48 protein-coding genes, 1 pseudogene and 1 riboswitch (2 of these 50 only partly in view) are annotated in these 57671 nt (G+C 58.4%); of the genes and pseudogenes, 26 read left to right on the top strand and 23 right to left on the bottom strand.

What is annotated here, in order from left to right; genetic code table 11:
* Both guaA and guaB read right to left on the bottom strand, forming a co-directional pair.
* Positions 1-8: the beginning of a glutamine-hydrolyzing GMP synthase gene (gene guaA / locus HUW35_RS18345; protein WP_181253639.1), read on the bottom strand. It extends 1570 nt beyond the left edge of the window; 8 of the gene's 1578 nt are visible here — the first part of the coding sequence; its start codon is at positions 6-8; its stop codon lies off the left edge, out of view.
* A gap of 123 nt (positions 9-131) precedes the next feature.
* Positions 132-1616, bottom strand: a complete 1485-nt coding sequence (gene guaB, locus HUW35_RS18350; RefSeq protein WP_181253640.1) for an IMP dehydrogenase — start codon at positions 1614-1616, stop codon at positions 132-134.
* Between the two features lie 160 nt (positions 1617-1776).
* Here guaB and xseA point away from each other — a divergent pair, with 160 nt between their 5' ends.
* From xseA to HUW35_RS18365, 3 genes and pseudogenes are all read left to right on the top strand, one after another.
* A complete protein-coding gene (gene xseA / locus HUW35_RS18355) occupies positions 1777-3132 on the top strand; it encodes an exodeoxyribonuclease VII large subunit (RefSeq protein ID WP_181253641.1) in 1356 nt (451 codons plus the stop codon).
* A gap of 93 nt (positions 3133-3225) precedes the next feature.
* Positions 3226-5598: a transporter substrate-binding domain-containing protein gene (locus HUW35_RS18360; protein WP_181253642.1), complete on the top strand. Its 2373-nt coding sequence runs from the start codon at positions 3226-3228 to the stop codon at positions 5596-5598.
* A gap of 374 nt (positions 5599-5972) precedes the next feature.
* Positions 5973-7643, top strand: a pseudogene (locus HUW35_RS18365) (transporter substrate-binding domain-containing protein); the annotation flags it as partial.
* 235 nt (positions 7644-7878) lie between these two features.
* On the opposite strand, the gene HUW35_RS18935 reads toward HUW35_RS18365, so the two are convergent.
* Both HUW35_RS18935 and HUW35_RS18370 read right to left on the bottom strand, forming a co-directional pair.
* Positions 7879-8856, bottom strand: coding sequence for an NAD(P)H-quinone oxidoreductase (locus HUW35_RS18935; RefSeq protein WP_255463383.1), 978 nt, complete (start codon positions 8854-8856; stop codon positions 7879-7881).
* Positions 8857-8960: 104 nt separating this feature from the next.
* The gene (locus HUW35_RS18370; RefSeq protein ID WP_181253644.1) at positions 8961-11243 is read right to left on the bottom strand and encodes a TonB-dependent receptor; all 2283 of its coding nucleotides are present in this window, start codon (positions 11241-11243) and stop codon (positions 8961-8963) included.
* A gap of 648 nt (positions 11244-11891) precedes the next feature.
* Here HUW35_RS18370 and HUW35_RS18375 point away from each other — a divergent pair.
* Both HUW35_RS18375 and HUW35_RS18380 read left to right on the top strand, forming a co-directional pair.
* Positions 11892-13091, top strand: coding sequence for an acyl-CoA dehydrogenase family protein (locus HUW35_RS18375; protein WP_181253645.1), 1200 nt, complete (start codon positions 11892-11894; stop codon positions 13089-13091).
* A 15-nt stretch (positions 13092-13106) separates the two neighbouring features.
* Positions 13107-14228 carry an acyl-CoA dehydrogenase family protein gene (locus tag HUW35_RS18380; protein WP_181253646.1) on the top strand — a complete coding sequence of 374 codons (1122 nt, stop codon included), beginning with the start codon at positions 13107-13109 and terminating at the stop codon, positions 14226-14228.
* Positions 14229-14319: 91 nt separating this feature from the next.
* On the opposite strand, the gene pdxH is transcribed toward HUW35_RS18380, so the two are convergent.
* Positions 14320-14958, bottom strand: a complete 639-nt coding sequence (gene pdxH, locus HUW35_RS18385) for a pyridoxamine 5'-phosphate oxidase (protein WP_181255795.1) — start codon at positions 14956-14958, stop codon at positions 14320-14322.
* A 269-nt stretch (positions 14959-15227) separates the two neighbouring features.
* On the opposite strand from pdxH, the gene HUW35_RS18390 reads away from it, so the two are divergent.
* From HUW35_RS18390 to tdh, 5 genes are all read left to right on the top strand, one after another.
* Positions 15228-16853, top strand: a complete 1626-nt coding sequence (locus tag HUW35_RS18390) for a 5-guanidino-2-oxopentanoate decarboxylase (protein ID WP_181253647.1) — start codon at positions 15228-15230, stop codon at positions 16851-16853.
* Between the two features lie 101 nt (positions 16854-16954).
* A complete protein-coding gene (locus HUW35_RS18395) occupies positions 16955-18385 on the top strand; it encodes an aldehyde dehydrogenase family protein (RefSeq protein WP_181253648.1) in 1431 nt (476 codons plus the stop codon).
* 65 nt (positions 18386-18450) lie between these two features.
* A riboswitch (SAM-I-IV-variant riboswitch) is annotated at positions 18451-18566 on the top strand.
* Positions 18567-18646: 80 nt separating this feature from the next.
* Positions 18647-18862 (top strand): hypothetical protein, encoded by a 216-nt coding sequence (locus HUW35_RS18400; RefSeq protein ID WP_078082660.1) that lies wholly within the window; start codon positions 18647-18649, stop codon positions 18860-18862.
* A gap of 160 nt (positions 18863-19022) precedes the next feature.
* Positions 19023-20222: a glycine C-acetyltransferase gene (locus HUW35_RS18405; RefSeq protein ID WP_181253649.1), complete on the top strand. Its 1200-nt coding sequence runs from the start codon at positions 19023-19025 to the stop codon at positions 20220-20222.
* A gap of 9 nt (positions 20223-20231) precedes the next feature.
* The gene (gene tdh, locus HUW35_RS18410) at positions 20232-21257 is read left to right on the top strand and encodes an L-threonine 3-dehydrogenase (RefSeq protein ID WP_181253650.1); all 1026 of its coding nucleotides are present in this window, start codon (positions 20232-20234) and stop codon (positions 21255-21257) included.
* A gap of 94 nt (positions 21258-21351) precedes the next feature.
* On the opposite strand, the gene HUW35_RS18415 is transcribed toward tdh, so the two are convergent.
* The gene (locus HUW35_RS18415; protein WP_181253651.1) at positions 21352-22401 is read right to left on the bottom strand and encodes a phospholipase A; all 1050 of its coding nucleotides are present in this window, start codon (positions 22399-22401) and stop codon (positions 21352-21354) included.
* Between the two features lie 379 nt (positions 22402-22780).
* Here HUW35_RS18415 and HUW35_RS18420 point away from each other — a divergent pair, with 379 nt between their 5' ends.
* The gene (locus HUW35_RS18420; protein WP_181253652.1) at positions 22781-23644 is read left to right on the top strand and encodes a DUF2279 domain-containing protein; all 864 of its coding nucleotides are present in this window, start codon (positions 22781-22783) and stop codon (positions 23642-23644) included.
* A gap of 214 nt (positions 23645-23858) precedes the next feature.
* Here HUW35_RS18420 and HUW35_RS18425 read toward each other — a convergent pair whose 3' ends face one another.
* Together HUW35_RS18425 and HUW35_RS18430 are read right to left on the bottom strand one after the other, a co-directional pair.
* Positions 23859-25100, bottom strand: coding sequence for a sodium:proton antiporter (locus HUW35_RS18425; protein ID WP_181253653.1), 1242 nt, complete (start codon positions 25098-25100; stop codon positions 23859-23861).
* A gap of 20 nt (positions 25101-25120) precedes the next feature.
* On the bottom strand, positions 25121-26665 hold the full coding sequence (locus HUW35_RS18430; RefSeq protein WP_181253654.1) for an FMN-binding glutamate synthase family protein: 1545 nt from the start codon (positions 26663-26665) through the stop codon (positions 25121-25123).
* Positions 26666-26798: 133 nt separating this feature from the next.
* Between HUW35_RS18430 and HUW35_RS18435 the strand changes: the two genes are divergently transcribed.
* Together HUW35_RS18435 and HUW35_RS18440 are read left to right on the top strand one after the other, a co-directional pair.
* Positions 26799-27887: a PA0069 family radical SAM protein gene (locus HUW35_RS18435; protein ID WP_181253655.1), complete on the top strand. Its 1089-nt coding sequence runs from the start codon at positions 26799-26801 to the stop codon at positions 27885-27887.
* Positions 27888-27901: 14 nt separating this feature from the next.
* Positions 27902-28213, top strand: coding sequence for a GIY-YIG nuclease family protein (locus tag HUW35_RS18440; RefSeq protein WP_181253656.1), 312 nt, complete (start codon positions 27902-27904; stop codon positions 28211-28213).
* Here HUW35_RS18440 and HUW35_RS18445 read toward each other — a convergent pair.
* A complete protein-coding gene (locus tag HUW35_RS18445) occupies positions 28186-28881 on the bottom strand; it encodes an SDR family oxidoreductase (RefSeq protein WP_181253657.1) in 696 nt (231 codons plus the stop codon). The genes HUW35_RS18440 and HUW35_RS18445 overlap by 28 nt on opposite strands.
* Before the next feature lie 57 nt (positions 28882-28938).
* On the opposite strand from HUW35_RS18445, the gene HUW35_RS18450 reads away from it, so the two are divergent.
* The 6 genes from HUW35_RS18450 to HUW35_RS18475 all read left to right on the top strand — a co-directional run bounded on the left by HUW35_RS18450 (position 28939) and on the right by HUW35_RS18475 (position 34471).
* Positions 28939-29259: a DUF3301 domain-containing protein gene (locus HUW35_RS18450; protein WP_181253658.1), complete on the top strand. Its 321-nt coding sequence runs from the start codon at positions 28939-28941 to the stop codon at positions 29257-29259.
* Positions 29260-29293: 34 nt separating this feature from the next.
* The gene (locus HUW35_RS18455; RefSeq protein WP_078084587.1) at positions 29294-29506 is read left to right on the top strand and encodes a DUF1653 domain-containing protein; all 213 of its coding nucleotides are present in this window, start codon (positions 29294-29296) and stop codon (positions 29504-29506) included.
* 69 nt (positions 29507-29575) lie between these two features.
* Positions 29576-30643 (top strand): trans-acting enoyl reductase family protein, encoded by a 1068-nt coding sequence (locus HUW35_RS18460; protein WP_181253659.1) that lies wholly within the window; start codon positions 29576-29578, stop codon positions 30641-30643.
* 112 nt (positions 30644-30755) lie between these two features.
* Positions 30756-31283, top strand: a complete 528-nt coding sequence (locus tag HUW35_RS18465; RefSeq protein WP_181253660.1) for a phosphatase PAP2 family protein — start codon at positions 30756-30758, stop codon at positions 31281-31283.
* 110 nt (positions 31284-31393) lie between these two features.
* The gene (locus HUW35_RS18470; RefSeq protein WP_181253661.1) at positions 31394-32515 is read left to right on the top strand and encodes an MJ1255/VC2487 family glycosyltransferase; all 1122 of its coding nucleotides are present in this window, start codon (positions 31394-31396) and stop codon (positions 32513-32515) included.
* 144 nt (positions 32516-32659) lie between these two features.
* Positions 32660-34471: an acyl-CoA dehydrogenase gene (locus HUW35_RS18475; protein WP_181253662.1), complete on the top strand. Its 1812-nt coding sequence runs from the start codon at positions 32660-32662 to the stop codon at positions 34469-34471.
* Positions 34472-34512: 41 nt separating this feature from the next.
* Here the strand turns inward: HUW35_RS18475 and HUW35_RS18480 are convergent, their stop codons facing one another.
* From HUW35_RS18480 to HUW35_RS18515, 8 genes are all read right to left on the bottom strand, one after another.
* Positions 34513-35328 carry a polysaccharide deacetylase family protein gene (locus HUW35_RS18480; protein WP_181253663.1) on the bottom strand — a complete coding sequence of 272 codons (816 nt, stop codon included), beginning with the start codon at positions 35326-35328 and terminating at the stop codon, positions 34513-34515.
* 77 nt (positions 35329-35405) lie between these two features.
* On the bottom strand, positions 35406-36800 hold the full coding sequence (locus HUW35_RS18485) for an ATP-binding protein (protein WP_181253664.1): 1395 nt from the start codon (positions 36798-36800) through the stop codon (positions 35406-35408).
* A gap of 49 nt (positions 36801-36849) precedes the next feature.
* Complete coding sequence (locus HUW35_RS18490; RefSeq protein ID WP_181253665.1) at positions 36850-37527, bottom strand: response regulator transcription factor; 678 nt, start codon at positions 37525-37527, stop codon at positions 36850-36852.
* Between the two features lie 36 nt (positions 37528-37563).
* The gene (locus HUW35_RS18495; protein WP_181253666.1) at positions 37564-37926 is read right to left on the bottom strand and encodes a PepSY domain-containing protein; all 363 of its coding nucleotides are present in this window, start codon (positions 37924-37926) and stop codon (positions 37564-37566) included.
* A 41-nt stretch (positions 37927-37967) separates the two neighbouring features.
* Positions 37968-38552 carry a glycine zipper 2TM domain-containing protein gene (locus tag HUW35_RS18500; protein WP_181253667.1) on the bottom strand — a complete coding sequence of 195 codons (585 nt, stop codon included), beginning with the start codon at positions 38550-38552 and terminating at the stop codon, positions 37968-37970.
* 166 nt (positions 38553-38718) lie between these two features.
* A complete protein-coding gene (locus tag HUW35_RS18505) occupies positions 38719-40077 on the bottom strand; it encodes an L-cystine transporter (RefSeq protein ID WP_181253668.1) in 1359 nt (452 codons plus the stop codon).
* A 97-nt stretch (positions 40078-40174) separates the two neighbouring features.
* Positions 40175-40624: a TlpA disulfide reductase family protein gene (locus HUW35_RS18510; RefSeq protein ID WP_181253669.1), complete on the bottom strand. Its 450-nt coding sequence runs from the start codon at positions 40622-40624 to the stop codon at positions 40175-40177.
* Between the two features lie 31 nt (positions 40625-40655).
* Entirely contained in the window at positions 40656-42035 is a 1380-nt protein-coding gene (locus HUW35_RS18515; RefSeq protein ID WP_181253670.1) for a YihY family inner membrane protein, read from the bottom strand.
* Positions 42036-42218: 183 nt separating this feature from the next.
* On the opposite strand from HUW35_RS18515, the gene arsC reads away from it, so the two are divergent.
* The 7 genes from arsC to HUW35_RS18550 all read left to right on the top strand — a co-directional run bounded on the left by arsC (position 42219) and on the right by HUW35_RS18550 (position 49738).
* Complete coding sequence (arsC, locus tag HUW35_RS18520; RefSeq protein ID WP_181253671.1) at positions 42219-42563, top strand: arsenate reductase (glutaredoxin); 345 nt, start codon at positions 42219-42221, stop codon at positions 42561-42563.
* Positions 42563-43195, top strand: coding sequence for an NAD(P)H:quinone oxidoreductase (gene wrbA / locus HUW35_RS18525; RefSeq protein ID WP_181253672.1), 633 nt, complete (start codon positions 42563-42565; stop codon positions 43193-43195). Before arsC ends, wrbA begins: the two co-directional genes overlap by 1 nt.
* A complete protein-coding gene (locus tag HUW35_RS18530; RefSeq protein WP_181253673.1) occupies positions 43188-43571 on the top strand; it encodes a DUF2069 domain-containing protein in 384 nt (127 codons plus the stop codon). Before wrbA ends, HUW35_RS18530 begins: the two co-directional genes overlap by 8 nt.
* 33 nt (positions 43572-43604) lie before the next feature.
* Positions 43605-45473 (top strand): signal peptide peptidase SppA, encoded by a 1869-nt coding sequence (gene sppA, locus HUW35_RS18535; protein WP_181253674.1) that lies wholly within the window; start codon positions 43605-43607, stop codon positions 45471-45473.
* 325 nt (positions 45474-45798) lie between these two features.
* Entirely contained in the window at positions 45799-46674 is an 876-nt protein-coding gene (locus HUW35_RS18540) for a mannosyl-3-phosphoglycerate phosphatase (RefSeq protein WP_181253675.1), read from the top strand.
* A gap of 27 nt (positions 46675-46701) precedes the next feature.
* Positions 46702-47925: a glycosyl transferase gene (locus HUW35_RS18545; RefSeq protein ID WP_078084604.1), complete on the top strand. Its 1224-nt coding sequence runs from the start codon at positions 46702-46704 to the stop codon at positions 47923-47925.
* Between the two features lie 58 nt (positions 47926-47983).
* Positions 47984-49738, top strand: a complete 1755-nt coding sequence (locus tag HUW35_RS18550) for a sugar phosphorylase (RefSeq protein WP_181253676.1) — start codon at positions 47984-47986, stop codon at positions 49736-49738.
* Between the two features lie 61 nt (positions 49739-49799).
* Here the strand turns inward: HUW35_RS18550 and HUW35_RS18555 are convergent, their stop codons facing one another.
* The 6 genes from HUW35_RS18555 to HUW35_RS18580 all read right to left on the bottom strand — a co-directional run.
* On the bottom strand, positions 49800-50993 hold the full coding sequence (locus tag HUW35_RS18555; RefSeq protein ID WP_181253677.1) for an MFS transporter: 1194 nt from the start codon (positions 50991-50993) through the stop codon (positions 49800-49802).
* Between the two features lie 5 nt (positions 50994-50998).
* The gene (locus HUW35_RS18560; RefSeq protein ID WP_181253678.1) at positions 50999-52252 is read right to left on the bottom strand and encodes an MFS transporter; all 1254 of its coding nucleotides are present in this window, start codon (positions 52250-52252) and stop codon (positions 50999-51001) included.
* Between the two features lie 120 nt (positions 52253-52372).
* Positions 52373-54472 (bottom strand): DUF3488 and transglutaminase-like domain-containing protein, encoded by a 2100-nt coding sequence (locus tag HUW35_RS18565; protein ID WP_181253679.1) that lies wholly within the window; start codon positions 54470-54472, stop codon positions 52373-52375.
* Positions 54469-55494, bottom strand: a complete 1026-nt coding sequence (locus tag HUW35_RS18570) for a DUF58 domain-containing protein (protein WP_255463386.1) — start codon at positions 55492-55494, stop codon at positions 54469-54471. Before HUW35_RS18570 ends, HUW35_RS18565 begins: the two co-directional genes overlap by 4 nt.
* Before the next feature lie 10 nt (positions 55495-55504).
* A complete protein-coding gene (locus HUW35_RS18575) occupies positions 55505-56416 on the bottom strand; it encodes a MoxR family ATPase (RefSeq protein ID WP_181255797.1) in 912 nt (303 codons plus the stop codon).
* Positions 56417-56520: 104 nt separating this feature from the next.
* Positions 56521-57671, bottom strand: partial view of an O-succinylhomoserine sulfhydrylase gene (locus HUW35_RS18580; RefSeq protein WP_181253680.1) — the 3' portion only. Its footprint extends 34 nt past the window's final position; only the last 1151 of its 1185 coding nucleotides appear in the window; the start codon falls outside the window, past its right edge; its stop codon occupies positions 56521-56523.

Here is a 57671-nt window from a genome sequence, read left to right on the forward strand (position 1 = left end):
TGGCTCATGGCTTACTCGTACCAGTTTTATAAACGGCAAACGGACCCTGAGAGGTCCGTTTGCGGTTCACTTGAAAGTGCACTTCTGTTTTTGATTGCCCCTGACGGGGCACAATTTCTCAGGCGTGGCTATTAACGCCCGCCAACCGGGTAGTTTGGCGCTTCCTTGGTGATCTGCACGTCGTGTACGTGAGACTCACCCATGCCTGCCGCGGTTACCCGCACAAACTCAGGCTTGGTGCGCATGGTTTCCATGTCCACACTGCCGGTGTAGCCCATGGCAGAACGCAGGCCACCCATCATCTGGTGCACGATGACGGAAATCGGACCCTTGTAAGGTACGCGACCTTCGATACCTTCCGGCACCAGCTTTTCAGCGCCTTTACTCGCATCCTGGAAATAGCGGTCGGAGGAACCCTGGGTGCGCGACATGGCACCGAGGGAGCCCATACCGCGGTAGGACTTGTAGGTACGGCCCTGATACAACTCCACTTCACCGGGGGCCTCCTCGGTACCCGCGAGCATGGAGCCCATCATCACCGAATAGGCACCGGCCACAATAGCCTTGGAAATATCACCGGAGAAACGGATGCCACCATCGGCAATCAGTGGTATGCCGGTACCTTCCAGGGCCTTGGCCACTTCCGCAATGGCAGAAATCTGCGGTACGCCAATGCCAGTAACGATACGGGTAGTACAGATAGAACCGGGACCAATACCGACTTTCACCGCATCCGCACCGGCTTCCATCAGCGCTGTCGCTGCTTCGCCGGTCGCGATGTTACCGCCGATCACATCCACCTGCGGGTGCATCTCCTTGATACGGCGCACACGATCGATCACGTTCTTGCTGTGGCCGTGCGCGGTATCTACTACCAACACGTCCACGCCCGCCTCAACCAATGCCGCCACGCGGTCATCGGTATCCGGGCTGGTGCCCACGGAGGCACCCACGCGCAGACGGCCATCGCTGTCCTTACAGGAGTTGGGGTACTGCTCAGCCTTGTTGTAATCCTTTACGGTTATCAGGCCGCGCAGTTCGAATCTGTCGTTGACCACCAGCACCTTCTCGATACGGTGTTTGTGCAACAGCTCGCGCACCATTTCCGGGGCGGCGCCTTCTTCGCAGGTCACCAGACGCTCTTTCGAGGTCATGATCTGCGCCACCGGGATATCCAGGTTGGTCTGGAAGCGCACGTCACGGCTGGTGACGATACCGACCAGGTTACCTTTATCCATCACCGGCACGCCGGAGATATTGTGATGGGTGGTCAGCGCGATCAGCTCGCGCACGCTGGCATCAGACTCGATGGTGATCGGGTCCTTTACAACGCCCGCTTCAAATTTCTTCACAGCACGTACCGCGAGCGCCTGCTCTTCGATACTCATGCTCTTGTGAATAATGCCGATACCGCCTTCCTGGGCCAGGGCAATGGCCAGACGCGACTCGGTCACGGTATCCATAGCAGCGGACACCAGCGGAATATTCAGGGTGATGTTACGAGACAGTTTTGTCTTCAGGGAAACGTCTTTGGCTGTAACCTCGGAATAACCGGGCACAAGGAGGACGTCGTCAAAAGTGAGGGCTTCGCGTGCTATACGCAGAGATTCAGACATGGACACTCAAACCTCTAGGGAGCGGGATTGGGTATCGGCGCGATTATAGCCGCAACGATCCCGGAAACAAAAGCCTATTTCGTGAAGAATGGCAAATCTCTTTACCTCGGCGGGCATCCTTGCAATATTGGCCGCCCAAATCGAACGACATGAGGCCGAAATGCCAAATACTCCCCCGGGCGTAGTCAACCCACTGCCCACCGACGGCCGCCCAGTGCTGTCTGTCAGCGAGCTCAACCGGGAGGTCAAGCACCTGCTGGAGGGCAGCGTGCCGCTGTTGTGGATCAGCGGGGAGATCTCCAATTTCGCCGCCCCCAGCTCAGGACACTGGTATTTCACCCTCAAGGACGCCCGCGCCCAGGTGCGCTGCGCCATGTTCCGCGGCCGCAACCGCAGTGTGCGCTTCCAGCCCGGTAATGGGCGGGAGGTGCTGGCGCGGGCCCGGGTCAGCCTGTACGAGGGCCGCGGCGAGTTCCAGCTAATCATTGAGCATCTCGAAGAAGCGGGATTTGGCGCTTTGATGCGCCAGCTGGAGATGCTTAAGGCAAAGCTGCAGGCGGAGGGGCTGTTCGATCTGGCACGCAAAAAGCCCCTACCTTACTTGCCCACCACCATAGGCATCATCACCTCCCCCACCGGCGCGGCAGTAAGGGATATGATCCAGGTGCTCGGACGGCGCTACCCGGCAGCCAAAATTGAACTGATCCCGGTAGCGGTACAGGGCCAGGGCGCCGCGCAGCAGATCGCCAATGCCATCGCCCTCGCCGGCCGACTGCAACGTCACGACCTGCTGATCGTCGGCCGTGGCGGCGGCTCCCTGGAGGATCTGTGGTCTTTCAATGAGGAAATCGTTGCGCGGGCACTGGCGGCCTGCCCAATCCCCACCATCTCAGCGGTCGGTCATGAAACCGATACCACGATTGCGGACCTCGTCGCGGACGTGCGCGCGCCAACCCCATCGGCAGCGGCAGAAATCGCCAGTGCCAATGCCGCGGCACTCAGCGAGGAAGTCGACGGCGCCCGCTGGCGCCTGACCCGCGCAATGGAGTTACAATTGCGCCACTTGCGACAGCAGGTGCAGCTGGTGAGCAACCGTATCCGCCATCCAAAGGAACAGCTACAGAACCGCGCGCAACGCCTCGACCACTTGGAAATGCGCCTACAGACTGCCGTGCGCAGCCGCACGCTTGCCAACACCCAGCGCCTGGCGCAAGTGGAGAGAGCACTAAACCATGTGCATCCGCGCCAGCAAATTGCTCTGGCACAGACCCAGCTTTCACAGCAGGCTCAACGCCTGAAAAAATCGATCGATAGCACGCTACAGCACAAGCGCGAACTGGTGACCCATGCCGGGCAACTGCTCAACAGCGTCAGCCCGCTGGCGGTACTCGACCGAGGCTACGCCATTGTCCAGGATGAGCAAAAACAGGTCATTCGTCGTGCGCAGGATGTGATCAGCGGACAGAAAGTCTACGCCCGACTTTCTGAAGGAGAAATTACTGCAGTGGTTGAGTAACCGCTGCAGCACCCGACTTCCCCGTCAGTAACAATTTCTCCGCGGCGACTCTACGATTGGCAGCTCGTAGTTTTGCGGAAAGCGGAGTCATCCATGGCGCCCCAGAATTCCAAGCAGCTACTGCTGCCACTCCTGACGCTTGTCCTGTGCGGGTTATTTTTAGGATTCGAATGGAACTCTAGTAAGCCCGCCCCACCGGAGCCCTCCCCGGAAACTCCACCCGAGGAGTTCAAGCGGGAAAGTGATACCCGCTTCGAAAACTACGATGAACTAGGGGATCTGGGTGCATTGAAAAAACGCGGCACCATCCGCTTTGTCACCCTCGCCAGCAGCGAAGATGACCTGCTCCCCCGGGCAATGATTGTCTCCCGCTTACACTATCAGCTGGCGAAAGATCTCGCCAAACAACTCGAGCTAACCCCCCACTGGATTGCCGCAGCATCGCCAGAAAAGGCCCTGCAGTTGATCAAAAGTGGGCGCGCCGACGTATTCACCGGCAACCTGGCGAAGACCAAGGAACGCGCTCAGAATTTTGATCTTTCGGACGCTATTTCCACCTCCCACCAACAGCTCGTTACCGGGAAAGATGGGCCGGATGTCAATCACCCGGACAAACTCAAAGATGTCATCATCTCGGTTATGGCCGGCAGCACATATGCTGCTACTGCCAACGCCCTGCAGAAGAAAATCCCTGGCTCCAAAGTTGAAATGCGCGAGTTGCGTAAAGACGATACGGTCGACCGCCTGGTTGACAATATCAACCGCAGAAAAAATGTGGTGACCATTGTCGACAGCACGATTATTGATGGACTGAAAAGCTACCGGAACGACTTCAAGGCGGGTGTATTTGTCAGCGATGAGGAGGACATTGTATGGGCAATGCGCAAGGGTTCCCCGGAACTAAAACTGCGAATCAATAACTTCCTTACCACAAAATTGATCGACGTACCCCTCGACAGGCCTTCAGACTGGGATGCCATCAAAAAATCCGGGCTGATCCGCTTCCTAACCTACAACGGTCCCACCAGCTACTTCATGTGGAAAGGTACACTGATGGGTTTCGATTATGATCTCGCCAAGGCATTTGCGGAAAAGCACGACTTGGAGATGGAGGTCATCGTCGTTCCATACGATCAGCAACTGATCGAGTGGCTTAAGGAGGGACGAGGAGATTTCGCCGGCGCTTCCATCACCATTACCGACAAACGCAAGGCACAGGGAGTGGCATTCACTACCCCTTATATCGAAATGGCGGAGCAGATTTTAAGCAACAGCGGCAAGCCCGCGATCAAGAGCCTGCAGGACCTGAATGGGCGCACTCTGACCCTGCGTGCATTTTCGGTTTTTGAGGAAATCGCAAAGTCACTGCAGAAGAGTGGCATTCAGGTCGAGATTGAATTGGCCGATCCGCAAGTGAGTTACGAGCAGATCATCAACATGGTCGCAGAAGGAGAAGTCGATGCCACTATTGTCGATGCCAGTGCCGCAGAAATCGGTGCGACTCTCCGAGATGAACTGGTGACAGGCCCGCGGGTAAGCGACCCGCTTCCCCAGGGTTGGATGGTGACGAAGGACAACCATTCCCTGCAGAAAAAACTTGACGAATTTATCAAGGAATTCAAAGCATCCAAGAAGTACGAAAAAAAGGTCAATTACTATTTCAAGCCAAACGAGCAGGCTGGGAAAAAACTGATGAGCCGAATTATTCCTGGCGAAGATCTCTCTCCCTACGACAAGCTCGCTAAAAAATCCGCGCGCGCGTATGAGTTCGACTGGCGGCTTATCGTGGCACAGATGTGGCAGGAGAGCAGTTTCAACCCCAAGGCTGAATCACCGGTGGGCGCACAGGGTCTCCTTCAGGTTATGCCCCGTACAGCCGAGGAGATTGGGTATCCCCCACCTCTGTACGAACCCGGGCGCGGGATCGAAGCTGGAGTTAAATATCTGCGGTGGATTCGAGACCGCTTCGACGAGGACATTACACTTGAAAACCAGGTGTGGTTTTCCCTCGCCGCTTACAACGCTGGTATCGGCCACTTATACGATGCACAGCGTCTTGCCAGAAGCCTGGAGCTTAATCCCAATGTCTGGTTCGACAACGTCGAAACGGCAATGCTCAAACTGTCGGAGCCGCGCTACTTTAACAAAGCGCGCTACGGCTATGTACGCGGCGCAGAGCCCGTTCAATACGTACGCAACATCAGCAAACTCTATCGCGCCTACACAGCGATTACTCCTGGAGAAATCGCGCTGCAACTGCGCTATCTTCCAGACTTCACTCGCACTCAAGTCAAGCCATCAAGAAAAGGACACTCTTGTCAACATGGTCACTGGACTCTACCAGCGGGAGGAAATTTCGACCCGCCCCACTACAGTGGCCCAGACGAACCATGGACCTACCCCACCAACGTGACCACCGAAAGTGTCAAGCTGGTTGATCAGCTGATCTACCCGCCGCGACCTTAAACTATCAGGCACAGAGGCGTTCAGGCGTGTCTATGGCTAAAGAAATCGCAACATTTATAACCAGATTGAATTACCACACGGTTCTCTTCTGTGTGCTCTTTCTTACACTCTGCTTTAGTGCATGTGATCGCCAGGATGCACCACCTCACGGTTCAAAAGCTACCCCGGATCTGGAGCTGACGGATGACCGGGGCAGCGGAGACCGCAGAGCCGAGAAAACGACTACGACGAAGATCTCTGAGGTAGAAAACTATATAGAAACGGGAGATCTTGCGGCGATCAAAAAGCGCGGTGTGATTCGGTTCGTCAGCATGACCGGTGATAATCAACCGATCCTGCCCCGCGAAGCAATCGTCAACCAAACGCACCGGCAAATGGCGGAAGACTTCGCCAAAAGAATCGGTCTTGCCACACGATGGTTTATCGCAGAGACCCCGGATGAAGCCCTCAGGATGGTGAATGATGGCGAGGCGGATATCGTCGCAGAAAATATGAGCATAACCCCGGAACGCCAGGAAATTGTGGACTTCAGTATTCCCATTTTACAGACCTCGGACGTTTTGATTTCAGGTAAAAATGGACCGGACATCAGCGATATCCGAAACCTTACGGGCACGGAATTTATTGTCCTGGCGGGTAGCACTTACGCCGAACGCGCCCAGGAATTAGTGGCCAACCACCCAGATGCCAACCTCTCAGTTCGGGAAGTGTACCTGATGGATGAGCGGGACACGCTATTTGACATGATTTCTGAGGTGGATAATGCAGTTACGATCATGCACAAAAACCTGGCAGAGGAAACGCTGAAATATCGCGATGATCTAAAACTGGGTGCGACGGTGGGTACCAGGGAGAATATTGCCTGGGCGATTCGCAAGGACTCCAAGCGACTCAAAAACCGCATTGACAATTTCCTAACCCGAACCCTGGTCACCGATGTACCAGAACGAACCTCCCACTGGTACGCAATAAAGAAGTCCGGCGTGCTACGCTTTGCAACCTACAACGGCCCAACGAGTTACTATCTGTGGAAAGGTGTCCTGCGCGGCTTTGACTACGAAATGGCAAAGGCTTTTGCGGACAAGCACAAACTGCAGCTGCAAGTCATTGTGGCACCCAACGAGGACGACCTGGTGGACTGGGTAGTGGACGGTCGCGCCGATATTGCCGGAGCCTCCTCCACGGTAACCCAGGAGCGTATCGACCGCGGGATCGCGTTCAGTACCCCTTTCATCGAGACCACCGAAAAAATCATCAGCAATCGCAAGCTGCCCAAGATCGAAACCCTCGCCGACCTGAACGGGCGAACCATTACCCTTCGCGCATACTCCTCATTTATTCAAACCGCACGCACCTTGCGCGATCACGGTGTAGATATAGATATCCAGGTAGCCCCCTCTGAAATGTCGTTTGAGGAGGTGTTAAACAAAGTCGCCGAGGGAGATTTTGAGGCAACCATTGAGGACGGCTATATTGCCGATATTCAGGCGGCCCTGCGTCCAGAACTGGTGATCGGCCTGCAGGTCAGCGAAGGTCAACAACAGGGGTGGATGATCAAAGACGGGCACAAAGACCTCTTGCGACAGGTTAACCGGTTTTTAAAGCGGTTTAGCCGAAGCAAGGAGTTCGACCAGCTACTTGTAGCTTACTTCGAGCCCGACAAACACCTGGTGCAAAAAATCTCTGCTCGGGTAATCCCCGGCCAAGCGCTGTCTCCCTTCGACAAGATGGTTCAGGCATCGGCACTCGAAAATAACTTTGACTGGCGCTTGATCGTCGCGCAGATGTGGCAGGAGAGCAACTTCAACCCCAAAGCAGTATCCCCTGTCGGTGCTCAGGGTTTGTTACAGGTCATGCCGCGTACCGGTGAAGACATGGGATATCCACCGCCGCTGTTCGATCCGGAAAAGAATATCCAGGCGGGCACAAAATACATGAGATGGGTCCGCAATCGCTTCAAGGACCCCCTGCCTGTCAGTGAGCAGCTCTGGTTTACACTCGCGTCTTACAATGCCGGCCTCGGCCACCTGCTGGATGCCCAGCGTCTTGCGGAAAAACTCGGCCTTGATCCCAACAAGTGGTTTGACAACGTCGAGGTAGCGATGCTGAAGCTCTCTGAACCGCGCTACTTTGAAAAGGCACGCTATGGCTATGTACGCGGTTCAGAGCCCGTCGCCTACGTGCGCAAGATCAGCAATCTGTACCAGGCTTACACGAACGTGGCCAGCGGTGATATCGCCAAAGGCTCACAGACATTCCGCGGGAAACCGCTGGCGAACATCATGGCGTCAATACGATCTTGCCAATATGATTACTCGACTCCATCAGCCGGTGTGCGTCCGCCACGTCGTCCAGCGCAAACGTGGCGGCAATCAGTGGGCGAATCTTGCCCGCCTCGATCATTGGCCATACCTTTGCCTCCAGGTCGCGGGCTATTTCCGCTTTCACCTCCGGGGGCTGCGGGCGCAGGGTCGAGCCAGTAAGCGTTAACCGCTTCAGCATCACCGGCAACAGGTTGACCTCGACCTTCGCCCCACCAAGAAACGCGATATTGACGATACGCCCGTCTTTCGCCGCTGCGCGGATATTTCGATCCACATAATCCCCGCCGACCATATCCAGAATGACGTCGGCACCGCGACCATCGGTGGCCTGCTGCACGGCCTCAACAAAATCCGCTTCCCGGTAATTAATTGCAAGATCAGCGCCGAGTTCTGTACAGGCTCGGCATTTTTCATCGCTACCGGCGGTGGTAAGCGCCTTCACCCCCATGGCATGGGCCAGCTGGATTGCTGTAGTGCCAATACCGGAAGAGCCTCCGTGGACCAGCAGGGTCTCACCAGTAGCCAGCTTCGCGCGGTGGATCAGGTTACTCCAGACGGTGAAGAAAGTTTCCGGCAATGCCCCCGCCTCCACCATCGTCAGCCCCTTGGGCACAGGTAAACACTGCCCCTCCGGAGCCAGCGCATACTCCGCATATCCGCCACCATTGGTCAGCGCACAGACCCTGTCGCCAACAACGTAGCGTTCTACGCCCGGTCCGACTGCAGCAACCTCGCCCGCCACCTCCAGCCCGAGAATCGGCGAGGCACCAGGCGGTGGTGGATAGAAGCCAGCGCGCTGAACAACATCCGGGCGATTGACCCCGGCAGCAGCCACGCGGATCAATATTTCTCCAGCCTCTGGAGTGGGCTTGTCGCCTTCGGCAACCACCAGTTTTTCGGGGCCACCATGTTCCGGCAGATCAATAAATCGCATAGGTCGTCTCCTTATCCTGAGAAAAGACTTTAGCGGATTTCCACAACAAAAAAAGCCCGGCGCTGGGCCGGGCAAGTGATAAGACTGAAAGGAGGTGAGGAAAATCAGATTTCGTAATTGAGCTCGATACCAACAATACGACCGCGATTGATCGGGGTAAAGGTAGAGTTCGGCCCCAGAGTTACCGGACCGAGCATACCTGGCAATTGGGTATCGTTACCTTCACTGACTTCATCCAGCATGTTCTTGCCGAACAACGCCAGGCGGTAGTTGCCGGAATCCGGGCTGAAGCCGATGCTGAAGTCCACCATTTCCACTTCGCTCAGCATGCCGGCGTTGTTGTCGGTGTAGGCAGAGGCATCGCGGTGGTTGTAGTTGATACGAGAGGTCAGCGCACCCCAGCTGCCCAGCTGCAGGTCGTGCACAAGGCCTACGCCGTAAGTCCACGGCGCCAGACGCGGAATCTCCAGATCGTAATCGGCACCGTCTACGACACCGTCGCCGGTGAGGTCCAGCCAGATATCGTCATACTCACCATCTACATAACCCAGATTCATGGTCATCAGCAGTGAGTCGGTCAAACCGGCCATCATTTCAAATTCAGCACCACGGATGGTTGCGTTCGCGGTATTGCGAATGAGCTGGGCCACACCAGCAGTTTCACTGGGCAGGTTAACCTCACGCTGCATATCGTCGATGGTGTTGTGGAACACGGCCATATTGGTTTTCACACGGCCACCCAACCACTGGGATTTGGCACCAATCTCAAAGCTATTCTGCTCTTCCTGATCGGTCGGTCCCGGTGATTCGCCAAATGCGGTGTTGCGCATGTTGTAACCACCGCTACGGAAGCCTTTGGTCCACACCGCGTAGGCTTGGGCGGAATCGCTCAGCAACCACTGCATACCCAGTTTCGGGGTAAAGGCACTCCACGATTCAGTATCGCTGAAATCATAGGCAGGACAAGCTTCCCGATCACAACCATTGCCCGGGATGATGGAGGCAATATCCGCAGACTTCTCCTCGCTGGAATAGCGACCACCCAGGGTGAGCACCCAGGATTCGTTCAGGTCGATATCGGCCTGCGTGAATATCCCCTTGGCCGTATGGTCCTGCACACCGCCACCGGCCATAACCAGGGCGCCGCCTAACAGGTTGCGCTCTTCAATATATTTCAGGTCCTGGGAAAACCAGTAGACGCCGCTGGTCACCGAGGTATTGCCAAAGCGACCGGAGTACCGCAGCTCATTACTCAGCTGATCCTGATCGATCAGGCTATAGGAATGGAACAGGTGTACCGGCAGAGAGTCGATGTCCCCCTCGCCTGCAGTCTCGTAATCACGCCATGCAAGAATATTGGTGATGGTACCGTTACCGAAAGCCACATCCTGGTTGTACTCGGCGATGGCCTGATTCCAGTCGGTTTCCGCCCAGCCCTCATTGTCAATCGCCACTTCAAAGGAGTTTTCGCTGTTATCCCAGTCGGTAACACCGACTGAGGCCGCGATTGCCTGGGAGAAATCTCCACGGTTCTGACCAATCGGACCATCGGCATCTACATGGCCCGACTCGAGACGTACTATCAGGTCGGCGGATTCACCGATATCCACGGTAAAGCTCGGGCGCACAAACCAGGTGGTGGAGGCACCCAGGTTATCGTTGCCGTTTGCCTTGTTCTCAAACCAGCCTTTGTCATCGCTGTAATAGGCCGTCAGGCGGCCGTTGACCTTTTCACTGATTTGTCCGGATACGGTACCGGCGAGATTGGTTTCCTGCTGTGCAGTGGTAGAGAACCGCACTTTACTCATAAATTCTTCGGTAGGCTTGGCAGTCTTAACCACCACCGCGCCACCAGTCACGTTGCGTCCGAACAGCAGGCCCTGAGGGCCGCGCAGCACTTCGATCCCTTCCAGGTCGAACAGGTCAAGGATCACGCCCGCATTGATCCCCATATACATGCCATCGACAAACACACCTACGGTGGGGTCAATGGAGGGAATGGAGCTGTTTACCCCGAGACCGCGCACGGTGAAGTTGGCGGTGCTTTTGATGGTGCCGGCATCGTCCATCTGCACGTTGGGCATTTTGAACGCGAGGCTTTCGAGGTCGCGGGTCTGCAGCGCTTCCAGCTGGTCGCCGGAGTATGCGGTCGCGGCAACCGGCACGTCCTGCAGACGCTCGGCGTCCCCGCGTTTACGCGCAACAACTTCCACTTCTTCAAGCAGGGTATTGATGGAATTCTCTGCTGCGTGGGCCGAACCCACACCGCAGGCCAGAGACATGGCCGCAAACGAACAGGCCGAAGCCAGAACCAGGTTCTTGCCTCTGCTGTTTACCGTTTTCAGGGTAAATTGGTGTTTATTGAAAGCGTCAGATTGGCTTCCCATGTTTTCTCTCCATTGCACCGAGTTATTTTTATGTATTTTTCAGCAACAGAACTACCGCGACCGGTACCACTTTGCCGCCACACACTCAGGCGACCCGGCCAACAACCGCGCTGTCTTCTGCCGCCCCTGTGCCGGGGCTGACAGGAGAAGACTACAAGAGGTTTTTCCGTTACAAAAGTTTATTTTTTGAGTAATTCATTCTACTTATTCCCGTGGGTCTGAAATGACAACCACTGAAATAAACCAGAAATAAATGACTACAGCGTCACACTCGAGTCACGTCAGAATTCGTTCCCAAAATTCTCCAAACCACCGGTACCGTGGCGGATCCAAAGGAAATTGATTCCAACGGTAACACTTCGCAAGCCGTACCAAATTAAGTAAACAAATATCAGGTATCCGTTTCACCAATGGCTTGCTGACACTACCGAGTGTGTGCCGGGATATCCCCGTGCGCCATAACCTCACCGGTAATGCCTCTGCGCACTGCCTGGCCCGATCTGGTATGGGACCCGGCTTCACCACCTGCCCTGAATATTCCCCGGCAATACCCCCGACTTCCATTACCCCGGCGGTAGTGGCACGCATCCCCCGCCGACGTCAACCTGTGCTCCTGTCAAGATAAACAGTTACAGGGGTATACCGAACGTGAACAATAAGTACACGCCGGAAGAGCAGGCGTTTCGCAGTGAAGTGCGGCAGTTTCTCAAGGAGAAACTACCGCAGGATATCCAGCGAAAGACTCTGCTGGGCATGCATCTGGAAAAGGAAGACTGCGTGCGCTGGCAGAAAATTCTGCACGAGCAGGGATGGGCCGCGGTGAACTGGCCCGAAGAGCACGGCGGAACCGGATGGACCGCGACCCAGAAGAACATCTTCGAAACCGAATGCGCCCTGGCGGGTGCCCCCGAGGTCGTCCCCTTCGGTATGAAAATGGTGGCGCCGGTTATTTTCACCTTCGGCAGTAAAGAGCAGCAACAACGCTTCCTACCCGATATCCTGGCCAGTAACGTATGGTGGTGTCAGGGCTACTCTGAACCCAATGCGGGCTCCGACCTCGCCTCCCTGAAAACCACGGCACACCGCGACGGTGACCACTATGTGGTGAACGGCACCAAGACCTGGACCACCCTGGCGCAGTACGCGGACTGGATCTTTTGCCTGGTGCGCACCGGCGGGCCGCAGGAGAAAAACCAGACGGCGATCAGTTTCCTGCTGATCGATATGCGCACACCGGGTATCAGCCTGTCCCCTATCCTCACCCTGGACGGCTATCGGGAAGTCAATGAAGTGCACTTCGACAATGTCCGGGTACCGGTGGAAAACCGGATCGGCGAAGAAGGTAAAGGCTGGACTTATGCCAAGGTTCTGCTCACCCACGAACGCACCAATATTGCCCGCGTAGCCCACTCTCGCTGCCAGCTACAGCGCGCCCGCGAACTCGCCAGTGAAACCCCGGACGGCAACGCGAACTTGATCGATAACCCGATCTTTGCTCACAAGTTTGCAGAGATCGAAATTGAATTGCTGGCACTCGAATATACCGAGCTGCGCACCCTGGACGCGATCCGCACCGGGCAGGCACCGGGCCCGGAATCCTCGATTCTGAAAATCAAAGGCACCGAACTGGCCCAGGCCATTGACGAACTACATGCGGAAATCGCCGCATACGGCGGACTACCCTATGCCCCATGGCAGCTAGAGGAGGACTTCGACGGTGCGCGGGTTGGCAGCGATAGCGCCATCAACAGCTGGCTGCGTTACTTCAACAACCGCAAATCATCCATTTACGGCGGCAGTAACGAGATCCAGAAAAATATCATCTGCAAGGCCGTGCTGGGCCTGTAACCGGAGGACGCAGATATGGATTTTTCATTGAGCGAAGAACAACAACTACTGCGCGATAGCGTCACCCGCTTTATCCGACAGGACTACGGGTTTGAAGCCCGGCAGAAAACGGTTACCAGTAACGCACCTTTCAGCCAGGCATACTGGCAGACGTTTGCCGAGCTGGGCTGGCTGCTGGTGCCCTTCTCAGAAGACGAGGGCGGCCTCGGTGGCTCGGCCGTCGATCTCATGGTGGTAATGGAAGAATTCGGCAAAGGCATGGTGGTTGAACCGCTGCTGGCAAGCGCCATCCTCGCCGGCGGTTTGATCGCAGAAGCGGGCAGCGAGTCCCAGAAAAGCGACTGGCTGACACCCCTGATGGAGGGCAATCTGCAGCTCGCCTTTGCCTTTGCGGAATCGCGAAGCCGCTTTGATCTCGGCCGGCTGGACACCACCGCAAATACGGATGGCGATGACCTGATCCTGAATGGCCACAAAACCGTGGTATTGAATGGCGCTGCCGCAGATACCCTGGTGGTATCCGCCCGCACAGCCACGGCCGAAAACGGTGGTGTTAGCCTGCTGCTGGTGGATGCGGGGACGCCGGGCGTCACGCGCAACAACTACAAAACGGTGGACGGCCACAACGCCGCAGAGATCTATTTCGATCAGGTCAGGGTTCCGCGTGCCAATCTCCTGGGCACCGAGGGCCAGGCGCTGCCCGTTATCGAGAAGATCATCGATCGGGCCACCTTCGCCATCTGTGCTGAAGCGGTCGGCGCCATGGAGAGCGCGCTTGAAAAAACCGTGGAATACACCAAGACCCGCAAGCAGTTCGGCGTCAGCATCTCAAGCTTTCAGGCCCTGCAGCACCGCATGGCGGAAATGTTTATCGAATGTCAGCAGGCCCGCTCAATCCTGATGATGGCGGCCATGGAGCTGGACGCCGGTAACGGGGTTGCGCCAAAGGCGGTCTCCGCGGCCAAGAGCCGTATCGGTAAAGCCGCCCGTCATGTGGGGCAGGAAGCTGTGCAGATACACGGGGGAATCGGAGTGACCGACGAGCTGGATGTGGCACACCTGTTCAAGCGCCTCACCACTATCCAGCACCTGTTCGGCAGCACGGATTTTCACACCCAGCGCTTTATCAAAGCCTGACGCTTTTTCGGCAAAGTTGATAACCACAATAAAGGCGGCTCCCTGTGGGGCCGCCTTTCTTCTGATTCGTGAAGGATCAAAACTAGATGCCTCAGGGGCTCAACCGCTCGACCTGCCACTCGCCACCTTCCAAAGCACGGTACACAAAACGGTCATGCAAGCGCGACGCACGCCCCTGCCAGAACTCCACCGCATGGGGTTGAACCCGGTAGCCACCCCAGAATTCGGGGCGCGGCACGTCCTGGCCATCAAACCTCTGGCGACAGGCCTCAAAGTTTTCCTCCAGTAATTTTCGCGAAACAATGGCATCGCTCTGGTGTGACGCCCAGGCGGCAATCTGGCTGTCTCGCGGACGGCTTCTGAAATACGCATCCGCTTCAGCGTCACTCAACAGCTCAGCGGTGCCGCGCACAATCACCTGGCGCTCGAGAAAATGCCAGGGAAACAGCAACGACACCTTGGGATTGGCGGTAATATCCCACGCTTTCTGGCTTTTCAGGTTGGTATAGAAAACGAAGCCGTGCTCACCGAATCCCTTCAACAAGACAATGCGCTGAGAAGGCTGGCCGCTCGCATCTGCGGTACTCAGGCACACTGCACTGGGGTCGGAAATATCGGCCTTCACCACCTCTTCTAGCCAGGCGCGAAACTGGCTGATGGGATCCTCCGCCAGATCGCTTCGCTGCAGCCCGCCGCGCAGGTAGTCCCGTCGCCACTGATCAATTTCCATCGCTGTCATATCCTTACCACTGGTTCATTGGCTGTTTCTGAAAAGTCTGCCCGCAAGTTTACGCAGTTGTGTGCCAAATCCCAATTTGCGCAATTTTCCCCGTCACAGGCTGTGACTACACTCAATTATCCGGCGTATTCCCCGGCGGAAACGCAGAGTCTGCGGACGCTTGCAGGGTGCATGCTGGCCCGCTAGGCTCCGGCGCAAATCTGATCGAAAACCTGATCATCCAACTGATAAAAACCCACAAGAGAGTCGGGGTATCGTCCATGCACACGGCTGAACATCAAGATCCACAAAACCCCTCCTGCGCCCAGGTACTGATGCACCTGCTGCGCCAGTACGACGTCGATACCGTATTCGGTATTCCCGGCGTGCACACCATTGAACTGTACCGGGGCCTGCCCGGCAGTGGCTTGACCCATATCACGCCACGCCACGAACAGGGTGCGGCCTTTATGGCGGATGGATATGCGCGCGCCAGCGGTAACCCGGGGGTTTGCTTCCTGATTACCGGCCCGGGGGTAACCAATGCTGCAACGGCCATGGCGCAGGCCTACTCCGACTCCATTCCCATGCTGGTAATCAGTGCCGTCAACCGTCGCGAGGACCTCGGCATGGGCCGCGGTCGCCTGCATGAACTGCCGCGACAGCAGGACGTGAGCCGCGGTTTCTGCATCTGGCAGCACGCACTGACCAGCGCACAGCAACTGCCGGAAGTGCTCGCGCGTGCTTTCCAGTTGATGCGCGGCAGTCGACCGGGCCCGGTGCATATCGAAATCCCCATCGACCTGTTTCCGGCGCCCATGCCCGGGCAACTGACAGATTACCGCGCCGCCCCGGCACCGAGCCTGCCGGGCACTGACAGCAATACGATTGACACCGCCGCCGATTGGCTGAGTTCAGCAGAAAAGCCTGTGATCCTGCTCGGCGGAGGCGCACAGCGGTGCGGCAAAGCCGCCACTGAACTGGCAGAAAAACTCGCCGCACCGGTATTCGAATCCCTCGCCGCCAAAGGCATCGTAGACGAACGCCATCCCCTGTGTGGCGGCGCCAACCTGAGCTTTGCCTGTGTGCGCGAGCGCATCGAATCTGCCGACGTGGTACTCGCCGTCGGTACCGAGCTGGCGGAAACCGACCGCAATCTGGTGCGTGAAAACTACCAGTTCCGCGGCAAACTCATCCGGGTGGATATCGACCCCGCACAACTGGTGTGCAATGCGCAGCCGGACCTCGCTATCTGCGCGGATGCGGGCATCACCCTCGCGAGTCTCTCTGATGCGGTCACCGATAGTGGGGAACCCCGCCGCCAGTCGGCCGCGGCAGAAGTGGAATCCCTGCTGCATGCGTGTCGCACAGAGTGGTGGCCTGGATCCGAGGAGCGCTTACCCTGGGTACAGGCCCTACGCGATGCGCTGCCTGCAGAGGGCATTCTGGTAACCGACTCTACTCAGCTGGCCTACAACACCAACCACGCCCTGCCCCTGTACCAGGCGCGCAGCCACATCACCTGCACTACCGGCTACGGCACACTGGGTTTCGCACTGCCTGCCGCCATCGGCGCAGCCCTGGCGAGCCCGCGCCCGGTGATCGGACTGATTGGCGACGGCGGTATTATGTTCACCCTCGGTGAACTTGCTGCGGCGGTGGAGCAGAAACTGGCACTGCCAATCTTGGTATGGAACAACAGCGGCTACGGTGAGATCCGCGACTTTATGGATGAAGCCGCGGTTGAACAGGAAGGCGTCAATCTGCACGCACCGGATTTTGTCACCCTCGCCCGCGCTTTCGGTGCCGAGGGCTGTCGCATTGATCGCCCGGAACAATTGAGCGAAGCGGTGGCGGAAGCATTCGCGCGCAAGGGCCCGACATTGATCGAGATCACCGCCCCTTGAATGCGATGATCAGCGCATCGCGATAAAAACTATTCAATGAGCCGATAGATGGTTTACCGCGCTATCCGCTCAGCCAAACTTCAAAACCGGAAACTGACGCAATGGACGTATCAAAACTCAACACGCAACAGCTCTACATCAATGGCGAGTGGCGCGATTCCAAGGGCGGCAGCCTGCATCCCGTCATCAACCCCGCCACCGAAGAAACCCTGTGCGAGGTAATCCAGGGCACACTCGAAGATGTGGATGATGCAGTAGCCGCCGCCAAAGCTGCATTCAAGGAATGGCGCCACAGCCGCGCTGCCAAACGCCAGGCCCTGATGCACGCCATCGCCGACGGCATGGAAGCGCGTAAACAGGACCTGATCGATGCCGTATCCCAGGCCCTTGGCTGCCCACCACACATTACCGAATGGCTGCATATCGACGGCCCCATCTACGCCATGCGCTACTACGCCGACCGCGCCGCACTGATGGAGGAAACCGAAAAAGCCGGCCACTCCGTGGTACTGAAAGAACCGGTAGGCGTGTGCGGGTTTATCACCCCCTGGAACTACCCCCTGCACCAGTTCGTGGGCAAAGTGGCCCCGGCCCTCGCCGCCGGCTGCACCATGATCCAGAAGCCCTCGGAACTCACCCCGCTTCAGGATTACGTGATGGCAGAAATCATCGACGCCGCCGGCCTGCCCGCCGGTGTTTTCAACCTGGTGCCCGGTGCCGGGCCGATCGTTGGCGCAGCGCTGTCCAGCCACGTGGATATCGACATGGTGTCCTTCACCGGCTCCACCCGCGCCGGTATCGAAGTGGCCAAATCCGCGGCCCCCACGGTCAAGCGGGTTACCCAGGAGCTGGGCGGCAAGTCGCCGTTGATCATTACCCCCGGTGCCGACCTGGAAGCCGCCGTGCGCTGGGGCTGTGAAGATGTCTTCATCAACACCGGACAAACCTGCACCGCCCTGACCCGCATGCTGGTACCCGCCGAACGTTACGAGGAAGCGGTAGACATCGCCAAGAAAGTCGCCGAAGAAGTCGCCATCGGCACCGGCAGCGACGACTTTATGGGCCCCCTCTCCTCTGCCCGCCAGCGCGACATCGTGCGCGGCTATATCGACAAAGGTATCGCCGAAGGCGCCCGCCTGGTTGCCGGTGGCAGTGAACCACCCGAGAACTTTCCCAGCGGCTTCTACGTGAAACCCACGGTCTTTGCCGATGTCACCAACGACATGGCCATCGCCCGCGAAGAAATCTTCGGCCCCGTTACCTGCATGATTCCCTACAAGGACATGGACGAAGCCATCGCCATTGCCAACGACACCGAGTACGGTCTCTCCAGCGGCGTCTGGGCCAAAGACGCCGAGGCAGCGATGCCCGTCGTGCGCCGCATTGAAGCCGGCCTCTGCTTCGTCAACGGCGGTGAATTCAATTACGACGCACCCTTCGGCGGCGTAAAGCGCTCTGGCAATGGGCGTGAATTTGGCGCAGCGGGCCTGGACGAGTTCATTGAACTGAAATCCGTGCAGCTTCCCGGATAAAACTCTGACGCGCCGCCCGTAGTGGCGGCGCGGTTGACTGAGTGTTCCGCCATCGCTATCTTTGCTCCCGACATCAAGAGAGTGGCTGACGCCAACGCCAACCTGCCTACCGGGGCAAGGTGGTTTCCCTTCACAGAATGTGCAGGGGATGGGGCTCTTGCTGGTAACCGAGTTGTTCGGACCAGCTGTGCAATCCAACCGGGATACGGTTTATTCAATCGTGTCTTCCGCCGTCAGCCCTCCAGAATTTTTGGAGGGAACATGTCCGAATTCCAGATTACCAGCACCGACGTTATCGAAATCCAGATTGCCCCGCAGCGCAGTCGCACAGCGGTCCGGGCGGTCAAACGCAATGATCGACAACTGTTGTGGCAATTGCTGTTCGACTCGACGGAAGACGCGCTGGCCTTCGCCACCCATTGCCGAGCCAGCGACGCGCCAGTCACGGCCCACAAGGCCTGTGAGCTGGTTGGATAGCTAATTTTCATCAAAAAGGCGGGTGATCGTCATAGATGACGCCCCAACCTACACTTACGGCAGTTCACCAGCGTCACCGCCATAACAGTCGTTAATTGGGAAGACCTCCCCAGAACATAGCCCTTTTGCCAAAAGCACTACAGGAGCCAATAACAACGTCATGTCCAAGCCCGAGCAATTTTTCCAGCACCTGCGCGATGAACTGAAGCAGATCGAAGCCGACGGTCTCTACAAGCGCGAGCGCATCATTACCTCCCAGCAGAGTGCCGAGATCCAGGTCAACAACGACAGCCAGGTACTCAACTTCTGCGCCAACAACTACCTCGGGCTCGCCAACCACCCCGACCTGATCCAGGCCGCCAAAGATGGCCTCGACCAGTACGGCTTCGGCATGGCCTCCGTGCGCTTTATCTGCGGCACCCAGGACATTCACAAGGCTCTGGAATTCCAGCTCTCAGAATTTTTGCAGACAGAAGACACCATCCTTTACACCTCCTGTTTCGACGCCAACGGTGGCCTGTTCGAAACCCTGCTGGGCCCGGACGATGCCATCATCTCCGACGCCCTCAACCACGCCTCCATCATCGACGGCGTGCGCCTGTGTAAAGCCAAGCGCTTCCGCTATGCCAACAACGACCTGGCAGATCTCGAAGAGCAGCTGAAAGCCGCCGACGCCGCCGGTGCAAAAACCAAACTGATTGCCACCGATGGCGTCTTCTCCATGGACGGCGTCATCGCCGACCTCAAGGGTATCTGCGACCTCGCGGATAAATACAACGCCCTGGTCATGGTCGACGACTCCCACGCCGTCGGCTTCCTCGGCCAGCACGGCCGCGGCACCCACGAATACTGCGATGTCGTCGAGCGCGTCGACATCATTACCGGCACCCTCGGCAAAGCCCTGGGTGGCGCCTCCGGCGGCTTCACCTCCGGTCGCAAGGAAATCATCGACCTGCTGCGCCAGCGCTCGCGCCCTTACCTCTTCTCCAACTCCGTGGCGCCCGCCATCGTCACCGCGTCCCTGAAGGTGCTGGACATGCTGGTGGAAGGTGGAGAACTGCGGGACCAGCTGCAGGAAAACTCCCAGTACTTCCGCAAGCGTATGACCGAAGCAGGCTTCACCCTCGCCGGTGCCGACCACGCCATCATCCCGGTGATGATCGGCGACGCCGCCCTGGCCCAGAAAATGGCCGACAAGATGCTGGAGAAAGGTATCTACGTGGTCGGCTTCTTCTATCCCGTTGTGCCCAAGGGACAGGCCCGCATCCGCACCCAGATGTCCGCGGCGCACACCCGCGAACAGCTGGATCGCTGCATCGATGCATTTATTGAAGTCGGCAAAGAACTCGAGATTATCTAAGCGGTATTTATGAAAGCATTATCCAAACTCAAGTCTGAACCCGGCATCTGGATGACCGATGTCGAGGTACCGGAACCCGGGCACAACGACCTGCTGATCAAGATTCGCAAGACCGCCATCTGCGGTACCGATATGCACATCTACAACTGGGACGAGTGGTCACAGAAGACCATTCCGGTTCCGATGGTTGTAGGCCACGAATATGTGGGCGAAGTGGTCGGTATGGGCCAGGAAGTGGCCGGCTTCAAAGTGGGCGACCGCGTTTCCGGCGAAGGCCACATCACCTGTGGCCACTGTCGTAACTGCCGCGCCGGACGCCGCCATCTGTGCCGCAACACCTACGGCGTGGGCGTGGACCGCCAGGGTGCCTTCGCTGAGTACCTGGTGATCCCGGCACTGAATGCGTTCAAGATCCCGGACAATATTTCCGACGAACTGGCTTCCATCTTTGACCCGTTCGGCAATGCAGTGCACACCGCACTGTCGTTCGACCTGGTGGGTGAAGATGTCCTGATTACCGGTGCCGGCCCTATCGGTATTATGGCCGCAGCCGTCGCCCGTCATGTGGGTGCACGCCATGTAGTGATTACCGATATCAACGATTACCGCCTGGATCTGGCGAAGAAAATGGGCGCGACCCGCACCGTCAATGTCAGCAAGGAAAAGCTCACCGATGTGATGAAAGATATCGGCATGACCGAGGGCTTTGATGTTGGCCTGGAGATGTCCGGCGTTGCCGTGGCCTTCCGGGATATGCTCTCCGCCATGAACCACGGTGGCAAGATCGCGATGCTGGGGATTCCTCCGGGTGAAATGGCGATCGACTGGAGCCAGGTGATTTTCAAGGGCCTGATCCTGAAAGGTATCTACGGCCGGGAAATGTTCGAGACGTGGTACAAAATGGCCAGCCTGATTCAGTCCGGTCTCGACCTTTCCCCGATCATTACCCACCAGTTTTCCGTGGATGAGTTCCAGACTGGTTTTGACACCATGGGTTCAGGCGAGTCGGGCAAGGTTATTCTGAACTGGCAGTAGCCTATCCAGGTCTAACTATAGGGATGCGCAAGTATCCCTTAGCTCAAATCAGTCAACACATTCACAGCCCTTCATCAGAAGGGCTTATTAAGTCCTAAAGAAAACCAGGAGCCAACTCAAAGCCGATGCCCAGGGTCCGTACACGCACTGAATAGTCGATCAAACTTTCTCCATAACCGTCAAAGTATTTCACAAAACCGCGCACTCGAGTGGTTATCGGAAACTTCCAGTTAAGTTCAATCGCACCATAGTTTTGCGAACTCAGGTTGTTACGTACTTTTATCGAAGAGGTGTAACCGCCCGATCGATAACCCCCGGACAGCTCAAAATTTCCAAAATGGTCGTCCAGATCGGGGCCTCTTCCCGCATCCGGATCCGTTGAGAGTCGGTACCAGGGCTTTATTCCGACAAAATATCCGCCGTTTTCAAAGGTGAAGTCAACGAACACGCGATTCCACCCTCGCGAGTAAGCACCGCTACGGCCGTTCGACTGGTGACTTATGCCGGCCTGCGAAACAACATTCCGAAAACCCAAAATGTGCCAGTTGCTTGTCCAGGTTGCCAACAATTCCACTTCATGATTAATTTCGCGAAAGGGGCCAGACTGAGCATAGGCCTGCCAGAAGCTCCGGTTGGTATAAGCAGCGCTGAGAAATGAATCCGCCCCAAGAAAACCGCTCCACAGCGGCACTTGAAGCGAAAGCTGAAACTGCACCTCTGCAGGTTCCACGGTTTGCATTCCATAGCGGTTCTCAGCTGCAAACAGCTCTTCAGAAATATCCCGGTAAGCGATAGGCAGCACATAATTTGCCTTATGCGAGGCCAGTGAAAATGGATTATTGACCGCATCGCGAACAGCCTGAATTCGATCGCTAACCAAAGGTATGGTCCCCTGAGGCGCCAGTGAATCGCTATCGCCACGTGTAGACACTGGCTCCCGGCCGGCCAATTGCCGCTCACCAGCCAGGGGGTTCTCAGAGGCTGTCTCCGAAGCGGAGGATACCTCTGCACCAAGGGCACTCATACTCGGCAACATATTTGCAGATCCGTCCGCCATTGCCTGCGACACCAACCCAGCACTCAAAGCCGCAGCTGAAAAAACCTGCAATAACGCCGCAGAAAATTTTCGCCACACACAGGACATATACCTAACTCCCTGACAAATTTTGCTGAATTAGCTTAGCCCGGTGAGTACTGACCTGCAGACGCATTGATCAATGAGACGAAATGAAGTGATCAGAGAGCCAAATCGTATTCGCGTAAATTCACCCGCCCGCCCTGAAGGTCAAAATTTAACCAAAACTGGTTACAGCCTATTCAGCCAGCTAGCCCCTCAAACGGAAGCCACTAATCCTCTACAGGCAGGTCACGCCACCGGATTGCACTTTTTTAACTGATCCTGTACTTTCCGGCCGAAAGAAACAGGTGCCATTCAGTTCGTCGCGACTCGGTCTGACTCGTAGGCCTCCCTGTCAAAGCGCTCCTCCCTTTTTTACGCATCCCGAAAGTACAGGATTCGATACATGCAGTGTTTTGCAGCGCTACGCCGCTACTTATTCGTGCTGGTGTCTCTGTGGCCACACCCCGTCTTCGCCGAGTTCATCAACTGGGAAGGCACCAAAAAATCCCTATTTGACGCAAAATACGAAATTGGCGCTGCGGTTGGTGGAATTACCTACCTCGGTGTAAAGGAATGGAACTGGGGAAGCGCTTCGTTCAAATTCAACGACGAAGGGTGGTTTGGGATGGATACCGGCAGCGGCGGGATCGACAAACTAGGCCATATGTACTCCTCCTATCTGATTGCGGAAGCGATCAGTAATGGCCTGTCGCGTGACAACACCCCCGAGTTTGCAGCCACTTACAGTGCGCTATGGGCAAGCAGCCTGATGCTTTATGTGGAAGTCTTTGATGGATATTCCGCCGATCATGGATTCTCTTACGAAGACGTAATCCTGAACTCCACTGGCGTTGCGTTTTCTTACTTGAGAACCCGATACCCCAGAGTCAAGGAGCTTCTCGACTACCGATTAGATTACCGACCTTCCGAGGGCATGAAAGGCTTCCACCCTGTCACCGATTACAGCGGTATGCGCTACCTTCTTGCGCTAAAGGCGGCGGGAATACCCGCCTTGCGCGATACCCCGCTCAAATATCTGGAGTTTAACCTGGGCTATTCAGCACGGGGCTTCAAGGCATCGGATGCACCTTATATTCCAGAGCGCAAAAGCGAGCTTTTCGTAGGAATCAGTTTCAATCTGGATGAACTGTTATTCAAGCCATTTGCAGATCAGCTAGGCCGTGTAGGGACATATGCATCGACGCTTTCTCACTACTACCAGCCCCGGGGGAGCTATATTAAAACAACTGTGCATGAGCGGGACTGAGCGCGCCCCATACTCTGTTCCTGCCACCTTCGCCGTGTAGCTATACGGCTTATCGCCACGAGGAACAAGAAATCAATGCTCAGAGTCATCGGTGTACTGATCTTCGCACTTATTGTTCTCGGCCTCGCAGGCCATCTCTTTTACTCCCGTAAGGGAGAGTCTGAAACGGGGCACAACCAGTCGACCTGGATGCACCACCTTGCCCAGGTTGAAGTTACAGCCCCAGCTTCCTGATCAGGCGCGCGCTGGTTGTGCCCTGCACCAGTAGGGAAAACAGCACCACACCAAACACCATCGACTGTACTGTCCACCAGTAAGGCAACTCTGTTGGCAGCGACAGCACCAGCGCCACCGCAATCACGCCGCGCAAACCACCCCAGCTTAAAATCAAGCGCCAACTCTGCGGAATGGGCGGCCCTACGAAGCGGGCCAGCGGGGACAGCATGAATACTGCCAATCCCCGCGCACCGATTGCCGCCACAATCGCGATGATCATCGCCAGCCATTGATCGGTAAACATCTCGAAGGTAATCACCAGGCCCATGATCACAAAGATCAGCGCATTGAACAGAAGGCCAAGCCACTCCCAGGTCGGCGACGCGTGGGTTAAATAGGTTTCCTGCTGCTCGCGCAAACAGGCCCGGGAAACAATCGCACAGACCATCACCGAAAGAATCCCCGAAACACCCACCACATGCTCCCCCAGATAAAAGCTGCCAAACGCGGCCAGCACCAGCACCACCAACGCCGCACCTGCCGACCCCAAAAAAAGAATGACGATTGCAGTGAGCAGGCCACACAGTGTGCCCACCGCCAGCCCGCCAAAAAACAGTACCGAGAAATACAGCGCAAAACTGCCGGCACCGGCAACCGTCTCGCCGGTTGCCACCGCACCTTCCATCACACTGTGGCTGGCAATGCCCAGAATAAAAGAGAACAGAACGACCGCCACTGCATCGTTGAACAGGCTCTCCCCTTCCACCAGGGTCAACAACTCCTCATTGGCGTGGCTCTGGCGCATCCGCGCGATAATCGAAACAGGATCGGTGGCCGCAAGAATGGCCCCGGTGAGCAACGCCGCGATCCAGGGGAAGCCTGTGGGGTGATGGACACCGTAGTACACCAACACCGCCGTGATCAGCCCGCAAATCAGCACCCCCAGCGTGGCGAAAAGCAAAATCGGCCCCAGCCAGCGGAACAGGACATCCGGGTCAATCTTCCAGGCAGATTCAAAAATCAGCACCGGCAGAATCACGAAAAACACCATCTGGTGAATATTCTCGGCACGCAGCCCGGTATCGTAATCGAGTACCGGTAGCAGAACACCGGCGAGCACACCAGCAATCAGGCAGCCCAGTGTATTGCCGCGCTTCAGTATCCGCGCAATGGCCAAGCCGACTACCGCGGCCACCGCCATATACAGGCCCTGCCCCACCAGAGTGGTTACCCCTTCCATGGTCTTCTCCCGCTGTCCGGTTATTGGGTTCCGCGATCCGAGGCGATCAGGGATTTGGGTGGCACTTCCGGTACCAGGTCGGACAGCGGGACCGGTGTGCCGCGCTCGTTGATGACCTCTACATGGGCGCGTCGCAACTGGCGCGGTTCCGGCACACCGCAGGAGTGGGCCAGCATACCCACCTCGTGTTCCATATTGTGCGCGTAATGGTAGACCCGCTCCGCCTTGTCCATGGGGTCCAGGCCCTGCTGCAGGTCCGGGTTGTGGGTAGTGACGCCCGTAGGACAGGTATTCTTGTTGCACTGCATGGCCTGAATACAACCCAGCGCAAACATGAAACCCCGTGCACAATTAACGAAGTCCGCACCCATCGCCAGCGCCCAGGCCACCATGGATGGGGTGAGCAGCTTACCGGCACAGATGATCTTGATGCGATCCCGCAGTCCGTACTGGGTAATCAGGTCAACAACCATGGGCAGGCTGCGATTGATCGGGAGCCCCATATAATCCATCAGACTCTGGGGAGCCGCGCCGCTGCCGCCATCAGCACTGTCGATGGTGATAAAGTCCGGCGCAGAGTCTAGGCCGCGCTTCTGAATCGTTTCACAAAGCTCGTGCAACCAGTCGCTATTACCGATCACGCACTTGAATCCGGTGGGTTTGCCGGTGACCTCGCGGATGTGGCCAATCATATCCAACAGCCCGCCCACATCCCGAAACTCCGGGTGCCCGTTGGGGCTGATAGAATCCATACCCACCGGGATACCGCGCACATGGGCAATTTCCGGCGTGACCTTGATGCCGGGGAGAATCCCGCCCTTGCCGGGCTTGGCACCCTGAGAGAGTTTCAGCTCGAACATCCGGACCTGTTCGTGCGCCGCCACCGCGCGCAACTTGTCATCGGACAACCTACCCTCCTCATCGCGCACACCGTATTTGGCGGTACCTATCTGAAATACGATGTCGCAACCGCCTTCCAGATGATGCGGAGAAAGCCCCCCCTCACCGGTATTCAACCAGATACCCGCCTTGGCCGCTCCCCGGGACAATGCGCTGACCGCCGGCACCGACAGCGCACCAAAACTCATACCGGAAATATTGAAAATCGAGCGGGTGGTGTAGGGTCGTCGGGCCACACCCTCACCTACGGTCACTTCCCGGGGCGGCACCGCATCCTTGGCCAGGGTGGGAAACGGGTGATTGAGAAATACGATATCCCCGGGCTGGTTCAGGGGCCTCGTGGAACCAAAAGCGAGTGTGGAATCCACATTCTTTGCCGCGCGATACACCCAGCTGCGCTGGGCGCGGTTAAACGGCATCTCTTCGCGGTCGAGGGCAAAAAAGTACTGGCGAAAAAACTCACCTAGGTGTTCAAACTGATAACGGAACCGCCCCAGCACCGGAAAATTGCGCCGGATGGCCTGCTTGGTCTGGCTCACATCCGATAGGTACAGGTACACCACGTATAGCACCAGCACCACCAGCCCGAAGGCAAATAGCATCGCAAACACCTGCAATACCTTGACGGCAAAAGCGTATATCGCCGCAACAGCCTGAAGATCCATTCCCTGCTCCCTACGTTGAAACCGCTTGAACACAACCCAAAACTATTCGGTCATTGTATGTGCTCACGGCCCCTCTTGCACAGTCCCGGGACCGGCAATAAACTGTACAAACATACAGCACCCCAAGAAAGACATGGCCAACGATTCACCAAGTAATCCCCGCAGTACCCTCAAGGGCCGGGGTGCCGTCAGCAACCTGGCCGGTCGCTTTGTGGACCAGGTGAGCAGCCGCGAGAGCGATGGCTGGGAAATGGCGCTGGAGCCAGTGGAACGGATCGAAACCGTGGCCATCGAGGAGAAGGCGAAGTCGATCATAGCCACCAACAGCTCGCCAGATATCCCCTTTACCCAGTCCATCAACGCCTACCGTGGATGTGAACACGGTTGCGTGTACTGTTATGCCCGTCCGGCACACGCCTATATGGACCTGTCACCGGGGCTGGATTTCGAAACGCAGCTGTTTTACAAACTCAACGCAGCCGAATTGCTGGAAAAAGCGCTGCGTAAAAAAGGCTACCGGTGCAGTCCCATCGCCATGGGCACCAATACAGACCCCTACCAGCCACTGGAAAAAGACAAGCGGATCACCCGCCAGATACTGGAAACCCTGCAACACTACCGCCATCCCGTGACCATCGTCACCAAGAGCCAGCTGATTCTTCGCGATCTGCCGGTACTCGCGGAAATGGCCCAGGACAACCTTGTGCATGTGGGCATCAGTGTGACCACCCTGGATAACGGGTTAAAGCGCAAACTGGAGCCCCGCACCGCCGGGCCCGCGGCGCGCCTGCGTACCATCGAGGCTTTGGCCGCTGCCGGGATACCCACCGCAGTTATGGCCGCCCCCATCATCCCCGCACTGAACGACGCCGAGCTGGAAAAAATACTGCACAGCGCCCACGGTGCCGGCGCGATTCACGCGGCGTATATCCTGCTGCGGCTGCCTTTTGAAGTGGCGCCACTGTTCCGACAATGGCTGCAGGAACATTACCCGGAACGTGCAGAGCACGTCATGAGCATTGTGCAGCAGAGTCGTGGCGGCAAGGACAATCAGAGCGAGTTCGGGCAGCGACAACGGGGCACGGGAGTATTCGCGCAGTTACTGCAGCAGCGCTTTCGGGTAACCTGTCGCAAACTGGGGCTGAACGAACGAAAGTTGGATCTGGATTGCACTCGGTTCACTCTGCCGCCTCAGTCCGGCGATCAGCAGAGCCTTTTTTAATCTGGGAAACTGTTTTGTCTGGCTGGTTTGTTTATCTGATCCGCACCAAAAATGGCAGCCTGTATACCGGTGTTACCCGGGACGTGGCGCGCCGCTTCGAGGAGCACAACAGCGGTGGCCCGAAAGCCGCAAAGGCACTGCGCGGGCGCGGACCACTGACGCTCGCCTTTCACTGCGCCATGCGCAGCAAATCCGATGCCTTAAAACTGGAAGTGGAAATCAAGCGCTGGCCCAAGCGCAGAAAAGAGCAGTTGATCGCTAACGGGCCAGCTTTCCTGAGAGAAGTTTTGGGGGAGGATTACCAGGGAATGGTCGTGCCATCGTAATTATAGAAGTGGCCACTGCTAGTCTCGTCCGCTTCCAGCAAAACTTTCTTCAATCCCGCCACACTCTCCTCTACGGATATCAGCGCATTCGGGCCACCCATATCGGTTTGTACCCAGCCGGGGTGCAATGCCAGCACCTTGATACCCTGCTCCGCGAGGTCAATGGAAAGGCTTTTTGCCACCTGGTTTACCGCGGTTTTTGAGGAGCGGTAGATATAACCACCACCGGAACCGTTGTCGCTGATACTGCCTACCTTGCTACTGAGGATTCCCACCACCTTATAGTGCCCGTTCACCATATGCGGGTAAAAAGTCTCCACCAGTTTGTAGGGGGCGATGGTGTTGGCTTCCAGTACCTTGCGCCACTCCTCCACATCCACACTGCCCAGCCCTACCCCTTTGGGGCCGTAGTAGCCGGCGTTACTGACCAGGACGTCCAGGGAGCGGCCCTCCAGGTCCTTTGCCAGCTCGGCCATTTGCGCGTAATCGGTCACGTCCAGGCCGTGGATCTCGATATTGTCGTGGGCCTCGGCGAGCTCGCTGAGCTCCCAGGCAGCTGAAGGATTGCGACAGGTGGCGACCACCTGCCAGCCATCCGCGGCAAATTGCCGGGTCATTTCCAGACCGATACCGCGATTACAGCCGGTGATGAGAATCGTGCCGGGCATACTCCCTCCTCTGGTGGTATTCTTGCGCGTTCAGATGATATAGCAATCAAAGTACCTATGTATTACTCACTCGGCGACCTCGTGTGGCTATTCCTGATCGGCCTGGCGGCCTGGTACTTCTGGGCCGGCATGGCGGCAAAGGATCGCGTGCGCCGCATCGTCAAGAGCCACTGTGCGGACACCGGTGTACAACTGCTGGACGATACGGTGATGCTCGCCCGCACCCGCCTGAAGCGGGATCGCAGCGGCCAGGTGCGCCTGCAGCGACAGTACGAATTTGAATTCACCTCTACCGGGGAGCGCCGCTATGGCGGAGTCGCGGTGCTGCACGGCCAGCGCGTGAGCCAGATCCAGCTGTCTCCGTTCCACATGAGCTGACGCCCCGCAACCCGATACAGACGAAGACACCAATATGCAGAAAGGCATCTATCGCCACTACAAGGGCAATCTCTACCATTTGATGGAAATCGCCACCCACAGTGAAACCGGGGAACAACTGGCCATCTACCGGGCTCTGTATGATGAATTCGGCGTGTGGGCACGCCCCCTGGCGATGTTTTCAGAAACCGTGGAGAAAGACGGCCAGACGATACCGCGCTTTGCGCTGGAAAAAGCCCTGGACTGACCCGGCCCCACACCACTTCCAAAACCAGAAAAACAAGGTCCACAAGACCGGACACAATAAGGATAATCGGTGAACAACAAGCAGATCCTGATTTACGGTGCCTACGGCTATACCGGCGAGCTGATCGCACGCCAAGCGGTGGCCCAGGGCCTGAAACCCATTCTCTCCGGCCGCAGCGCGGCGAAGCTGCAGCCTTTGGCCAACGAGCTGGACCTGCCCGCCATTGCCGTCAGTCTCGACGACGAAGAAACCCTGGTGCGTACCCTGCGCGATGTATCCGTAGTCATCCACTGTGCCGGCCCCTTCTCCGCCACCGCAGAGCCGATGATGCGTGCCTGTATCGCCAGTGGCACCCACTACCAGGACATTACTGGCGAAATGGCCGTATACCAGCAGGCCCACGCCCTCGAAGCCGAGGCCAAGGCCGCGGGTATCGTACTTTGCCCCGGCACCGGCTTTGATGTGATTCCCACCGATTGTCTGGCGTCAGCCCTGCACAAGGCCATGACCAGCGCGACGCACCTCACCCTCGGATTTGATTCAGATTCCGGCCTGAGTCCCGGCACGGCCAAGACCTCCATCGAGAGCCTGGGTGTGGGCGGCGCGGTGCGCCGCAATGGCAAGATCGAGGTGATTCCCCACGCCGCGCTGACTCGCAAGATCAACTTTGGCCGCGGCGAGAAGTTCGCGGTGGCAATCCCCTGGGGCGATGTGGCAACCGCCTACTACACCACCGAGATCCCCAATATCGAGGTATACATCCCGATGAGCCCGCGCCGGGCGAAAAAGATGGGCCACCTGAACAAATTCCGCTGGCTGCTGCGTATGAACTGGGTACAGAACTGGCTCAAGGGCAAGGTCGACAAGAAAGTGCGCGGTCCCTCGGAGAACAAGCGCGCAGAGCAACAGACCTGGGTATGGGGCGAAGTGCGCAACGATCGCCGCGGCGAGCGCCGGGTGGGCCGTGTGGTTACCGCCAATGGTTACGATGTGACCGTGCACGGCTCTATTGCCGTGGCGCAACACCTGCTGGGCTATATGGGGCTGGGCGGCTACTACACCCCGTCTAAACTTTGCGGCCAGGAGCTGGTGGAAAAACTGCCCGGATCCGGCGCGATCAAGATCGGCATCGACTGAACACGCTTTGCAGGAGCCTGCCCTACAGGCTCCCGCACCCTAGCGGGCAGGTTTCACGGACCTGACACAATTCGTTCAAGCCAGCGCAACAAATGCTTCGTACTTTTACCTTATGCGAAGCTTACCTATCACTCTGAAAACGGTAGATGTCTCCCTGGTCCTGCGTATGGCCGAACGGGCGACACGGCCGGCCTCCCGCAGGAACTACCTGCTGCTCTCCCGCTCTGCCGACGGCTGGCTGTATCTGTTTTCCCCCCTGCTGATCGCGCTGGTGGATACCGACGCTGCACTGCGATTCTTTTACGCATGCGCCGCGGCCTACGCCATTGAACGCTCACTCTACTGGACCATCAAGAACACCACCCGACGCAACCGCCCGCCGGAAGCCATTCCCGGGCTGCGCTCGATCATCATCGCCAATGATCGATTCAGCCTGCCTTCCGGCCACACCTCCGGCGCCTTTCTGTTTGTCACCGTGCTGAGCCAGTGCCTAAACCCCCTGTGGGCCCTGGGTTACTTCTGGGCCGCCGGTGTGGGCATGTCGCGGGTGGGGCTCGGTGTGCACTTCCCCACCGATGTATGCGCGGGCGCGCTCCTCGGAACCTGTGTGGGCTTTGCGGTCAGCGGTTTCCTTATGTGAATGCGATCTGAAGGTGATGTAACGGCGATCTAACGCCGACATCTCGCTGCGCGAACAGCCCCCCCCCCAACCCACATGCAAAAACCTGTCTGCTCAATCGGAGAAAAACTTTGAAAATACTCTACGGCGTTCAGGGTACCGGTAACGGGCACCTGTCCCGCGCCCGGGCCATGGCAGAGGCGTTTCGCCAGTTCCCCGACCTGGAAGTCCAGTGGCTATTCAGCGGCCGCCCCCCGGAAAAATTCTTCGCCATGGAAGCCTTCGGCAATTACTGGTGGCGCGAGGGGCTCACCTTTGTGCACAAAGAAGGCAAGATCGACCAGTTTGCCACCGGCCGCCAGCTCAACCTGAGCCGCCTGCTGAAAGACATACGCGAATTACCGGTGCAGGATTTCGATCTGGTGATCAGCGACTTCGAACCGGTCACTGCCTGGGCGGCGAAGAAACGCAAGCACCCGAGCCTAGGCCTCGGTCACCAGTACGCATTCAGCTTCTCCATTCCCACGCCTTCCTTCGGCTGGGCCGCGCGCGCGATCATGAAAATGTTCGCACCGGTACAGGTAAGCCTGGGGATGCACTGGCACCACTTCGGCCATCCGATCCTGCCGCCGATTGCCCACGCGCACGAGGAGCCCGCGCCCGCGCAGCAGGAGCACGTGCTGGTCTACCTGCCGTTCGAGCACGCGCAACCGCTGTTGCAACAGCTGGCGCAGGTACCGCAGCGGTTTATCGTGTACGGACTGCCCACCGACCTGCCAAAAGCGGAAAATATCACGCTCAAAGCCCCGTCCGTGGACGGCTTCCGCCACGACGTGGCCACCGCCAGAGCCGTGATCTGCAACAGCGGCTTCGAGCTGATCGCCGAGACCCTGACCCTAGGCAAGCCGATACTGACGCGTCCACTCAAGGGACAGTTTGAACAGGAAGCCAACGCCCTGGCGCTGGAAGAATTACAGCTCGCCACTGTGGTGCCCCAGTTCGATGCCGCGGCAATCGGTCACTGGCTGGAGAAACACCCTGTGGGCGTGCGGATCTGCTGGCCGGACGTGGCCGGCGCGATTGTCTACTGGGTGGCCAATGGGCGCCGCAACAGCCCTCAGGAGCTTACCGAAAGCTTGTGGGAGGCCGTCATTCCCGGCAACGCGGCCACGGCTTCTTCGGGGTCGCAAAGCCCCCGGACCACGGGGCGAACGGAGGCCATACGGGATATCAAGGGTAGCGAAAGCACGTGAACCGGCGCCATGGATTAGTCCCAGATAGCCCTGCCACCAACAGATGCCAGTAGCCATTACCTGCAATGTCATTGCCCGTTTTTACACCACTCCATAATCTGGCCTGAGCGACAGTAATTGATGATTGCGAAGGATGTAGTGAAGATGAGCGAGCAACTGCTGAACGACCGGGATATCGAATTCCTGCTGTACGAATTTCTCGATACCGAAGCGCTGCTGCAACGCCCGCGCTACAGTGAGCACTCCCGGGAGGTGTTCAACGCGACCCTGGAAACCGCGCAGACCATCGCCAGGAAGTATTTCGCCGATCACTACACCAAGGGCGACGCTAACGAACCCACGTTTGATGGCGAAAAGGTCACCCTGATCGAAGAGACCCGCAGGGCATGGGACGCCTTTGCCGAAGCCGGATTTCTCGCCGCCCACTATGATTTCGACGAGGGCGGCATGCAGTTGCCGGAAGTGATCCTGCGCACGGCAATGGCCCATATCAACGCGGCAAATGTCGGCACCGCGGCCTACCCGTTCCTTACCCTGGGCGCCGCCAATCTGGTGCGCAGCTTCGCCAGTGAACAATTGCGGGACACCTACCTGCCACCGATGATGGATGGCCGCTACGCCGGCACCATGGCGCTGACCGAGCCGGACCAGGGCTCGGCGCTCGGAGACATCTGCACTACCGCCACCCCCTCCGACGACGGCAGTTACCGGCTGCGCGGCCAGAAGATGTTTATTTCCGGTGGCGACCAGTCGATCACCGATAACATCGTGCATATGGTTCTGGCGCGCATCAAGGATGCTCCGCCCGGAGTAAAAGGTATCTCACTGTTCCTGGTGCCCAAGCTCATACCCGGCGCAGACGGCCAGCCGGATACCCGCAACGATGTAAAACTCGCCGGCCTGCTGCATAAGATGGGCTACCGCAACACCACTTCCACAGTATTGAATTTCGGCGAAGCATCGGATGGCGCGGTGGGCTATCTGGTGGGAGAACCCCACCGCGGATTGCACTACATGTTCCAGATGATGAACGAAGCCCGTATCGGCGTCGGCAGCGGTGCGGCAGTACTGGGTTACCGCGGTTACCTGCACGCCCTGCAATACGCCAGGGAACGTCCCCAGGGACGTATGCCGTCCAACCGCGATCCGCAGTCCAGGCAGGTTCCGATCATCCAGCACGCCGACGTGCGGCGCATGCTGCTGATGCAGAAAAGTTATGTGGAGGGTGGCCTGGCACTGTGTTTCTACGCTTCTTCCCTGGTGGAGGATGCCCACAGCGCCACAACGCCTGTAGAGCGGGAAAGGGCCGCGGAGCTGCTCGATCTGCTTACTCCCATTGTAAAGTCCTGGCCATCCAAATATTGCCTCAAGGCCAACGATCTCGCGATCCAGGTACTGGGTGGATCCGGCTATATTCGCGAGTATCCGCTGGAACAGCTTTACCGCGACAACCGCCTCAACCCCATCCACGAGGGCACTGAGGGTATCCAGGCGATGGACCTGCTCGGACGAAAAGTGCCGGCAAAAGGAATGGCGGGATACCAGATCCTTACCCAGGAAATTCACAATACCCTGTCCGCCTGTGCGGGAGACAAGGCACTGCAATCACTGGTGGATGGGCTGAATTCGGGACTGAATCAGCTGAATGGCATTTCCGAAAACCTGTTACTGCAGATGTCTGCAGACCCCGACCGGGGTCTGGCCAATGCCACGCTGTACCTGGATGTTTTCGGGCGCGTGGTGGTGAGCTGGATCTGGCTGAGACAGGCCGCCATCGCCTCGGCAAAGCTCGCAGAAGGCTCTGCACTCAGTGCCGAGGATGAGAGTTTTTACCGGGGTAAACTGCAGGCGGCGCGTTTTTATATCGAGTGGGAATTGCCGGAGATCACCCCGCAAATCGCACTGCTGGAGTCGGCCAATTCAGTGCCTTTCGACATGCAACAGGAGTGGTTCTGATTACCCGCCGCGGTCAATCAGCCCCCACTCCATTCACAACGTTAGAGGTTGTGGCGTGCCTGCTCCCGCTTCAGGTGCGCCACAGCCTCGCGCATGGTAGTGACCCAGTAGCGGTCCGGGTGCGCGGCCAGGTGATCCAGTAACTGCTGGTGCGCTTCGGAAGTGACCTCAATGTAGTCTCCGCCCACCCCGTGAAACATAAAGCCCACCAGGCTGTTGTTATCGCGCGCCGCTTCTGCCACCGCAATGAGCTCTTCCGCACTCTTGTCCGCCCCGTCAAAAGAAGCCAGACGATACAGATCTTTGTTGTCCCGATGGTGCTGGCCGTCATCGGAAAAAAGGCGCGCGCCGCTCACCAGCTTTTTCAGGGCCGGAACCACATTCTCACCGCCGGCGAGCATGTCACCACAGGGATAGGCAAAGGTGCGCTGCTTTTTGCCGTCGATCGCCTTCAGCATATTGTTGGTGGCCTGCACTTCCTCGGCAAACTGTTCCAGGGAGTAATTGTCCAGATCCTGCCAGGGCTTTACCCAGCTGCGGTTGGAGAGGGATTTGCGACAGGGATGGTACAGCATGTGGTTGCCCAGCTCGTGACCGCGCTCGGCCGCGCGCCGCCACTCATGCATACGCAAGCGGATGGAGGGGCGCGCCCCACTGATGTAGAAAGTACCGGGCAGGTTGAGCTGGTTTAACTGCGGGATGGCGACATCGAGATGGGAATCCAGGGCATCGTCATAGGTGAGCACCACTGCCACTTCTGCGCCCCCGGGCCATGGGGAGTTTTGCTCTGCGCCAGCGGCTATTGACCACAGGGCAAGCGTGGCAGCGAGTAGTTTCCCGAAGAGTGGTGTTTGCATCTAAATTCCCTTTTTTAAATTCCCTTTTATAAATTCCGTTACAAGGCCCTGGAGCACCCCGTCCAGGCCGCGCCCTGTCAGAGGCTGATCCGCAGGCTCAGGCCGCCGAGATCCGCATCGCCACGCTCCTCTGGGGGCACCGTGGCAATCTTACCGTGATAACTCTCCACAATATCCACCACCACCGCAAGTCCGATCCCCTGCCCCTGTTGCTGCTGGTCCGCGCGCACCCCGCGCTGCACCACTTGCCGCCACTGGGTTTCACTGAGTCCGGGCCCGTTATCGGATACCAGAATCTCGAGGCCGCGCTGGTCCGCGGTGTTCTCAATCTTGACCAGCAGGCGGCCACCGCCGTACTTGTAGCCGTTGTCCAACAGGTTGCCGAGCATCTCCATAAGATCCCCCTCATCCCCGTAAAACAGTACCGAATCATCGCACAGCAGCTCCGCATCCACAGACTTGCCGCGGTAGACCTTATCCAGGGCCGAGAGAATCTTTTCCGCCAGTGGCTGCACCTTTACCCCGCGTAAAATCGACTTGGGTGAAGTCGCTACCGCGCGTTTCAACTGATAGCTAATAATACTGTCCATGCGCTGGACCTGCTCGGCCAGCGCAGCCTGGGCACTCTGTGGATCGGTTTTGGTGTCGAGCCCTTTCAATACCGCCAGCGGCGTCTTCAGGCTGTGGGCCAGGTCGCCGAGGGTATGCCGGGTTTTCTCCCGCTGGCGGCGCTCGTTTTCGATCAGCAAGTTGAGGTTGTCGGTGAGCGGTACCAGCTCGCGGGGAAAGCGCCCCTGCAGGGTATCGCTACCGCCCTGCTGCATTTCCTTCAGTGCCCGCGCCACCTCGCGCAACGGCGCCAGGCCCCAGCGCAATACCAGTAGCTGGACCGCGATCAGTGCCAGCGCGCCGATTCCCAGCCAGCGCCACAATGTGCCACTGAACTGGTTCACCTGGGCGTAGAGCGGCGCCGCGTCCTCGAGAATCACAAACGTAAACTGAAGTTCATTTTCCAGCCCCCAGGCAATGCCCTGGCGGAAACTGGTGTACGGCGTATCCAGGTCCGGCAGCTGGACTTCGGCAAATACCTGCTGCCCCTGACGCAGGGGCAACGGCAGTGGCAGTGCAGAAAAATTAGGCAGGCTGAGGGCCGACTGGGAACGCCAGATTACCCGCCCCCGGGCATCCATCACCGCGCCGATCAGACCGGAGTCCGGCTGGTTGAACCGCTGCTCCGGCAGGTTTAGCGGCAGATGCAGGGTGTCTCCATCCGGTTCCGCCACTGCCAGCAGGGTGTAAATATGCAGCTGCAATTCACGCGCTTTGGCTTCATCCAGCGAGGTCCGGTAGGCGCGCTCCAGCACGCCGGACAGCACCGCCAGAAACACCAGCAAAACCAGGGTCGCCACCAGGGAGAGGCGGCCGGAAAGGGAGTGCCACCAGCGCGAAAGGGATATGCGCGCACGCGGCATTGACGAGAAACGCCGCGAAAGCGACTGGAGCCCGCGCGCTAGCATGGAGTCAGCCCGCTTCAGCGGTGAATCGATAGCCGCGGCCGCGCAGGGTTTCGATGGGTTTTACACCGCCCGCCGCGTCCAGTTTTTTTCGCAAGCGGCCGATAAACACTTCGATCACATTGCTGTCGCGATCGCAGTCCTGCTCGTAGATATGCTCGGTAAGGGTGGTTTTCGACACCACTTCGTCCGGGTGCAGCATCAGGTATTCCAGCACCTTGTACTCAAACGAAGTGAGTTCCAGCTCACTGCCGGAGACTTTCACACGCTGGGCACTGGTATCCAGCTCGATGGGGCCGGCGTTAATGGTGGGGGAAGAAAAACCGGCAGAGCGGCGCACCAGCGCGTTCAGACGCGCCAGTAATTCTTCGGTATGGAAAGGCTTGGTCAGATAGTCGTCACCCCCGGCCTCGAGTCCACGCACCCGCTCCTGCCAGTGGCCGCGGGCGGTAAGAATCAGGATCGGGAAATGCCGCCCTTCCTTGCGCAGGGTTTCGATTACCTGGATGCCGTCGATCTTGGGCAAGCCGAGATCCATTACGGCCACGTCGTAGGGATACTCGCGGCCCAGATAGAGGGCCTCTTCCCCGTCCGGGGCATCATCCACCGTGTAGCCTGCACTGCGCAGGGATGAAGCCAGTTGTTCTCGCAGGGCGTACTCGTCTTCCACCAACAGTGCGCGCATAAAATATCCTCTGCCTGTTATCTACCGGTGCGGCTTTCAGCGGGAAATACGCCCGCTCGCTTTGTCCACATACACCACATAGACCTGACTCTTGTCAGAAAGTCCCTTCACCCGGTACATGCTGCGACCATTGCGCTGCACTTCACTGATCGCCAGGATCTTGCCGCCGTAGCGCTTCTTCACAATGGCCGCCGCCTGGTCCCGGGAAATACTGCGCTTTTGCACTCGCACGGTGGCCAGTGGCTGCACATTGAGATAGTGCAATCCGCGCTGTTTCGGCTCCGCAATTGCAGCCCGCAAATCCTTCTGCTGCCCGGCATGGAGCGGAGAGGCAATCAGCGCGACCAACAGGCCGGTCACCAGTACCATCACAGCTTTTGGGGTAGCGGGAAATTTCACAATGCAGCTCCTGTTATTCTGAAAACACCGATCGGACTCCATCAAAGGACCGGCGTGACGTCTACGCGTACCCGGATTCTATCTCCAGGATGCCGGTCAGTGCGAATTAGATATTCCTGACCGTTATAGCGGTAGTTTACGTCATATCCTACCAATTCCCGACGGGTGCTGAATTCTTCGACAACCTGGCAGCGCTGCTGGGTACCGTACTGCACCGGTGCATTGTGGCGACTGACGGCGCTGCCGATCATTGCGCCCACTGCGGCGCCCGCCAGCGTGCCGGCCCCTTTGTTGCCGCGATGGTAATGACGGTGGTGACCGCGACCGTGGCGATAACCGCGTGCGGCGTCACGCCCGACGGCGGCACCGATCAGGCCGCCAATGATGGCGCCCGCAGGGGATGGTTGCTGGTAGGTCACGGTCTGGTCCCAGCACTGAGTGCGCGGCTCGACCACCTGAATATCGTTGTAGATGGGGGTCACGCCGGTGACGATGGCGTAATCGTAGCCGTCCTGGCCCTCGTAGTAACCGCTCTCACCGGCATTGCTGTAGGCACTGACACCCACCAGGCTCGCGGTCAGGCCGACAAAGGCCAGTTGCTTGATAAGTCTTTGAATATTGATCATGTGCAGTGCTCCCTGAGACCCGGGCGGCGATGCCCGCTGGCGGCCGCCGCCCCGTCCGGGGTACGGCAATCCGCGTCTGTTAAACGGCCTTTCCAGCCGATGGAAGCACTTTAATTCCGGCAGCCTGAATCTTTCCTGAATCCGGCGGAACTTTTTTGTAGAGCGCTCACGCCACCTCGGCGGATACGCTTTTCGGACCCAGCCAGCGCTGGGTGAGCGTCCCCGCAGTCATGGCACCATTCACATTGAGCGCGGTGCGCGCCATATCGATCAGAGGCTCCACGGAGATCAGCAGGGCTGCAATCTGTACCGGCAACCCCATGGTGGGCAACACCACCAGCGCGGCAAACGTCGCCCCGCCACCGACCCCGGCAATACCGAAAGAGCTGATCACAATCACTGCGATCAGCGAGGTCAGCCATACCGGATCAAAGATATTGATACCCATGGGAACCGCCACCATCACCGCGAGCATCGCCGGATAGATACCCGCGCAGCCGTTCTGGCCGATGGTGGCGCCAAAGGAGGCGGAAAAGTTGGCGATCGCCGGGGAATTTTTCAGCTCGTCGATCTGGGTTTCCACATTCAGCGGAATAGTGGCGGCACTGGAGCGGGAACTGAATGCGAACACCAGCACCGGCCAGACCTTGGCAAAATAGTGTAACGGGCTGATACCGTTCACCAGCAACAGTGTCCCGTGCACGATAAACATCAGGGCGATGGCGACAAATGAGGCAATCACGAAGTTGAACAGATTAAAGATATCCGCCCAGCTGGATTTCGCGATCAGTGCAGTGACCAGCGCCATCACCCCGTAGGGGGTGAACGCCATGATCAGGCGGACAAGCTTCATAACCCAGGCTTGGGCCACGGACACGAAATGCTCGATGGCCGCCCCCTGCTCCGGGTTTTCCCGCCGCACACCCAGTGCAGCGAGGCCGAGCAATACCGCAAACACCACCACCGCAATCACCGAAGTGTCGCGCGCACCGGCAAGGTCGGCAAAGATATTACGCGGGATAAAAGAGGTAAGGATCTCCGGGATACTCAGGTCGCTGACACGGCCGATACGCTCGTTCAGCACCTCGACACGCGCCGCCTCCCGCGCACCTTCCACCAGCCCCTCAGCGGATAGCCCGAACAGCCAGGCGATCACCACACCGATGAATGCAGAAATAGCCGTGGTACCCAGCAACACCGCCAGTACCGAGCCACTGATCTTGCCCAGAGAACGAGTGTCACTGACTTTGACCACCGCACTGAGAATGGAGACCAGTACCAGCGGCATTACCAGCAGGTGCAGCAGGTTGACATAGCCATCGCCAATCAAGCCCACCCAGTCAAGCACCCACGGCGTGTCCACACCCCACCCCTGCAGCAGGTGCATAAAGCCACCAAACAGCACTCCCAGCAGCAGGCCGGCGAATACCGCCGGCGCCAGGGAATTGCGGCTGCGATGCCAGCGCGCCAGCGGCCAGATAAGGAAGAGGTAAAACGCGAGGAGAAGAAACGCACTAAACTGCACGGAATTTGAGTCCCAATTTACAAACTTTACGGTTAGAAAATTGACCGCATCCTAACAGCTGGCGCAGTTTCCCCTTAAAGACACTTTAGTTATAGCCCTAGAAGTTTGCGCCCTGGTCCACGCCGGAAATCGCCTCGGCAATGGATTCGGCAGTCTGCGGGCCCACCAGTGTGCGACGCCACTGCCCGTCGCGACCAATAATCAGGGTAGACGGTAAAACCTGTGGCATGGGCTGCCCCCAGCGCCCCTGGGGGGCCGCCGCGAGCAACGGGAACTGGATACCGAACTTGTCCGCCTGCTGGCGCACCTGCTCTGCCGGTAACTGATCAAAGTTGATACCGAGCACCAGCACCTGTTCGCCATGCTCCCGGTAAAACGCGTTCAACTCGGGAATTTCCTCGCGACAGGGCGCACACCACTCTGCCCAATAATTCACCAGCAGGATCTTGCCCTCGCTGGCCAGGGGCTCGCCACTGAGTGCCTGCATGCCACCGGGGGGCTTGCCGCAACCGGCGATCAGCAACACCCCCAGTAACGCTACCCGCACCTTTGAAAAAAGCGCGGCATATAGGCGGGCCTCAGGACTTGGCTGTTTTAGTCGTCGACTTGCCATTGCGGGCATTGCGGCTGCTCCCTTTATTATTGGTTTTCTTGCTGTCCTTCTGTTCCGCCGCCCCACTGCTTTCCGGCAGCGACAGCGCAGGCTCCGCATCCGTGGTATCTACGGATTTCTCCCGCATCTCTGTAGCCATGGATTCCCGGAACAGATCCCCCAGGCTCTGGGAGAACTGCTTGCGGGAATATTCCCGCGCTTCGCGGAAACGCGCATCCACCTGCCGGTACCAGGGCCGCTGCTGCAGTTCGCGATGGGCATTTTCCGGCAGCGGCGTGGGATGCAGCCAGTCCGCCAGTTGTTGCAGGGTGATGGAATCCAGGTCGCGCACCAGCACGTAGTCGTTGCGGTCGGTTTGGGAAATCACCCGGTTGGACTGCAACACCTCGCGAATCTGTCGCCATTGTGAAGGCCGGATACCCGCGCGGGAAATATCCTGCTCGCATACCGGCATCCCCTTCTGATAATTGCTGAAGAACTTCCACAGCAACGACAGGGTGGCCACCAGATCGGAATAGTTTCGCCCCTGGGCCGCAGCATGATAGGCAGACAGTGTCCGTACCAGCACGCAGCCTGCCAGCACGATCATCCACATCAGGTAAATCCAGATCAGAAACAGCGGCACAAATGCAAAGGCACCGTAAATCGCCTGCACCGAACTGCGCGCGACGATGGCACCAAACAGGTACTTGGCCGCTTCAAACGCAAAGGCGGTAATCACACCGCCGGCGAGACCGTGGCGCAGGGGAACACGACAGTTGGGCACGGCGACAAACAGCAGGGTAAAGGCAATTGCGGTAAACACCCACGGCAGAATCCGCAATACCACAGGCAACAGCCCCAGGCTGTCATTTTGCGCGAGGACTTTCTGTGAAAACAGATAAGTGGTAGCGGCCATGCCGGCCCCGAGCAGGATCGGCCCCAGACTCAGAATTGCCCAGTACAGAAGAAAACTGGAAACCCCGCGACGCCCCTTGGGAATATCCCAGATGGCATTGAAAGTGGCCTCGATGTTTTTCAACATGAATCCGGCGGTCAACAGCAGCAGGCCGATGCCCGCACCGGTGAGGCGCTGGGCTTGGGAAGAAAAACTGCTGATGTACTCCTGCACATCGCGCCCGCTCTCCGGTACGAAGTGGGAGAAAATCTGCTGCTGAATCTTGCTTTCGAGACCGGCAAAATCCGGAAACAACGACAGCATGGCGTAGCTGACAGTTACCAGGGGAACAATCGCAAACAGCGTCATGTAGGTGAGCGCCGCCGCATTCTGTCGGCAGTTTTTCTCGTTGAATACCGTCCACAGGGAAGTAAAAAAGCGACGCCAGCGATGCACCATTTCAGTCATGGGTCTTCTCAGTTTGTTATATAGCCACGACTGCCGGAACCGCGTGCGGGCTCCGTGCAGAAAACCGTGTATTCTGTCTGTAAAGTACGCCATACCTCAGCGTAGTCGACGAATGCGGCGGGTTCATGGACGCCCCACCACCACCTGTTAGAATACGCCAAACCTTAACAGGATACCCCTTCAATGTGGACGATCTATCACAACCCGCGCTGTTCAAAATCCCGCCAGACCCTGCAATTGCTGCAGGACAACAATATCGAGCCGGAGGTGGTGCTGTACCTGGAAACACCGCCGGATGCCGCCGCACTCAAAAGCCTGCTGGGTAAACTCGGCATCGGTGCACGCGACCTGCTGCGCAAGGGCGAAGACGCCTACAAGGCTCTGAACCTGAAAGATACAGCCCTGGCCGACGATGCCCTGATCGAGGCAATGGTGGCGCACCCCAAACTTATCGAGCGCCCGATCGTGGTCAAAGGCGACAAGGCCGTGCTCGGCCGCCCGCCAGAAAATGTGCTGGAGCTGATCTGATGGCCACAGCGCCCTACATTCTGATCCTCTATTACAGCCGCAGCGGCGCCACCGCCAAAATGGCAGCAGAGCTCGCCCGCGGCGTCGAGCAACAGGGAATGAGCGCACGCCTGCGTACCGTGCCGCCGGTCTCCCCGGATTCCGAAGCAAGCTTGCCGCAGGTGCCCGACAGTGGCGCCCCCTACTGCACAGCGGACGATCTGCGCCAGTGCGCCGGCCTGCTGCTCGGCAGCCCGACGCGCTTCGGCAATATGGCCGCCCCGCTGCGCTATTTTCTCGACCAGACCAGTGACATGTGGCTCGATGGCAGCCTCACCGGCAAGCCTGCAGCAGTATTCACTTCCACCGGCAGCCTGCACGGCGGACAGGAGAGCACCCTGATCTCGATGATGCTGCCCCTGCTGCATCACGGCATGGTCATCGCCGGTATCCCCTACTCTGAAGCGGCGCTGATGCACACCACCACCGGTGGCACCCCTTACGGTGCATCCCACTGGGCCGGGGGTAGCGACACCAGCGACCTGAGCGAAGACGAAACCATCCTGTGCCGCGCTCTCGGCCAGCGCATCGGCACCCTCGCCCAGCAGTTGCTGGTGAAACCCGGCCAGGAACAGGGAGATCATCATGGCTAAAAAAGCCAAGCCCATCGACCCGGTGCGCGTTGCTCGCAAGCTGGAGATTGCCCGCAAACTCAACTGGGTCTGCTACGGCGGCCTTCTGCTACTGTTCGCTGTATGGAACCTGTTTCTGGACGGCTCCATTAAGTGGTGGCTGCTACAGACGGTACCTCTGCTACTGGTGCTGCCGGGGTTACTCAAGCAGCGTCAACGCAGCTATTTATGGCTGTGTTTTATCCTGCTGCTGTACATCACCGCCGGAATCGTCGACGTAATGATGCCTGGACGCGGCTGGCAGCATGGCGTATTAACCGCCCTCAGCCTTATCCTGTTTGTATCTGCAATGATGACCAGCCGCTGGCAGGTGCAATTGCACAACGCAAACACTTAGAACTACAACAGACCGACACAAGGAGTTTCAGGTTTGACCGAAGCAACCCGTCACCGCGGCCCCATCCGCCGTTTTTTTGGTGCCATTGGCGGCGCCATCACCTGGCTGCGCCGGGTATTTACCAACCTGCTGTTCCTGTTGCTGTTACTGTTCATCGGCATGGCCATATTTGGCGGTGAAGAGCGCATCACCGTACCTCAGGGGGCTGCGCTGAAAGTCGCACCGGGTGGATACCTGGTGGACGAAGTGAGCCAGCCCAGTGGTGTACCCGCATTTTTTGGCGGCCCGGCTACGCCCCCGGAGACCCGGGTAAAAGACCTGGTCGACGCTATCGACCGCGCCGCCAACGACAACCGCATCGCCGCGCTGGTACTGGAACTGGATCAGCTTGGAGGCGCCAGTCTCAGCAAACTCGAAGAAGTGGGCGAGGCTGTACGCCGCTTCAAGTCCAGCGACAAGCCGGTCTACGCCATTGGCGACAACTTCACCCAGGGCCAGTACTTCCTCGCCAGCCACGCCGACAAGGTCTATATGAACCCCATGGGTTCACTGTTGCTGACCGGCTTTGGCAGTTATCGCAACTACTACAAAAGTGCCCTGGACAAGCTCAAAATCAATTTCCACGTGTTCCGGGTCGGCGATTACAAGGACTTTATTGAGCCTTACACCCGTGACGACATGAGTCCGGCATCGCGCGAAAACAATGCCCGCTGGCTGCACCAGCTGTGGAGCGAGTACACCGAACAGGTGACCGGGCTGCGCAACCTGCCGCCCAATGCGGTGGACAGCTATATCGCCGACCTGCCGCAAAATCTCCGCGCTGAAGGCGGCAGCTGGGCGGATGCAGCGCTCGCCAACAAGTTTGTCGACAAGCTGCTCACCCGTCGCGCCGCCGTAGCGGAGCTGCAGGAACTGGTCGGGGTCAACGAGGCCGACAAATCCCAGTACAAGGCAATCAATGCCATGGATTACCTGCGGCATATGAAACTGACCAACCTGCCGGATCCACGTCATCACAAGGAAAAAATCGGCCTGATCAGTGCCGCAGGCGCTATCGTCGACGGTGAGGCACCCGCCGGGCAGATCGGCAGTGCCACCCTGGGCAATCTGATCGCCGAGGCCCGCGAGAAAAACGTCAAGGCCCTGGTACTGCGCATCGACAGCCCCGGCGGCTCCGCCTTTGCCTCCGAGGGCATCCGCCAGGAGCTGCTCGCCACCCGTGAAGCGGGTATCCCGGTGGTCATTTCCATGGGCAGTGTCGCCGCTTCCGGTGGCTACTGGATCGCCGCCGGCGGCGACCGCATCTGGGCTTCCCCGTCCACCATCACCGGCTCCATCGGCGTGTTTGGTGCCTTCCCCACGTTTGAGGAATCCCTGGAGCACCTGGGCGTATACAACGACGGCGTGGGCACTACCGAGCTGGCCGGCACCATGCGCCTGGATCGCGCACTGCCCGAAGCTGCCGCGGACATCCTGCAGCAGGGAGTGGAGCATACTTACAACCAGTTCCTGCGGCTGGTCGCGGAAGCCCGCAACAGCACACCGCAGGAAATCCATAAAATTGCCCAGGGCCAGGTATGGACCGGACGCACTGCCCATAAACTGGGACTGGTGGATGAGCTTGGCAACCTGAAGGACGCCATTGCCGACGCGGCACAGATTGCCAGCCTGGAAGATTACGAAATCGTGGAGATTCAGCGCGAGCTGACCACCAGTGAAAAGCTGATGCGCGCACTGGCCGATAATGTAGACGCCAGAATTGCCGCCAGCGTCGAGCAGAACCTGCCGCTGGGAGCCTGGTTCAACAGCCTGCAACCCGCGCTGCAACCACTGGCAGAACTGAAGACCTTCCGCGATCCCCGCGCACTGTATGTGCGCTGCATGAGCTGCGTAGCGCCCTGAGCAACTCCCTGAACGCCCGCCCCGCCGGCATTACCGGTGAGGGCTGGCGCTGTTCTCACCTTCCCGGCACTACTTCGACACTGCCCCAACACCAGCCGCACCATTTTTCCGCACGCAAAACATGCCGGAGCACGACTCGCCCCAATTTGGCGCATTTTCTCCGCCGTCCCCAGGGGCACCGACCCAACATAATGAATTCTTCGCCAATCAATGGCCTGCAAGCACCGTCGTAGCTCACTTTTCGCCGACTGGCACTATTTTTGGATTGAGGTATCGGTAGTACACAAATGAATAATCGATAAATTTCCCACCAGCCCGGATTTCAATGACTGCCAAACAGCAAGCGCCGTACCCATCCACCGATATTCAATGGCTGATCGCCAGTGACCTGGATGGCACCCTGCTGGACCACTTCAGTTACTCCCACCAAGCGGCGGATGCCACCCTGGCCGGGCTCGAAGCCAGTGGGATCCCGGTCATTCTCAACAGCAGCAAGACCCGCGATGAGATGCTCGAACTGCGCCGGGCTCTGAACAACCAGCACCCGTTTATCGTGGAAAATGGCTCGGCGATTTTCATTCCCCGCGGTTACTTCCCCCACAAGCCGGAACGGGCCCGTGAAGAAGCGGGCTACTGGGTGTTAGAACCCGGTGCGCGCCGGGACTGTATCCTCGATTTCCTGAAACAGGATAGCGAGGCCCACGGCGCCCCCTATTTAAACTTCGCCGCCGCATCCAACGCGGATATTGTGGCTGCCACTGGGCTCTCCCACAGGGAGGCCGAAAAGGCCAATCAGCGCGGCTACTCTGAACCCCTGCTGTGGCAGGGAGATGCGCAGCAGAAACTGGCTTTTACCGCACGCGCCAATGCCTCCGGGTTTGCCACCCTACAAGGGGGCCGCTTCCTGCATGTACTGGGCCAGACGGACAAAGGCCTGGCCACCAAACTGCTGAAAAAAACCTATCAGCAGTACACCGATCGAGAATGCAAGTTAATCGCCAGTGGCGACGGTCCCAATGACCTCGACATGCTCAAGGTCGCAGATATCGCCGTCATTGTGCGCTCGCCCGCGCACCAGCCCCCCACCCTTTCCCACCCTTCACTGATCGTCACCCGTGAAACCGGGCCCCGGGGTTGGGCGGAGGCCATCGCAGAAATTTTCGCCCCGGACTCCGCGTCCCAGGAGCGGGCCCGCCCTTAATTCAGAACGCAAAATAGGAAGTGAACCGTGACCGACTTTTTCCAGAATGGCGACATCACGACCCTGCACAACCTCTCCAACCGCAGCCTGGAAGACATGGAGGCGGACCTGATCCGTTTCTCCAAGCATCGCCCCATGTCCCTGCTGCTGCCCTCGCTCTATTCGGAACTCGAAGGCGAGGCCCTGCCAAAGATTCTGAAAATCCTCTCCGAAGTGCCCTATCTGTCAGAAATCGTCATTGGCCTGGACCGCGCCGATGAATCCCAGTATCGCGACGCACTCAAACAGTTCAGTGTGTTGCCCCAGCATGTGCGGGTACTGTGGAACGATGGTCCGCGCCTGCGGGAACTGGACGCGCAGCTGCAGCGGGACGGGCTGGCGCCCAAGGATGCCGGCAAGGGCCGCAATGTATGGTATTGCCTGGGATACATACTGGCGTCGCGCCGGGGGGAAGCCATTGCACTGCACGACTGCGATATCGTCACCTACGACCGCGCCATGCTCGCGCGCCTGTTCTACCCCGTGGCCAACCCCAACTTCAACTACGAGTTCTGCAAGGGGTATTACTCCCGCGTGGCCAACGGCAAAATCAATGGCCGTGTGTGTCGACTGCTGGTCACCCCGTTGATCCGTACCCTGAAAAAAATCTACGGACATACGCCCTACCTGGAATATATGGACAGCTTCCGCTATTCCCTCGCCGGTGAATTTTCTTTTCGCCGCGACGTAATCAATGATCTGCGGATTCCCAGTGACTGGGGATTGGAGATCGGCGTACTTTCGGAAATGCACCGCAATTACTCAACCAACCGCTTGTGCCAGGTGGATATTGCCCACGCCTACGATCACAAGCACCAGGATGTTTCATTCGACGATGAACACGGCGGCCTGTCCAAAATGTCCATCGACATCGCCAAGTCGTTTTTCCGCAAGCTGGCCACCCAGGGCACCGTGTTCTCGTCAGAGACTTTCCGCAGTATCAAGGCCACCTATTTTCGTGTGGCCCTGGACTTTGTGGAAACCTATCGCAATGACGCCATCATTAATGGCCTGAATTTTGATATCCATAAGGAAGAGCAGACGGTGGAACTCTTCGCCAGCAACCTGGTGAAAGCCGGGCAGGCGTTTCTCGATAACCCGATGGAGACGCCATTCATTCCCAGCTGGAACCGGATTACCAGCGCCGAGCCGGGCTTCCTGAAGCAGCTGAAACAGGCGGTGGAGACGGACTACGAAGAGTACAACGTCTGATCCAGTCAATGACGACCCAACAGCCCAATAAAAAATACCTGTAAACCGGGGGGAAACCGTGAGCCATTCCAACTCTCATGTTCCGATCAAGGAGGTTCTCCACCAGAAGGTGGTGGACCACCTGACCTTCATCTATCCGAAGCTGGAGATCGAGCCCATTGCGCAAGATCTGATCCGCACCATGCGCCTGGATGAGGACTGCCAGAGCCCCCTGGCCCACAAGAACCTCTGGGACCAGACGGATATTGCCGTCATCACCTACGGCAACAGCATCATCAATGGCAACCAGCCCCCGCTTAAGACCCTGCACCATTTTCTGCATACGCACTTCCCGATGCTGATCAATACGGTGCATATTCTGCCGTTCTTCCCCTACACAAGTGACGACGGATTTGCGGTATCCGCTTACAAGCAAGTGGATCCTCCGCTCGGGGACTGGAACGATATTCTGCGTATCAGCACGGACTTTCACCTGATGGCGGACCTCGTCATCAACCACTGCTCGGCGCAGCACGACTGGTTCCTGAACTACCAGAAAGGAGAGGATCCCGGCAGTGACTTCTTCGTGGAGATGGACCCGAAAGAAGATCTCAGCAAAGTGGTTCGACCCAGGGTCACCCCACTTCTGCGGGCCACCACTACCCCCCGCGGTACCCGCCACGTGTGGTGCACATTCGGCCACGACCAGATCGACCTGAACTTCGCCAACCCCAAGGTGCTGGCCAAAATCGTCGACATTATCCGCCTGTACCTGGACATGGGCGTACGGGTGTTCCGGCTGGATGCGGTGGCGTTTATCTGGAAAGAACTGGGCACCAACTGCCTGAACCTGGCAGAAACCCATGAGATCGTACGTCTGCTACGCACGCTGATCGAACACGCCAACCCCAATGCGGTGATCATTACCGAAACCAATATTCCAAATCAGGAGAATCTTTCGTACTTCGGCAATGCCAACGAAGCCCACTGTATCTACAACTTCTCCCTGCCGCCCCTGCTGGTCAACACGCTGGTCACCGGCAACTGCCGGTACCTGAAAAACTGGCTGATGAGCATGCCGCCGGCACAAAACGGCACCACCTATTTCAACTTCATCGCTTCCCACGATGGTATTGGCTTGCGCCCGGTAGAGGGGCTACTCGAAGACAGTGAACAGGAAGCACTGATCCAGACCATGGAAAACTTTGGCGGCCAGATTTCCTGGCGCGCCCTGGATGACGGCAGTAACAAGCCCTACGAGATCAATATTTCGCTGATTGACGCCCTCAAAGGGACCACCGAGGGAGAAGACGAGTGGCAATTGCGACGCTTTATCTGCGCACATGCCATTATGCTGGCTCTGGAAGGTATTCCCGCGTTTTACCTGCACAGCTTAACGGGCACCACCAACGACTACGAGCGGATGAAAGAGCACGGGCACAACCGCGCCATCAATCGCCGCCAGTGGCAGGAACATGAGCTGAACGAAGTGCTGGCCGACCCGGAAAGTCACCACCACCATGTGTTCCATCAGCTGCGCAAACTGATCCAGCTGCGGAGGGACCAGCCGGCCTTCCACCCCAACGCCACGCAGTTCACACTGCACCTGGGGGATCAGGTATTTGCCTTCTGGCGCCAGAGCCTGGACCGCAGACAGAGCATTTTCTGCCTGAATAATATCTCCGATCAGCCCCAGACCATTTCGCTCAACGCCATCAATCTGATTGGCACCGATGAATGGAAGGACCTGATCAGCGATGTCACCTTCCACGATATGCTGGCCACGCTAACCCTGGACCCCTACCAGACACTGTGGATCAGCAACCGCTGGTAAACTGTGTGCGACGCCCCGGAGAGCATGGTTCTCCGGGGCTCAACTCAGTACTGTCGCGTTTTTACAGCGCGGCGGACGTCGCTCCCCGTCCCCAACGCACTTCATTTCCCGCCGCCGGTAGCGCCGGGATGTTCTGAGCCAGCAGCAGAGATCCCGCGGCCATGGCCGCACCGCACCAGAACACCGCTGCCGGCGAGGCCAACCACATCAAACCGAACATCACTGGAATCACCACCGCTGCGATATGGTTGATGGTAAAGCTTACTGCCGCAGACGAGGCGATATCCCGGTCATCCACTATTTTCTGGAAGTAGGTTTTGATCGCGATGGCCATGGAGAAAAACAGGTGATCGATAATGTATAACGCCGCGGCCGCGGTGGCCGTTTCCACGATCGCGTAACCGCCGAAGACAATAATCAGGCCAATATATTCGAGCGTCAGGGCCCGGCGCTCGCCGAAACGCACAATGAATCGACCGATCTTGGGCGCCAAGTACAGGTTGAGCAGGTGGTTGGCGATAAACAGCTGGGCAATCTCCGCCACGCTGTAGCCAAATTTCTCCACCATCAGGAATCCGGCAAACACCACAAATATCTGGCGGCGGGCACCGCTCATAAAAGTCAGCGCGTAATACAGCCAGTAGCGTTTGCGCAAAATAATCTTGCGGTGCTGCACATGGGGTTGTTCGAATGCAGGAAACATCAGCCAAAGCGCAGCAACAATCGCGACAGTGATCCCGCCACCCAGCAAATAAATCCAGGTGTAATCCAGCTGCAGCTTGTCCGAGGCAAACCACACCAGCCCGTAAGCCGCGAGAGACGCAAAAGAGCCCGCCGCCACAATGCGCCCGAGCCAGATGGCCGAGGTCTCTTTGGGCAACCACTGCAGGGCCAGTGACGTTTTCAGGGCCTCGTAATAATGGAAACCCACCGACATCAGCAGAGTGGTGCACAACAGGCCAACGGTGGAAGGAAAATAGCCGGTCAGCGCTACCCCCACCCCGGTCGCGATCAATGAGATAAAAGCCAGGCGCTGCTCGCGGACCAGAAACAGTACGAATACCACGGTAAACGCGAGGAATCCGGGTATCTCCCGCACACTCTGCAGCAGACCGATTTCCGCACCGGTAAATTGCGCACGCTCGATCACAAAATTGTTCAGCAGCGCCTGCCACACACCAAAGGAAAGCGGCATTGCCAGCGCCAGCAGCAATAACAGGATTTCCGGTCGACGCCAGTTGAGTTGGGAAAGCATGAAGATCAGTTCTCTGCAGAATCAGATTGATGGATACGCAGTTGACGGAGGGCACCGCTGAGCCAGGCAAGTACAAAAGCCACCAGGCTGAAAATACCGGCCCACCACAGGGTAGTCAGCGGGGCGGAAAACTCACTGATAGCGCCCGCCACCAGCGCGCCAATCGCCGCACACCCGAACAGCGACAATTGATAGATCGAAATGATCCGGCTGCGCACCTGCTCTGGAGCCAGCAATTGCACAATCGACTTGCCCAGCGCCGCAGAGGCAGCAGCTACCGCGCCCCAGCAAGCGCACAGGAACATCAGCCCATAGGCCGTGGGGCCAAAACTTATGGCGATCAGTAATGCAGCGCTGTAGAGCAGGCACATCAGCACACCGCGCCCGGGCGTATCGCCCTGCCCCCGGCGCAACATGGTCACGGTCGCCACGACGGTTCCCAGTACAAATGCAATCTGCAGGGTCGCGTAATAACTGGCTCCGCGACCGTAGCTTTCCGCCATCAGTGGCAGCACCACCAGGAATACGCCGATATGTACCAGGCCGTTGAATCCCACAAGCAGTACCAGTTCGAAAATCGCACGGCTGTTTTTTACCTCGGCAAACCCCTCAAGCAATGCCCGCGGCAGCTTCTGACGGGCCGCGTGTGGTGCCGGCCCCAGATGACGCAGGGAAAAGAAAAACAGTGCGGCGGCGAGCAGAACACCTACCTGGATCATCAACAAAAGTTCCGCGCCCCAGTGATCAAAGCGGCTTGCCAGTAGCATTCCCACCGCTTGGCCACCGTACTGGGCCAGCATCATCCAGGTCACTGTATGCTGAACCCGCGCTTCACTCAGGCGTGCGCGGCCATCTTCAGGTGTGCGCGCACACCGCTGTACCAGATTATCCCGGGCCGGCTGCAGGAATGCGGTGCAGATGCCAAGGCTCACGCCGTATAGCAATAGAAGATGAAGGCTGGGAAGTCGATCCAACAGGTAGTAAGCCAGCGCCGTATGACACAGGCCCAGGCCGAGACAGGACAGTGCCGCCACACGCGCGGAATCGAAGCGGTCTGCGAGTGCGCCGCCAAACAGAAGAAAAACCAAATTGGGTAGCAGTACCGATGCCTGGACCCAGCCCAGCTGCAGGGCCGGCAGTTCGACCAACGCCACCGCGATCCACGGCAGCAGTACTACCTGCAGGCCGGTGGCCAGTGAGGTGCCGCTATAGCCCAGCAAAAATGTTCGCAGCCGTGCGGCCAGTGCGGGAAATGCCATTACAGAATCCGGAAATGCGTTTGCGCGCTGCCACCGGAGGACTGGATTGCGTTCCCAGCCACAATCCGGCGCTGCTCCCGGCGCAGTTCGGGCGGGCACCAGCGCCCACCCGAGGGGGCGCTATTGTCCCACAGATTGACCTTCTGTGGGGCTGTCAGTGTGCCGCAGGGTCCCCCGGGCCAGGCGCAGAGGCCAGAAAGTCCGCAGCAGACGCCGCAACTGTTTTTCCGCTTGCTCGTCATCCCCATAGGCAGCTTTTTCGTACGCGCTGGTAATGCGCGCGGCCATCGGACCGAGGCGCGGCAATTCGCGCTCGATCCTGCGGGCGTAATCCCCGGGGGTTTCACCGGGATTGCGCGCCAGCCCGGCACCGGCCATGCGCTGGCAGAAGCGCAGATACAGCCGGCTACTAGTTGGCAGTGCCGGGCCGCGGCTGGATAGCTTCAGCCACACGAATAAACACAGCAGCGCCAGCAGCATGGGCAACCCGATAAACAATGCCATCCGCAAGGGAGAAACCTCCCCCAGTATTCTTCGCAGTAATCCCTGCTGCCGCTCACTATCGAAACTCACTACCGTCTTGTACCAGCGATAGTTGACCATGTCCCACTGCAACCGCAGCCGGGAGACAAACGCGAATTTGTGCAGAGGAACCAGCGAATCCTGCATAAATTCGTCAGCGGCAGCACTCTGCAGACCATCGCGAATCCGCTCCGGTGCGACCGCCGCCGTCGGATCCACTCGCACCCAGCCCCGTGCCGGCAGCCAGATTTCCGCCCAAGCGTGGGCATCGTACTGGCGCACCAGCAAATATTCCTCCTGCTCCACCCACTCGCCGCCCTGATAACCAGCCACTACACGGGCCGGAACCCCAGCCGCACGCATGGTAAAGACGTAACTACTGGCAAAGTGCTCACAGAAACCCTCGCGGGTGGCAAACAGGAATTCATCCACACTGTCGCCACCCAGAGTGGGTGGCCGCAGGGTGTAGGTGAAACGGCGGTTGTAGAGATTCAGCAAGGCGTCGGAAATGGCCTCGGCACTCAAACCTTCATCGCGCCGGGCCCGAGCCCAGGCCCGAGCCCGGGGATTGCCCTGTGCGGGCAACTGCAGATGACTGCGTCGCTCCAGCGCGTCCAGCCGATCGCTACCCGTATTATCGCGAGGCCAGGAGCGCACATCGTAGGCGAGCCTGCTTGCCACCGGTGTCTTGTACACCAGGGTATCGTCACCAGTTTCGCGCACGCCGCGGGTCTCCGAATGCGGCCGGGCCAGGGCGAACAACCAGGGAGAGTTGCTGGGCTCCTGAATAACCTGGTAACGGTAGCGCGGCCCCACTGCGGGAAGTGGTCGCTCACTGGCGTCGGTATCCTCGCCCCGGAGGCTGCGCCCATGACCGCGGTTACCCTGCCCCGAGCGCCCCCAATAGAGTCCACCCCTATCAGCGCCGGGCTCACTCCAGCTGCGGCCGTCGAAGTGGGTATATACCAACCCCCGCCAGTAGCGCTGCTCCGGCGGCGGCACGGGGCCGTCAAAACTGATGCGCAGGGCCGGCTTGGCGGACTTGGACAATTCGCTCAGGTCCCCGGGGCTCATGGAGTCACTGATGCCGGTACTCGCCGAGTTACTGTTCTGAGGCACCGCCCACAAGGGGCCGAGGCGCGGCACCACTACAAACAGCACCAGCATCACCGGCATCGCCTGCGCCAGCAGCTTGGCCGACAATCCCAGCGCCCTGCCCGGGCGCGCACTGCCAAGACCCTGCTGCGCGATCAGCGCAGCAGTGATGATCACAACACACAGAATGCCGTACAGCGCATAGGGAATCGTCTGCTCAAACACGAACAGGGTGGCGGCGAGGAAATACGCCAGCAGCAGGCTCAGCAGGGCGTCCCGTCGACTCACCAGCTCGATATTTTTTAAGGTAAAAGATACCGCCAGAAGCGCCACCATGGGCTCCAGGGCAAACCAGCGCCGGTAAGTGAGCACCAGGCCGGCCAGCGCCAGGGAGACCGCCAGTAGCTTGACCATCCGCCCGGGCATCTCGCGCCGCCCGCGAAACACTTCCAGGCGCCAGTAAACGGCAAGGCACCAGCCACCTAGCAGCCAAAGAGGCAAGTGTGCAGAATGCGGCAGGAGTACCACCAGCTGCGCGGCAAAAATCCATAGCAGGCTCTCCCGCGGCAGCAGTGATTCCAGCTGACTGACACCCCCGCTCATTGACTGACCCCCTGAACCGGGAACAACGCCAGGCGAGTGAGTACCTGCTGCCGGTGCGCGGTGCCAAGGTCGGGCGCTATGGTCTGCCCGGGGATACGCAAGCCGTAGGGGACCTGCGCGCGATCCGCCTCCAGCACCCAGGCACAGAGGTTGCTGAGGCGGGTTTCCACATCTCGGCCTCCCAGCAGGTCCCAGTCCAGCCACAGATGCTGATCGCTGCCGGAGGCGTATTCCTTACTGTAGAGGTCGCGCCCCCCGGCGTACTGCTTCCAAGCCACATGCCGCAGGGAGTCCCCCGGCTGATAATTTTTCAGTCCGGCAAAGTCTTCACCACTGCGGGCAAAGGACTGCAGCTGCTCACCCTCCCCCACACTGGCGCCGAAAGGCAGTGGTCCAGCGGGCCTGGGTTGCGGATACACCAGGAACTCCACATCCAGATCAACCCAACTCCAGCAGGTGAACAGCCCGAGTGGAAAACGGCTGTGTACATAGATCCGCGGTGCGCGCACACGCCCCCGCTGTAGCAGTGGGAGATCGAGGTGGACCTCACGGGCATCGCTTTCAATGACGTCGGCAATAATGCCTTCCTCCGGTGGCCACGCCAGGCGCACGCGCTCGTGGCTGCGCTTGCCGGTCTTGCGCAAAGCCATCCTGGCCCGCCCGAAATCGCCGGCAAACGCGGGCTCTGTATCCAACAGCTGCAGTTCCAGACCGGACAGGTTGGCAAAGGTGTGCACCGGCAGCACCACAAACAACCCTACCAGCAGGAATGCGACAGCAAACACGAGGTTGTTTTCGTAATTGGTGCCGAGCAGCCACAACAGGAAAATTACCAGCAGGAATCCCATGCCTGCGCCGGTGGGCAGTACGAAGAGTTTGCGGTGATCCAGGGTAACCCGGCGGGCGGCGGGCAGTCGGCGGTCCAGCCAGCGCAACCAGCGCGCGCGGAACAGCGGCCGAATTGCCGTTTGGCCGGTTTCCGCGGGTGTGTCGCTGCTGTTTGCAAAGCGTTTTTCGAGCACGTCGAGGGCCTCAGGCGGCGATGATGTCCACCTGGTGCATCATGCGTTCCACCAGCTGTGTGCCGTCGGTGCCATCCGTCTGCAGGCGGTGACCTGCAACGGCGGGCAATACGGCCTGAAGGTCTTCCGGCAGCAGGTGGCCGCGGTTATGGATAAGGGCCCAGGCGCGGGCCGCATGCAGCAGGGCCAGGGCCCCACGCGGGGAAAGGCCCACCGCACATTCGGGGCTCTGACGACTGTGCAGCACCAGGCGCTCCAGATAATCGAGCAGGGACTCGGATGCCTTTACCTGCCCCACCAGGGACTGCAGCTTGCGCAGCCCTTCGCTGTTGATACGGGGTTCGAGCTGGGCAAGTTGTGCGCGCGGGTCAACACCCTGAAACAGCGCGCGCTCGGCCTCACGAGTGGGGTATCCGAGGCTGATACGCATCAGAAAGCGGTCGAGCTGGGATTCCGGCAATACGAAAGTACCGGATTGCTGCAGTGGATTCTGGGTGGCGATGACGAAAAAGGGCTCGGGCAACGCGCGGGTTTCGCCGTCGATACTGACCTGACGCTCTTCCATGGCTTCAAGCAGCGCACTCTGGGTTTTGGGAGAGCTGCGGTTGATCTCATCAGCAAGCAGCAACTGGCTGAAAACAGGGCCTTCGTGGAAGCGGAACTGACCGGAGTCGCGCTCGAAAATACTCACGCCGAGAATATCGGCGGGCAGCATATCGCTGGTGAACTGGACGCGCTTGTAGCTGAGGCCGAGGACCTGTGCCAACGCGTGCGCCAATGTGGTTTTGCCCATACCGGGCAGGTCTTCGATCAACAGGTGCCCGCGGGCCAGCAGGCAGGCCAAAGCCAGTTTTACCTGATGCTCTTTACCCAGAAGGACCTTGCCGATATCGGCAACAATCGCGGAAATGATTTTTTGCACGGCAAATCCATTACTGCTCAGTTTTTCTTCACTAGCCATTAATGATAGGCCTCGCAGTTAACGAGGCCATTCATCATGTCACATTCCGCGCCATTGTGACCGGATTATGCGAGGGTCGACAAGCCTCGCGCCAGATCGGCTTTCAAATCTTCCACATTCTCGAGTCCTACCGAGATCCGGATCAGGTTTTCACTGATCCCGGCCCTGGCCTTGTCTTCTTCGCTCAGGCGACCGTGTGTCGTGGTGGCCGGATGGACGATGGTACTTTTCGCGTCACCCAGGTTGGCGGTAACCGAGAAGATCTTGCACGCATCGATCACCTGCCACGCGGCCTCGCGATCACCCTTGACGGTAAAGCTGAACACCGCGCCGAAACCGGATTGCTGGGCCGCGGCCAGCTGGTGATTGGGGTGGCTGGGGAGACCGACGTAGTTGACCTTCTCCACCTGCGGCTGCTCTTTCAGCCACCAGGCCACATCCAGTGCGCTGGTGCAGTGGGCCTGCATACGCAGCTTCAGAGTTTCCAGCCCCTTGAGAAAAACCCACGCGTTGAACGGGCTCATGCTGGGGCCACAGGTACGCAGGAAAATGACGATCTCGTCCATCACGGCTTTGGGCCCGACAACCACACCACCCACACAACGGCCCTGGCCATCCAGGAATTTGGTAGCGGAGTGCACAACAATATCTGCACCCAGTTCCAGCGGGCGTTGCAGTGCCGGTGTACAGAAGCAGTTGTCGACCACCAGTTGGGCGCCGGCGCTGTGGGCGAGATCCGCCATGGCACGGATATCTGCCACTTCACACAGCGGATTGGAGGGCGTTTCCATAAACAGCAGTTTGGTGTCGCCATCCAGTGCGTCTTTCCAGGCCTGGAAATCGGTGAGGTCTACGAAGGTGACCTTGACGCCGAACTTGATCATGTAACGGGTGAACAGTGCGGTGGTGGTACCGAACACACTGCGCGAGCAGATGACTTTGTCACCGCTTTTCAGCAGTGCCATGCACAGGCTGAGGATGGCGGCCATGCCGCTGGATGTCGCGACGGCGGCCTCCCCTCCTTCCATGGCGGAGATGCGCTGTTCGAACATGCGCACGGTGGGGTTGGTGTAGCGCGAGTAGACGTTGCCGGGTGATTCCCCGGAAAAGCGCGCGGCGGCTTCTGCCGCTGAGGGAAAGACGTAACTGGAGGTGGCGTAAATGGATTCGGAGTGCTCGCCTTCCGCCGACCGGCTCTGGCCTGCACGTACCGCCA

Source organism: Microbulbifer sp. YPW1 (assembly GCF_013367775.1).
Classification (GTDB): Bacteria; Pseudomonadota; Gammaproteobacteria; order Pseudomonadales; family Cellvibrionaceae; genus Microbulbifer.

What these genes read in the sequence shown, in the direction of transcription:
- guaB (WP_181253640.1), bottom strand. Translation starts at nt 1,616, where the DNA reads ATGTCTGAATCTCTGCGTATAGCACGCGAAGCCCTCACTTTTGACGAC.
- xseA (WP_181253641.1), top strand. Translation starts at nt 1,777, where the DNA reads ATGCCAAATACTCCCCCGGGCGTAGTCAACCCACTGCCCACCGACGGC.
- HUW35_RS18360 (WP_181253642.1), top strand. Translation starts at nt 3,226, where the DNA reads ATGGCGCCCCAGAATTCCAAGCAGCTACTGCTGCCACTCCTGACGCTT.
- HUW35_RS18935 (WP_255463383.1), bottom strand. Translation starts at nt 8,856, where the DNA reads ATGCGATTTATTGATCTGCCGGAACATGGTGGCCCCGAAAAACTGGTG.
- HUW35_RS18370 (WP_181253644.1), bottom strand. Translation starts at nt 11,243, where the DNA reads ATGGGAAGCCAATCTGACGCTTTCAATAAACACCAATTTACCCTGAAA.
- HUW35_RS18380 (WP_181253646.1), top strand. Translation starts at nt 13,107, where the DNA reads ATGGATTTTTCATTGAGCGAAGAACAACAACTACTGCGCGATAGCGTC.
- pdxH (WP_181255795.1), bottom strand. Translation starts at nt 14,958, where the DNA reads ATGGAAATTGATCAGTGGCGACGGGACTACCTGCGCGGCGGGCTGCAG.
- HUW35_RS18390 (WP_181253647.1), top strand. Translation starts at nt 15,228, where the DNA reads ATGCACACGGCTGAACATCAAGATCCACAAAACCCCTCCTGCGCCCAG.
- HUW35_RS18395 (WP_181253648.1), top strand. Translation starts at nt 16,955, where the DNA reads ATGGACGTATCAAAACTCAACACGCAACAGCTCTACATCAATGGCGAG.
- HUW35_RS18400 (WP_078082660.1), top strand. Translation starts at nt 18,647, where the DNA reads ATGTCCGAATTCCAGATTACCAGCACCGACGTTATCGAAATCCAGATT.
- HUW35_RS18405 (WP_181253649.1), top strand. Translation starts at nt 19,023, where the DNA reads ATGTCCAAGCCCGAGCAATTTTTCCAGCACCTGCGCGATGAACTGAAG.
- tdh (WP_181253650.1), top strand. Translation starts at nt 20,232, where the DNA reads ATGAAAGCATTATCCAAACTCAAGTCTGAACCCGGCATCTGGATGACC.
- HUW35_RS18415 (WP_181253651.1), bottom strand. Translation starts at nt 22,401, where the DNA reads ATGTCCTGTGTGTGGCGAAAATTTTCTGCGGCGTTATTGCAGGTTTTT.
- HUW35_RS18420 (WP_181253652.1), top strand. Translation starts at nt 22,781, where the DNA reads ATGCAGTGTTTTGCAGCGCTACGCCGCTACTTATTCGTGCTGGTGTCT.
- HUW35_RS18425 (WP_181253653.1), bottom strand. Translation starts at nt 25,100, where the DNA reads ATGGAAGGGGTAACCACTCTGGTGGGGCAGGGCCTGTATATGGCGGTG.
- HUW35_RS18430 (WP_181253654.1), bottom strand. Translation starts at nt 26,665, where the DNA reads ATGGATCTTCAGGCTGTTGCGGCGATATACGCTTTTGCCGTCAAGGTA.
- HUW35_RS18435 (WP_181253655.1), top strand. Translation starts at nt 26,799, where the DNA reads ATGGCCAACGATTCACCAAGTAATCCCCGCAGTACCCTCAAGGGCCGG.
- HUW35_RS18445 (WP_181253657.1), bottom strand. Translation starts at nt 28,881, where the DNA reads ATGCCCGGCACGATTCTCATCACCGGCTGTAATCGCGGTATCGGTCTG.
- HUW35_RS18450 (WP_181253658.1), top strand. Translation starts at nt 28,939, where the DNA reads ATGTATTACTCACTCGGCGACCTCGTGTGGCTATTCCTGATCGGCCTG.
- HUW35_RS18455 (WP_078084587.1), top strand. Translation starts at nt 29,294, where the DNA reads ATGCAGAAAGGCATCTATCGCCACTACAAGGGCAATCTCTACCATTTG.
- HUW35_RS18465 (WP_181253660.1), top strand. Translation starts at nt 30,756, where the DNA reads ATGCGAAGCTTACCTATCACTCTGAAAACGGTAGATGTCTCCCTGGTC.
- HUW35_RS18475 (WP_181253662.1), top strand. Translation starts at nt 32,660, where the DNA reads ATGAGCGAGCAACTGCTGAACGACCGGGATATCGAATTCCTGCTGTAC.
- HUW35_RS18480 (WP_181253663.1), bottom strand. Translation starts at nt 35,328, where the DNA reads ATGCAAACACCACTCTTCGGGAAACTACTCGCTGCCACGCTTGCCCTG.
- HUW35_RS18485 (WP_181253664.1), bottom strand. Translation starts at nt 36,800, where the DNA reads ATGCCGCGTGCGCGCATATCCCTTTCGCGCTGGTGGCACTCCCTTTCC.
- HUW35_RS18490 (WP_181253665.1), bottom strand. Translation starts at nt 37,527, where the DNA reads ATGCGCGCACTGTTGGTGGAAGACGAGTACGCCCTGCGAGAACAACTG.
- HUW35_RS18500 (WP_181253667.1), bottom strand. Translation starts at nt 38,552, where the DNA reads ATGATCAATATTCAAAGACTTATCAAGCAACTGGCCTTTGTCGGCCTG.
- HUW35_RS18515 (WP_181253670.1), bottom strand. Translation starts at nt 42,035, where the DNA reads ATGACTGAAATGGTGCATCGCTGGCGTCGCTTTTTTACTTCCCTGTGG.
- arsC (WP_181253671.1), top strand. Translation starts at nt 42,219, where the DNA reads ATGTGGACGATCTATCACAACCCGCGCTGTTCAAAATCCCGCCAGACC.
- wrbA (WP_181253672.1), top strand. Translation starts at nt 42,563, where the DNA reads ATGGCCACAGCGCCCTACATTCTGATCCTCTATTACAGCCGCAGCGGC.
- HUW35_RS18530 (WP_181253673.1), top strand. Translation starts at nt 43,188, where the DNA reads ATGGCTAAAAAAGCCAAGCCCATCGACCCGGTGCGCGTTGCTCGCAAG.
- HUW35_RS18540 (WP_181253675.1), top strand. Translation starts at nt 45,799, where the DNA reads ATGACTGCCAAACAGCAAGCGCCGTACCCATCCACCGATATTCAATGG.
- HUW35_RS18555 (WP_181253677.1), bottom strand. Translation starts at nt 50,993, where the DNA reads ATGCTTTCCCAACTCAACTGGCGTCGACCGGAAATCCTGTTATTGCTG.
- HUW35_RS18560 (WP_181253678.1), bottom strand. Translation starts at nt 52,252, where the DNA reads ATGGCATTTCCCGCACTGGCCGCACGGCTGCGAACATTTTTGCTGGGC.
- HUW35_RS18565 (WP_181253679.1), bottom strand. Translation starts at nt 54,472, where the DNA reads ATGAGCGGGGGTGTCAGTCAGCTGGAATCACTGCTGCCGCGGGAGAGC.